Origin of the sequence: Streptomyces javensis (genome assembly GCF_039525925.1) — a bacterium.
In the GTDB taxonomy this organism is placed as follows: Bacteria; Actinomycetota; Actinomycetes; order Streptomycetales; family Streptomycetaceae; genus Streptomyces; species Streptomyces asiaticus.
Map to the genome: position 1 here is coordinate 231,035 of NZ_BAAAIF010000004.1, position 57,671 is coordinate 288,705.

At 69.7% G+C, this 57,671-nt stretch carries 48 protein-coding genes, 1 tRNA gene and 2 pseudogenes (1 of these 51 cut by a window edge); 11 read left to right on the forward strand and 40 right to left on the reverse strand.

Annotated features, from left to right (window positions below; genetic code table 11):
- Window positions 1-328: 328 nt before the first annotated feature.
- Window positions 329-2,698: an ATP-binding protein gene (locus ABD329_RS06465; protein ID WP_344316086.1), complete on the reverse strand. Its 2,370-nt coding sequence runs from the start codon at window positions 2,696-2,698 to the stop codon at window positions 329-331.
- On the opposite strand from ABD329_RS06465, the gene ABD329_RS06470 reads away from it, so the two are divergent.
- Window positions 2,691-3,062: a hypothetical protein gene (locus ABD329_RS06470; protein ID WP_344316087.1), complete on the forward strand. Its 372-nt coding sequence runs from the start codon at window positions 2,691-2,693 to the stop codon at window positions 3,060-3,062. The two genes, ABD329_RS06465 and ABD329_RS06470, sit on opposite strands and share 8 nt — an antisense overlap.
- 176 nt (window positions 3,063-3,238) lie before the next feature.
- Here ABD329_RS06470 and ABD329_RS06475 read toward each other — a convergent pair whose 3' ends face one another.
- The 3 genes from ABD329_RS06475 to ABD329_RS06485 all read right to left on the reverse strand — a co-directional run bounded on the left by ABD329_RS06475 (window position 3,239) and on the right by ABD329_RS06485 (window position 5,304).
- Window positions 3,239-3,562: an STAS domain-containing protein gene (locus ABD329_RS06475; protein WP_014054940.1), complete on the reverse strand. Its 324-nt coding sequence runs from the start codon at window positions 3,560-3,562 to the stop codon at window positions 3,239-3,241.
- 155 nt (window positions 3,563-3,717) lie between these two features.
- The gene (locus tag ABD329_RS06480) at window positions 3,718-4,566 is read right to left on the reverse strand and encodes a 3-hydroxyacyl-CoA dehydrogenase family protein (RefSeq protein WP_198281917.1); all 849 of its coding nucleotides are present in this window, start codon (window positions 4,564-4,566) and stop codon (window positions 3,718-3,720) included.
- 96 nt (window positions 4,567-4,662) lie between these two features.
- Complete coding sequence (locus tag ABD329_RS06485; protein WP_198281916.1) at window positions 4,663-5,304, reverse strand: TetR/AcrR family transcriptional regulator; 642 nt, start codon at window positions 5,302-5,304, stop codon at window positions 4,663-4,665.
- 79 nt (window positions 5,305-5,383) lie between these two features.
- Here ABD329_RS06485 and ABD329_RS06490 point away from each other — a divergent pair, with 79 nt between their 5' ends.
- The 3 genes from ABD329_RS06490 to ABD329_RS06500 all read left to right on the forward strand — a co-directional run bounded on the left by ABD329_RS06490 (window position 5,384) and on the right by ABD329_RS06500 (window position 7,583).
- Window positions 5,384-6,166: an ABC transporter ATP-binding protein gene (locus ABD329_RS06490; protein ID WP_198281915.1), complete on the forward strand. Its 783-nt coding sequence runs from the start codon at window positions 5,384-5,386 to the stop codon at window positions 6,164-6,166.
- A 65-nt stretch (window positions 6,167-6,231) separates the two neighbouring features.
- Complete coding sequence (locus ABD329_RS06495; RefSeq protein WP_344316088.1) at window positions 6,232-6,987, forward strand: ABC transporter permease; 756 nt, start codon at window positions 6,232-6,234, stop codon at window positions 6,985-6,987.
- Between the two features lie 23 nt (window positions 6,988-7,010).
- On the forward strand, window positions 7,011-7,583 hold the full coding sequence (locus ABD329_RS06500) for a cob(I)yrinic acid a,c-diamide adenosyltransferase (RefSeq protein ID WP_344316089.1): 573 nt from the start codon (window positions 7,011-7,013) through the stop codon (window positions 7,581-7,583).
- A gap of 97 nt (window positions 7,584-7,680) precedes the next feature.
- On the opposite strand, the gene ABD329_RS06505 is transcribed toward ABD329_RS06500, so the two are convergent.
- Window positions 7,681-8,232, reverse strand: a complete 552-nt coding sequence (locus ABD329_RS06505) for a hypothetical protein (RefSeq protein ID WP_198282269.1) — start codon at window positions 8,230-8,232, stop codon at window positions 7,681-7,683.
- A gap of 163 nt (window positions 8,233-8,395) precedes the next feature.
- Here ABD329_RS06505 and ABD329_RS06510 point away from each other — a divergent pair, with 163 nt between their 5' ends.
- Window positions 8,396-9,634 (forward strand): sensor histidine kinase, encoded by a 1,239-nt coding sequence (locus ABD329_RS06510; protein ID WP_425574289.1) that lies wholly within the window; start codon window positions 8,396-8,398, stop codon window positions 9,632-9,634.
- Between the two features lie 23 nt (window positions 9,635-9,657).
- Window positions 9,658-10,347: a response regulator gene (locus tag ABD329_RS06515; RefSeq protein ID WP_344316090.1), complete on the forward strand. Its 690-nt coding sequence runs from the start codon at window positions 9,658-9,660 to the stop codon at window positions 10,345-10,347.
- Between the two features lie 117 nt (window positions 10,348-10,464).
- Here ABD329_RS06515 and ABD329_RS06520 read toward each other — a convergent pair whose 3' ends face one another.
- The 25 genes from ABD329_RS06520 to ABD329_RS06640 all read right to left on the reverse strand — a co-directional run bounded on the left by ABD329_RS06520 (window position 10,465) and on the right by ABD329_RS06640 (window position 37,446).
- Window positions 10,465-10,914 carry a DUF2550 domain-containing protein gene (locus ABD329_RS06520; RefSeq protein WP_198276172.1) on the reverse strand — a complete coding sequence of 150 codons (450 nt, stop codon included), beginning with the start codon at window positions 10,912-10,914 and terminating at the stop codon, window positions 10,465-10,467.
- A gap of 120 nt (window positions 10,915-11,034) precedes the next feature.
- The gene (locus ABD329_RS06525) at window positions 11,035-11,412 is read right to left on the reverse strand and encodes a F0F1 ATP synthase subunit epsilon (RefSeq protein ID WP_037951023.1); all 378 of its coding nucleotides are present in this window, start codon (window positions 11,410-11,412) and stop codon (window positions 11,035-11,037) included.
- Between the two features lie 111 nt (window positions 11,413-11,523).
- Window positions 11,524-12,969: a F0F1 ATP synthase subunit beta gene (atpD, locus tag ABD329_RS06530; protein WP_198276173.1), complete on the reverse strand. Its 1,446-nt coding sequence runs from the start codon at window positions 12,967-12,969 to the stop codon at window positions 11,524-11,526.
- A gap of 4 nt (window positions 12,970-12,973) precedes the next feature.
- Complete coding sequence (locus ABD329_RS06535; protein ID WP_198276174.1) at window positions 12,974-13,888, reverse strand: F0F1 ATP synthase subunit gamma; 915 nt, start codon at window positions 13,886-13,888, stop codon at window positions 12,974-12,976.
- A 4-nt stretch (window positions 13,889-13,892) separates the two neighbouring features.
- Window positions 13,893-15,464, reverse strand: coding sequence for a F0F1 ATP synthase subunit alpha (atpA, locus tag ABD329_RS06540; protein ID WP_198276175.1), 1,572 nt, complete (start codon window positions 15,462-15,464; stop codon window positions 13,893-13,895).
- Window positions 15,465-15,553: 89 nt separating this feature from the next.
- Window positions 15,554-16,369: a F0F1 ATP synthase subunit delta gene (locus tag ABD329_RS06545; protein WP_198276176.1), complete on the reverse strand. Its 816-nt coding sequence runs from the start codon at window positions 16,367-16,369 to the stop codon at window positions 15,554-15,556.
- Window positions 16,366-16,929, reverse strand: a complete 564-nt coding sequence (locus ABD329_RS06550; protein ID WP_037951034.1) for a F0F1 ATP synthase subunit B — start codon at window positions 16,927-16,929, stop codon at window positions 16,366-16,368. The genes ABD329_RS06545 and ABD329_RS06550 overlap by 4 nt, the downstream gene beginning before the upstream one ends.
- Before the next feature lie 38 nt (window positions 16,930-16,967).
- Complete coding sequence (atpE, locus tag ABD329_RS06555) at window positions 16,968-17,210, reverse strand: ATP synthase F0 subunit C (RefSeq protein WP_037951036.1); 243 nt, start codon at window positions 17,208-17,210, stop codon at window positions 16,968-16,970.
- 77 nt (window positions 17,211-17,287) lie between these two features.
- Window positions 17,288-18,097 carry a F0F1 ATP synthase subunit A gene (atpB, locus tag ABD329_RS06560; protein WP_020868409.1) on the reverse strand — a complete coding sequence of 270 codons (810 nt, stop codon included), beginning with the start codon at window positions 18,095-18,097 and terminating at the stop codon, window positions 17,288-17,290.
- Between the two features lie 264 nt (window positions 18,098-18,361).
- Window positions 18,362-18,817 carry a Cg1360 family ATP-synthase-associated protein gene (locus ABD329_RS06565; RefSeq protein ID WP_198276177.1) on the reverse strand — a complete coding sequence of 152 codons (456 nt, stop codon included), beginning with the start codon at window positions 18,815-18,817 and terminating at the stop codon, window positions 18,362-18,364.
- 302 nt (window positions 18,818-19,119) lie between these two features.
- Window positions 19,120-20,538, reverse strand: a complete 1,419-nt coding sequence (locus ABD329_RS06570) for an MraY family glycosyltransferase (protein ID WP_198276186.1) — start codon at window positions 20,536-20,538, stop codon at window positions 19,120-19,122.
- 63 nt (window positions 20,539-20,601) lie between these two features.
- A complete protein-coding gene (locus tag ABD329_RS06575; RefSeq protein ID WP_198276178.1) occupies window positions 20,602-21,891 on the reverse strand; it encodes a serine hydroxymethyltransferase in 1,290 nt (429 codons plus the stop codon).
- 136 nt (window positions 21,892-22,027) lie between these two features.
- Complete coding sequence (locus ABD329_RS06580; RefSeq protein ID WP_198276179.1) at window positions 22,028-22,687, reverse strand: arsenate reductase/protein-tyrosine-phosphatase family protein; 660 nt, start codon at window positions 22,685-22,687, stop codon at window positions 22,028-22,030.
- Window positions 22,684-23,331 (reverse strand): L-threonylcarbamoyladenylate synthase, encoded by a 648-nt coding sequence (locus ABD329_RS06585; RefSeq protein ID WP_014054918.1) that lies wholly within the window; start codon window positions 23,329-23,331, stop codon window positions 22,684-22,686. The genes ABD329_RS06580 and ABD329_RS06585 overlap by 4 nt, the downstream gene beginning before the upstream one ends.
- Window positions 23,332-23,380: 49 nt before the next feature.
- Window positions 23,381-24,226, reverse strand: coding sequence for a peptide chain release factor N(5)-glutamine methyltransferase (gene prmC / locus ABD329_RS06590; protein WP_020868414.1), 846 nt, complete (start codon window positions 24,224-24,226; stop codon window positions 23,381-23,383).
- 55 nt (window positions 24,227-24,281) lie between these two features.
- Window positions 24,282-25,352 carry a peptide chain release factor 1 gene (gene prfA, locus ABD329_RS06595; RefSeq protein ID WP_198276180.1) on the reverse strand — a complete coding sequence of 357 codons (1,071 nt, stop codon included), beginning with the start codon at window positions 25,350-25,352 and terminating at the stop codon, window positions 24,282-24,284.
- Between the two features lie 124 nt (window positions 25,353-25,476).
- Window positions 25,477-25,701 (reverse strand): 50S ribosomal protein L31, encoded by a 225-nt coding sequence (gene rpmE, locus ABD329_RS06600; protein WP_030823398.1) that lies wholly within the window; start codon window positions 25,699-25,701, stop codon window positions 25,477-25,479.
- Between the two features lie 191 nt (window positions 25,702-25,892).
- Entirely contained in the window at window positions 25,893-27,017 is a 1,125-nt protein-coding gene (locus ABD329_RS06605; RefSeq protein WP_198276181.1) for an LCP family protein, read from the reverse strand.
- Between the two features lie 355 nt (window positions 27,018-27,372).
- Window positions 27,373-29,499, reverse strand: coding sequence for a transcription termination factor Rho (gene rho, locus ABD329_RS06610; protein ID WP_198276182.1), 2,127 nt, complete (start codon window positions 29,497-29,499; stop codon window positions 27,373-27,375).
- Window positions 29,500-29,900: 401 nt separating this feature from the next.
- A complete protein-coding gene (gene thrB / locus ABD329_RS06615; protein WP_037951055.1) occupies window positions 29,901-30,815 on the reverse strand; it encodes a homoserine kinase in 915 nt (304 codons plus the stop codon).
- An 833-nt stretch (window positions 30,816-31,648) separates the two neighbouring features.
- The gene (gene thrC, locus ABD329_RS06620; protein WP_246618308.1) at window positions 31,649-32,767 is read right to left on the reverse strand and encodes a threonine synthase; all 1,119 of its coding nucleotides are present in this window, start codon (window positions 32,765-32,767) and stop codon (window positions 31,649-31,651) included.
- 114 nt (window positions 32,768-32,881) lie between these two features.
- On the reverse strand, window positions 32,882-34,174 hold the full coding sequence (locus ABD329_RS06625) for a homoserine dehydrogenase (RefSeq protein WP_198276183.1): 1,293 nt from the start codon (window positions 34,172-34,174) through the stop codon (window positions 32,882-32,884).
- 208 nt (window positions 34,175-34,382) lie between these two features.
- Complete coding sequence (gene lysA, locus ABD329_RS06630; RefSeq protein ID WP_198276184.1) at window positions 34,383-35,783, reverse strand: diaminopimelate decarboxylase; 1,401 nt, start codon at window positions 35,781-35,783, stop codon at window positions 34,383-34,385.
- Window positions 35,784-35,821: 38 nt separating this feature from the next.
- Complete coding sequence (gene nrtL, locus ABD329_RS06635; RefSeq protein WP_198276185.1) at window positions 35,822-36,802, reverse strand: ArgS-related anticodon-binding protein NrtL; 981 nt, start codon at window positions 36,800-36,802, stop codon at window positions 35,822-35,824.
- A 212-nt stretch (window positions 36,803-37,014) separates the two neighbouring features.
- On the reverse strand, window positions 37,015-37,446 hold the full coding sequence (locus tag ABD329_RS06640; RefSeq protein WP_232546197.1) for a response regulator: 432 nt from the start codon (window positions 37,444-37,446) through the stop codon (window positions 37,015-37,017).
- 229 nt (window positions 37,447-37,675) lie between these two features.
- Between ABD329_RS06640 and ABD329_RS06645 the strand changes: the two genes are divergently transcribed.
- Both ABD329_RS06645 and ABD329_RS06650 read left to right on the forward strand, forming a co-directional pair.
- Window positions 37,676-37,747: transfer RNA gene (locus tag ABD329_RS06645), tRNA-Arg, on the forward strand.
- 311 nt (window positions 37,748-38,058) lie between these two features.
- Complete coding sequence (locus ABD329_RS06650; RefSeq protein ID WP_198275574.1) at window positions 38,059-38,541, forward strand: hypothetical protein; 483 nt, start codon at window positions 38,059-38,061, stop codon at window positions 38,539-38,541.
- A gap of 129 nt (window positions 38,542-38,670) precedes the next feature.
- Here the strand turns inward: ABD329_RS06650 and ABD329_RS48165 are convergent.
- From ABD329_RS48165 to ABD329_RS06660, 3 genes and pseudogenes are all read right to left on the reverse strand, one after another.
- Window positions 38,671-39,669 (reverse strand): annotated as a pseudogene (locus ABD329_RS48165) (recombinase family protein); the annotation flags it as partial.
- 35 nt (window positions 39,670-39,704) lie between these two features.
- On the reverse strand, window positions 39,705-39,965 hold the full coding sequence (locus ABD329_RS06655; protein ID WP_164428104.1) for a hypothetical protein: 261 nt from the start codon (window positions 39,963-39,965) through the stop codon (window positions 39,705-39,707).
- A gap of 1,044 nt (window positions 39,966-41,009) precedes the next feature.
- Window positions 41,010-41,420, reverse strand: a pseudogene (locus tag ABD329_RS06660) (ATP-binding protein); the annotation flags it as partial.
- Window positions 41,421-42,224: 804 nt separating this feature from the next.
- On the opposite strand from ABD329_RS06660, the gene ABD329_RS48170 reads away from it, so the two are divergent.
- Entirely contained in the window at window positions 42,225-42,569 is a 345-nt protein-coding gene (locus ABD329_RS48170; RefSeq protein WP_425574290.1) for a hypothetical protein, read from the forward strand.
- Here ABD329_RS48170 and ABD329_RS06670 read toward each other — a convergent pair.
- From ABD329_RS06670 to ABD329_RS06680, 3 genes are all read right to left on the reverse strand, one after another.
- The gene (locus ABD329_RS06670) at window positions 42,494-44,179 is read right to left on the reverse strand and encodes a TIGR04141 family sporadically distributed protein (RefSeq protein WP_246618212.1); all 1,686 of its coding nucleotides are present in this window, start codon (window positions 44,177-44,179) and stop codon (window positions 42,494-42,496) included. The genes ABD329_RS48170 and ABD329_RS06670 overlap by 76 nt on opposite strands.
- 159 nt (window positions 44,180-44,338) lie before the next feature.
- Complete coding sequence (locus tag ABD329_RS06675) at window positions 44,339-44,776, reverse strand: hypothetical protein (protein ID WP_198275573.1); 438 nt, start codon at window positions 44,774-44,776, stop codon at window positions 44,339-44,341.
- Entirely contained in the window at window positions 44,773-47,235 is a 2,463-nt protein-coding gene (locus tag ABD329_RS06680) for an AAA family ATPase (protein WP_198275572.1), read from the reverse strand. Before ABD329_RS06680 ends, ABD329_RS06675 begins: the two co-directional genes overlap by 4 nt.
- 413 nt (window positions 47,236-47,648) lie before the next feature.
- Here ABD329_RS06680 and ABD329_RS06685 point away from each other — a divergent pair, with 413 nt between their 5' ends.
- Window positions 47,649-47,846, forward strand: coding sequence for a hypothetical protein (locus tag ABD329_RS06685; RefSeq protein WP_198275571.1), 198 nt, complete (start codon window positions 47,649-47,651; stop codon window positions 47,844-47,846).
- 47 nt (window positions 47,847-47,893) lie between these two features.
- Here ABD329_RS06685 and ABD329_RS06690 read toward each other — a convergent pair whose 3' ends face one another.
- From ABD329_RS06690 to ABD329_RS06705, 4 genes are read right to left on the reverse strand one after another with little or no spacing between them, the layout of a single operon-like run.
- Entirely contained in the window at window positions 47,894-51,160 is a 3,267-nt protein-coding gene (locus ABD329_RS06690; protein WP_198275570.1) for a type I restriction endonuclease subunit R, read from the reverse strand.
- Window positions 51,157-52,371 carry a restriction endonuclease subunit S gene (locus tag ABD329_RS06695; protein WP_164428111.1) on the reverse strand — a complete coding sequence of 405 codons (1,215 nt, stop codon included), beginning with the start codon at window positions 52,369-52,371 and terminating at the stop codon, window positions 51,157-51,159. Before ABD329_RS06695 ends, ABD329_RS06690 begins: the two co-directional genes overlap by 4 nt.
- The gene (locus ABD329_RS06700) at window positions 52,364-54,007 is read right to left on the reverse strand and encodes a class I SAM-dependent DNA methyltransferase (protein WP_164428113.1); all 1,644 of its coding nucleotides are present in this window, start codon (window positions 54,005-54,007) and stop codon (window positions 52,364-52,366) included. The genes ABD329_RS06695 and ABD329_RS06700 overlap by 8 nt, the downstream gene beginning before the upstream one ends.
- Window positions 54,008-54,048: 41 nt before the next feature.
- Window positions 54,049-56,112, reverse strand: coding sequence for a hypothetical protein (locus ABD329_RS06705; RefSeq protein ID WP_206282306.1), 2,064 nt, complete (start codon window positions 56,110-56,112; stop codon window positions 54,049-54,051).
- A 668-nt stretch (window positions 56,113-56,780) separates the two neighbouring features.
- On the opposite strand from ABD329_RS06705, the gene ABD329_RS06710 reads away from it, so the two are divergent.
- On the forward strand, window positions 56,781-57,671 hold the 5' portion of the coding sequence (locus ABD329_RS06710) for a hypothetical protein (RefSeq protein ID WP_164428117.1). 621 nt of this gene lie beyond the right edge of the window; only the first 891 of its 1,512 coding nucleotides appear in the window; it begins with the start codon at window positions 56,781-56,783; its stop codon lies beyond the right edge, outside the window.

Consider the following 57,671-nt stretch of genomic DNA (forward strand, 5'->3'; position numbering starts at 1 on the left):
GCTGCTCCGGCGCATGACGAGCGAGCCCTGGGGCGAAGCACCCCGCCTTCCAGCCCTCCGGCACATGACGAGCCGGGGCTGGGACGGAGCCCCGCCTTCCAGCCCCTCCGGCACTTGACGAGCGAGCCCTGGGACGGAGCCCCGCCATTCAGCCTCTCCGGCGATTGAGGAGCGGGGTCTGGGGCGGAGCCCCAGTTGCGGGGAGGGGCGGGTAGGGGAACAGCCCGCCGCAGGCGTCCGGACAACCCCTGAGCCGACCACATCACGCCACCGGGGCGGGGCACCCCCTGGCGCGATCCGGCCGCCCCCGCACCGCCGTCCCGGGCCGCTACGCGACCGGCGTGGCCGTGCTCGACGCCGTGTGGGTCGTGGGGGCGCTCGCCGTGGTGGAGGTGTCGCCGGTGGGGGTCGTGGTCGGGGACGACGTCGTGGGCGTCGGCTTCGTGGGCTCGCCGGTCGGCGTCGTCGGCCGGCCCGTCGGCGGCTTGGTCGTCGGTCGCGGGTCGGAGGTCGTGGGGTGCGAGGACGGCGAGGAGGGCGGCCGCTCGGTGTCCGAGGGCGAGCCGCCGGTGGACGACGGGCCATTGGTCGCCGTGGAGCCGCTGGGCGAGCCGCTGCCGCCCGGCGCGGTCGGGGACGTGGACGCCTTCGGCACCCCGCTGAGGCCCGGCTGGGGGGCCTGGCTGGTGCCGCTCGTGGGCTCGTCGGCGGTCAGGCCCTTGTCGTCGTCACGCTGACTGGCCGAACGGTCCGGCTTGACCTTGTCGGCCGGGCTGTCGGAGTCGTCGCCCAGGGTGCCCAGGGTCACCACGGTGCCGAGCACGGCCACCAGGAGCACACCCGCGGCCGCCGCCACCACGTTGCGTCGGCCACCGTGCGCCGCCAGCCGCCGCAGACCGCCCGGCTTGCCGCCCGGCGGCCCGGCGGCGGCGGCGGAGGTGGAGGCGGCGGCCGAGGCCACGGGGGTGGCGGGGGCCGCCACAGAGGTACGGGAGGCGGACGGGACCGCCGCGGTCACCGCCGTCGTGGCCGCCGTGCCGCCCATGGCGGCCATCGGCGTCGTCGTCGCCACCTTCGGGGTGACGATCGTGGTCTCGGTGTCGTCCGGCGCTCCGCCCGCCGCCAGGGGCGCCGCGTCGTCCTTACGGTCCGCGTCGTCCTTACGGTTCCCACCGCTCGTCCCGAACGCCCCGGCCATCGCCGAGCCGGGCGAGCGGTCGGCGACCAGCGCCAGCGCGCGTCGGCCCGCGACCGTGCCCCGCTTGTCCGCGAGGACGCCGCGCAGCCCGATGGACGCCTCGAGCTCGGCGCGGGCCCGGTCCAGATGGCCCGTGCACAGCGCGAGGACGCCCAGCTCGTGGTGGAAGTACGCCTCGTCCGCGACCTGTCCCGCCAGCCGCGCGGCCTCCTGGCCGTGCCGCACCGCGCGCTCCCAGGCGCCCCAGTGCAGCGCCGCGGCGAGCGCGGGCGCGGCGGCGCGGGCCAGGAGCACGGCGGCGTCGGCGTGGCCCGCCTCGCGGCTGCCGATGAGCGCGGTCATCGCCGCGAGGATCGCGTCGGCCTCGGCGGCGACGCGCTCGGGGGCCACCGAGGGGTGACCGGCCCACCAGGCGTAGTGCTGGGCGACGGTGTGCGCGCGCCCGGCGTCCTCGTCGGCGTAGCCCGCCTCCGCGAGCTGCGCGGTGACGCGCGCCGCCAGCCGGTAGTGCGATCCGGCCGAGGTGACGAGGCCGCAGCCGAGTAGCTCACCGAGGGCCGCGTCCGCGTGGGTGTCCGCGGACAGCGCGCGCAGATGCACCTGGTCCGGGCATTCGCCGCCGAGCGCGACCGCGAACCGCAGCGCGTCGCGGGCCGCCTCGCTCAGCCCGGCGGCGAGCAGCGCGGCGGGGGACGCCGCCTCGGCTATCGAGGGCAGCGGGGCCTCGGCCTCCGCCCCGGAGGCGTCGTCGCGCTGGGCGTCCCGCTGCCGCAGCAGCGCGCCCGCCTGGACGAAGCGCAGCGGCAGCCCCTCGGACTCGAACCACAGGTCCGCCGCCCAGCTCGCCTCGTCCTCGTCCAGGGGCCGTCGTACGGCCCGCTCGAGCAGCTGGAGTCCGGCCGTACGGCTGAGCCCGGAGAGGAAGACCTCCTCCAGGTGGGAGTCGGGGGACGGCGCCGGGACATCGGGGGTGGCGGAGATCAGGAACGCGCATTCGGGGGTCGCGTCGAGGAACTCGTCCAGCGCGGCGCCGCCGAACTCGATGTCGTCCAGGACGACGACCGCGCCGATCTCCTGGACCGCCGCCAGCAGCTCCGCGCGGTCCGGCCGGTGGAGCGGGGCGCTGAGGACGGCGGCGTAGAGGTCGTGGAGGAGGTCGGTGGGGGTGCGGTGGTAGCCGGAGAGGCGTACGACACCGTCGGGCGCCAGCCGCTCGCAGTCGGAGGCCACGGCCTCCAGCAGGGTGCTGCGCCCGGCGCCGGAGGGCCCGGTGACCCGCACCGAGCGGCCGCGGGCGAGCAGCCGGGCGAGCCGCTCCCGCTCCTCGTCGCGCTCCAGCACCGGCAGTTCGGGCACGACGGTGCCGGACGGGCGGGGCGCGGCGGCGGCGCGGCGCAGCTCGGCCCGCTCGTCGGGGCCGTGGCGCTCGGGCCGGGCGGGCCGCTCACCGGGCGGGCAGGGTTCTATCTCGCTGCCGTCGACGGGGTTGACCGTGAGCACATGGTCACCGGCGACGATGCGCGCGGTGCGGGCCGGGGACGCGGAAGCGGGCGCGGAGGAGGCGGAAGAGGCTGACGAGGCGGACGAGGGCGGGGAGGCGGACGCACCGGACAGCGGGGCGCCCAGCGGGGGCGTCGGTATGTCCCCCGTCGGCCCCGTCGCCCCTATCGGCCCCGTCGCCCCTGTCGGCCCCGTCGGGCGCCGCGACGAGCCGTCCCCCGGGCCGTCCGCCGCACCCGACGCACCCGCCGCACCCGCCGCACCGGAAGCGGCACCCGGCACGGTCTCGTCGTGGCCGTGCTCCTGCGATCCGCGGTTCTTCGGGTCCAATGTCCTTGCCCCCCAGATGCGTGGCGTGCTGTAAGGCTCCCCGGCCTGCCTTCGCTTCTGGTCCGGTGCCGCCGTAGGGAATGTGTTCGGCGCTCACCGAACCCCGGGCCGTATCAGACGGCCTGGACCTGCTCACAGTATCCACCGCGCCGGAGGTGGCCCACGCCACCCCGGACAACCCACCGGCCCGGGGCGGGCGGTCCCCGCCGCTCAGACGCGCGGCAGGGACTCCGCCTCCAGTCCGCCCTCGATCGCGAGGATGCGGTGCAGCCGGGTGGCCACCAGCAGCCGCTGCATCTGGGGCGGCACCCCGCGCAGCACCAGCCGTCTGCCCACCCGGCCGGCCCTGCGGTGCGCGCCCATGATCACCCCGAGCCCGGTGGCGTCCCAGGAGTCCAGTTCGGTGAGGTCGAGGACGAGATCCCCGCCGCCCGCGTCGACGGCGGTGTGCAGGGCCGTACGGGCGTCCGCCGCGCTCCGGACGTCCAGTCGGCCCCCGACGACCAGCTCGGCGTGGTCGCCCCTGATGTGCATATGCGCTCCCCAATACGGTGCGTCGTGTCGTCAATGCGCCATTTCTGTCTACAGAACTGACTGCCTCTCACACGAGGAAGTTGCCGTCTGTAAGCGAACCGATACCGAATTCACCCAGGAGGGTGAGTTCCGGGCCTGGCGCCGCACCAAGGCCCTCAGTAGCGGTAGAAGCCCTCGCCGCTCTTCCGGCCGATGTCCCCCGCATCGACCATCCGGCGCATGATCTCCGGCGGTGCGAACTTCTCGTCCTGCGACTCGGTGTAGATGTTGTCGGTGGCGTGCAGCAGGATGTCCACGCCGGTCAGGTCGGCCGTCGCGAGGGGTCCCATCGCATGGCCGAAGCCCAGCTTGCAGGCGGTGTCGATGTCCTCGGCCGTGGCGACCCCCGACTCGTACAGCTTCGCCGCCTCCACCACGAGGGCGGAGATCAGCCGGGTGGTGACGAAACCCGCGACATCGCGGTTGACGACGATACAGGTCTTGCCGACGCCCTCCGCGAACTCCCGTGCGGCGGCCAGGGTTTCATCGCTCGTCTTGTGTCCGCGCACCAGCTCGCACAGCCGCATCATCGGCACCGGCGAGAAGAAGTGGGTGCCGACGACCCGCTCCGGGCGGCGGGTGGCCGCGGCGATCTTGGTGATCGGGATGGCCGAGGTGTTCGAGGCCAGGATCGTGTCGTCCTTGACCAGTTCGTCGAGGGTGCGGAAGATCTCCCGCTTGACCTCGATCTTCTCGAAGACCGCCTCCACCACGACATCCGCGTCGGCGGCGGCGTCGAGGTCGGTCGTGGTGGTGATCCGGCCCAGCGCCCGCTCGGCCTCCTCCGCCGCCAGCTTGCCCTTGGAGACGAACTTGTCGTACGAGGCCCGGATGGTGTCCGTACCGCGCCGCAGCGCCTCGTCGGTCACATCGCGCAGCACCACGTCCCAGCCGGCCTGGGCCGAGACCTGCGCGATACCGGCCCCCATGAGTCCGGCTCCGATGACCGCGAGCTTCTTGGCCACGACACACTCCCTCTGTTTCCGACCGACTTGGTCACAGTCCGATGTGCCGGACCTTAACGTCCGTTCACCCCTGCGGGCAGCCCCCCGTAACGCGCGTCACGGTGTGTTCTTCGCCGCATAGTTGAGGACCGTGTCGCTCAGGAGCGACTCCATGACGTCGACCTTACGGAGGGCGTCCTCGGCGACGGCGTCCACGCCGCCGCCCTCCGCGAGCCCGCGGATGATCGAGCGCAGCACCGCGTTCTGCAACCCGACGAGCTGGTGGGCGATGAACTCGGGTCTGGGGTCCCCGGGGTCGGCGGCGGCCTCCTCGCGCAGGGTGACGCCGAGCTGGTGGACCGCCTTGCCCTGGATGGCGAAGAGCCTGGCCATCAGCGTCGGGGACTCCACGATGACCTGCCGGAACCGGTCGTAGCCCTCGCTCAGCCCGACATAGGGGTGCCGTTCGCGGATGTCCTGGCGCAGCTGGTCCATCAGCGCCCGCGCCGCGGACTGTCCGGGCGCGCGGTCCCGTACGAGCCGGGAGGGGCGGTCGACGACCTCGTCCTCGCGGTCGACGAAGAGGTCCTCCTTGGTCGGGAAGTAGTTGTAGACCGTGTTGACGGAGACCTCGGCCGCCTCGGCGATCTCCGCGATCGTGACCGCCTCGAAGCCGCGCGCCATGAACAGCCCGGTCGCGACGTCCGAGATGTGCTGCCTGGTCTGCCGTTTCTTCCGCTCCCTGAGTCCTTCCGCCATGCCCTCATCCTAGCTTCGCTGGGGCTCATTGATTTTTGGAGTGATTGCAAAATTGGTGCTGCTCTGTTTTTCTGGAGCCATGGCAGTCATCACGACGAACGGCCTCACCCACACCTTCCGGACCAAGCGCGGCCCGGTGGCAGCCGTGCGCGGTATCGACCTGACCGTCGAGCGCGGTGAGATCCTCGGCTTCCTCGGACCCAACGGAGCGGGCAAGACCACCACGCTGCGCATGCTCACCACGCTGCTCCCGCCCACCGGCGGCAGCGCCACCGTCGCCGGGCACGACCTCGCCCGTGATCCGGCGGGCGTACGCCGGCGGATCGGCTACGTGGCCCAGTCCGGCGGGGTCGATCCGACCGTCTCGGTACGGGAGGAACTGCTCACCCAGGGGCGGCTCTACCGGATGGGCAAGGCCGAGGCGGCCGCCCGCGCCGGGGAGCTGGCCCGGGACCTGGGCCTGGCCGAGCTGCTGGACCGCCCCTGCGCCGCGCTCTCCGGCGGCCAGCGGCGGCGGCTGGACATCGCCCTCGGCCTGGTCCACCGGCCCGAGATCCTCTTCCTGGACGAGCCGACCACCGGGCTGGACCCCGGCAGCCGCGCAGACCTCTGGCAGTTGATCCGCCGGCTGCGCGCCGAACACGGCATGACGGTCTTCCTGACCACCCATTACCTGGACGAGGCGGAGGCGCTCTCCGACCGGCTGGTCATCGTCGACCAGGGCCTGGTGGCCGCCGAGGGGACGGCGGAGCGGCTCAAGGCCGAGCACGGCGGCGCTCCGGACGCCACCCTCCAGGACGCCTTCATCGCCATCACCGGGCGCGGCACCACCCCCCGGGACCCCGCCCCGCTCGCCGTCTGACCAGGACACCCCTCGCAAGCCCCGCCTGACCAGGACACCCACCGCAAGCCCCGGAAGAAGGCCCGATGCCTCATCTCCTCTCCGACACGGCCCTGATATTCGGCCGCTACGCCCGCCAGACCGTGCGCTCCAAACCCGCCCTGATCTTCGGGATGGTCCAGCCGCTGCTCTTCCTCGTCTTCTTCGGCCCGCTGCTCACCGATCTGCCGCTCGGCGGCCGGGCCGACTCCTGGCAGACCATCGTCCCCGGCATCCTCGTCCAACTCGGCCTGTTCAGCGCCTCGTTCACCGGGATCGGGCTGATCCTCGAACGCCGTACGGGCGTCATCGAGCGGATGCGGGTGACCCCGGTCAGCCGGCTAGCGCTGCTGATGGGCCGGGTGCTCAAGGACGTCGTCCAGTTGCTGTGGCAGTCCCTGGCGCTGGTGTGCGTCGCCGTGGCGCTCGGGCTGCGCGCCCCGGTGCTGGGCGTGGCGATCGGCTTCGTCTTCGTCGGCGTGCTGACCATCTCGCTCGCCTCGCTCTCCTACGCGTTGGCGATGCGGGTGTCCTCGCCGCAGGGGTTCGCGCCGGTCATCAACTCCGTCACCATGCCCGCGATGCTGCTGTCGGGGATCCTGCTGCCGATGTCGCTCGGGCCCCGCTGGCTCGACATCGCCTCGCACTTCGTGCCGTTCCGCTATCTGGTGGACGGGGTGCGGGCCGCCTTCGCCGGGGAGTACGGGGACGGGAAGATCGCGCTGGCCGCGCTGGTCGCCACCGCGCTCGCGGCGGTGGCCGTCACCCTCGGGGCGCGGCTCTTCCAGCGGGCCGGCGCGTAGGGCCGCCGCGTAGGCTCGGAGCCATGGTCAATCTCACCCGTATCTATACGCGTACCGGCGACACGGGCTCCACCGCCCTCGGCGACATGAGCCGCACCGCCAAGACCGATTCGCGGATCGGCGCGTACGCCGACGCCAACGAGGCGAACGCCGCGATCGGGGTGGCCATCGCGCTGGGCCAACTGCCCGCCGAGATCGTCAAGGTGCTGGTCCGCGTCCAGAACGACCTGTTCGACGTGGGCGCGGACCTGTGCACACCGGTGGTGGCGGACCCCGCCCATCCGCCGCTGCGCGTGGAACAGAGCTACATCGACAAGCTGGAGGCGGACTGCGACCGCTTCCTGGAGGGGCTGGAGAAGCTGCGCAGCTTCATCCTCCCGGGCGGCACCCCGGGCGCGGCGCTGCTGCACCAGGCGTGCACGGTGGTACGCCGCGCCGAGCGCTCCACCTGGGCGGCGCTCACCGAGCACGGGGACTCGATGAACGCGCTCACCGCGACCTATCTCAACCGGCTCTCGGATCTGCTGTTCATCCTGGCCCGCTCGGCCAACAAGGAGGTCGGCGACGTCCTGTGGGTCCCGGGCGAGAACCGCTGAAAAACCACGGGCCCCGCCGGCCCGGCGGCGCGTGGCAGCGCGTTGCCGGGGCCGACGGGGCGGGGCGGGGCTCGTCGTCGTCTGCCCGGTACGGGGGTTAGCGGGCAGACGACGCGGAGCGCTCCCGCTTGGGAAAGAGCGTGTAGCTGAGGGCGATGGCCACGTTGATGCCGATCAGGAAGAGCATGTTCCGCTGCCAGTCGCGCAGCGAGCCGATCTCGCCGTCGTCGCCGACGTACCAGATCCCGCCCTGGAGCAGTGCCATGGCGATGACCGCGGCCAGCACCCAGCGCCCGGCGGTCTTCCACTCGTGCAGCGTGCGCGCCGCACCGTACTTCGCGGGCTTGACCGGCGGCGGCCCGCCGAAGAAGCGGTGCGCCACCCGGGCGTCGACCCATTTGATCGTCGAGTGGCCGAGCGCGGCCGAGTAGCCGATGTAGACGGCGGCGAGACCGTGCTTCCAGTCCGGTTCGGCGCCGTTCCTCAGGTCGATCACGGTCGTCACGAACAGCACCACCTCCAGCACCGGTTCGCACAGCAGCACCACGGTGCTCGCCTTCGGCATCTTCGCCACGTAGCGCAGCAGAATGCCGATGCCCAACAGCACCCAGAAGCCGACCTCACAGGCGATGATCAGCGCGACAACCACGATGTTTCCTCTCTCGCTCTGCCCTTGGTCCCAACCCTCCCCCGTCGACCGGGCCGGGCGCGTCGTCGGCTGCGATGAATCCCGACTGCATCCTTCGATGTACGCCACCGGGCGGCGGGCCCGCCCCCAAGGGGGAGGTCCGTCCGGCGCGCCACATGGTGTGATGGGTGCCATGCCGTCCCCTCCCCACCTCCCACGCCCACACCGGCATGACGTCCTCATCGCCCTGAGCGGACTGCTCGGCGGGGCCCTGATGTGGGCGGTCGGGGTGCACAACAACCAGTCGTTCCTCCACGCGCCCCGCTGGCTGGGGGTGATCGCGCTGGTCGTGATCTCCGCGTGCGAGCTGCTGCGGCGCTCAAGGCCCCTCGTCGGCCTGGGCGTGGGGACCGCGGCGCTCTCCCTGGACATCCTCAGCGGCGGACTGGCCGTGACGTTCCTGATGTACACCGACCTGGTGTACTCGGCCGTCCTGTACTCCGGCCCCACCGCCGCCCGGCGGATCCCCCGGATCTGCTGGCTCCTCACGGGCCTGGCCACCGTGGTGCCGCTGGCCATCTACAACGACCCCCTGGCGCTGCTGGTCGGCTCGTTCGTCGCGCTGCTCACCCTCACCCCGGCGTGGACCGGGTCGGTGATCCGCAACCACCGCGAGGAGGCCGCGGCCGCCCGGGTGGAGGCCGAACGGGTCGCGCTGCTGGCCGAGTTGGACCGGCGGGAGGCGGTGGCCTCGGAGCGCTCCCGGATGGCGCGCGAACTCCACGACATGGTGGCCAACCACCTCTCGGCCATCGCCATCCACTCCAGCGCCGCGCTCTCCCTGAAGGACCCCGCCGCGACCGACGAGGCGCTCGGCGTCATCCGGGAGAACAGCGTGCGCGGCCTGGCCGAGATGCGCCGGCTGATCGGGCTGCTGCGGGACCCCGGGGAGAGCTCGGAACCGGCCGCCACCTCCACTCTCGACGCGCTCGACACCCTGCTGGAGCAGGCCCGCACCAACGCCCGCGCCGGCGGCCAGGACATCGTCCTGAGCGACGAGCGGCCGCCCGGCGCCGCCCCCCTGCCCGCCCCGGTCGAGCTCGCCGCGTACCGCATCGTCCAGGAGTCGCTCACCAACGCCCTCAAGCACGCCGCGCCCGGCCGGGTGGACGTGACGCTGGCGCACCGCGCGGACGGCCCGCTCGAGGTCAGCGTCGTCAGCCCGTACGGCGACCGCGAGGGCCCCCGGGCGCCCGGCTCCGGCACCGGGCTGATCGGGATGCGCGAGCGGGTGTCCCTGCTCGGCGGCACGCTGGACGCCGGTCCGGTCTCCGGGCCCGAGGGCATGGTGTGGCGGGTGCGGGCCGCGCTGCCGCTGGACGACGAGAGCGCTCAGAGCAAGAGCGCTCAGACTGTGCCATGACCCTTCGACGACCGGGAGCCGCCGTGACCCCGCCCGCCCCGCCCGCCCGTTCCGCGTCCAAGCCGATCCGGGTGCTGGTCGCCGAGGACCAGGGCGCGGTCCGCTCCGGACTGGTGCTGATCCTGCGGTCCGCCCCCGATGTGGAGGTGGTCGGCGAGGCGGTGGACGGCCTCCAGGCGGTGGAGATGGCCAGGGCGCTGCGCCCCGATGTGGTGCTCATGGACGTCCAGATGCCCCGGCTCGACGGGGTGTCGGCCACCCGCCAGGTGGTCGCCGAACAGCTGGCCGATGTGCTGGTGCTGACCACCTTCGACCTGGACGAGTACGTCTTCGGGGCGCTGCGCGCGGGCGCCGCCGGGTTCCTGCTCAAGGACAGCGAGGCGGCCGATCTGATCGAGGCGGTCCGTACGGTGGGGCGCGGCGAGGGCATGATCGCCACCGCGGTCACCCGCCGACTGATCGCGGAGTTCGCCCGGCCCCAGGCCGCCCCCTCCCCCACCGCGCCCAGCCCCGAGGTGCTGGCCACGCTCACCCCGCGGGAGCGGGAGGTGCTGGCCTGTCTGGGGCAGGGGCTGTCGAACGCGCAGATCGCGGAGCGGCTCACCATGGCGGAGGCGACGGTGAAGACGCATGTCAGCCGACTGCTGAACAAGCTGGAGCTGCGCAGCCGGGTGCAGGCCGCGGTGCTGGCCCAGGAACTGGGCGTACGCTGAGCAGGTCAGAGGAAAGTCCGCTACGGTTCGGGCAGCGCCCCGAAGGGGCGCGGGGAACTGCGCGACCAGCCACGACGGCGCCGCAGTCGGCCGACGACGACACCTCCAGCGGACCCCTCAGGCCACGTTGACGCGCTGCCCGGGAGGCGCGGCCTCCAGCCAGGCCAGAAAGCCGGTCAGGGCGTCATCGCTCATGGCCAGTTCCAGCCGGGTGCCGCCGTGCCGGCAGGCGAGCACCACCGCGTCGGAGAGCAGCGCCAGCTCCTCCTCGCCCTTGGGGGTGCGCCGCTCCAGCACCTCGATCGAGGCGCGCTCCAGGATTCGCCGGGGCCTGGGCGCGTAGGAGAAGACCCGGAACCACTCGACGCGGTCACCGTTGTAGCGGGCGACGCCGTACACCCAGCCCTTGCCGCTGGGCTCGGATTCGCTTGGCGGTGGATCCCAGCGCAGTGAACAGTCGAAGGTTCCGCCGGACCGCTGGATCAGCCGCCGCCGGAGACCGAAGACGAAGAGTCCCACCACCACCAGCGCGACGACCACGCCGCCCACAAGCAGAGCGAGGACCATCTTCACCGACCTCCTCGCGTCATCGGGAAAAACCGCACCTGCATCGCCTCAGCCGCGGACCGCTGAAGGGGAGCTCCAGCGAGGTCCGCGGCTGAGGTTTTCCGACCGTACGTGACAGGCTCAGTGCGCTCCCGCCACCGCGCGCAACCGGACGTCGGCGCGCCGCTCGGCGGCGGCGTCCGCCTCCGACTTGGCACGCTCCAGCGCCCGCTCCGCGCGCTTCACATCGATCTCGTCGGACAGCTCCGCGACTTCGGCCAGCAGTGAGAGCTTGTCGTCCGAAAACGAGATGAACCCACCGTGCACCGCGGCCACGACCGTTCCGCCGTCGACCGAACGGATGGTCACCGGGCCGGACTCCAGCACACCGAGCAGCGGCTGGTGGCCGGGCATGACGCCGATGTCACCCGATGTGGTGCGCGCGATGACCAAGGTGGCCGCACCGGACCAGACACTACGGTCCGCCGCGACCATCTCGACGTGCAGCTCAGCAGCCAACGTGGCTCCTCGGGTCTCTCCCCGCCGGGTAGGGCGGGGCTTTCGTCAAAGAATAACGGGCGTACGGAGAGGGGCGGGACCGGGCCCGCCCCTCTCGCGGAGCTACCGGGCTCAGGAGACGCCCAGCTCCTTGGCCTTGGCCTTGAGGTCGTCCAGGCCACCGCACATGAAGAACGCCTGCTCGGGGAAGTGGTCGAACTCACCGTCGGCGATCGCGTTGAACGCGGCGATGGACTCGTCCAGCGGCACGTCCGATCCGTCGAGACCGGTGAACTGCTTCGCCGCGTGGGTGTTCTGCGACAGGAAGCGCTCGATACGACGGGCGCGGAAGACGGTGAGCTTGTCCTCCTCGCCGAGCTCGTCGATGCCCAGGATGTTGATGATGTCCTGGAGGTCCTTGTACTTCTGGAGGATCGACTTCACGCGCGAGGCGCAGTCGTAGTGGTCCTGCGAGATGTAGCGCGGGTCCAGGATCCGGGACGTCGAGTCCAGCGGGTCCACCGCCGGGTAGATGCCCTTCTCCGAGATCGGCCGGGAGAGCACCGTGGTCGCGTCGAGGTGCGCGAAGGTGGTCGCCGGGGCCGGGTCGGTCAGGTCGTCCGCGGGGACGTAGATCGCCTGCATCGAGGTGATCGAGTGACCACGGGTCGAGGTGATGCGCTCCTGGAGGATGCCCATCTCGTCGGCCAGGTTCGGCTGGTAGCCCACCGCGGAGGGCATCCGGCCGAGCAGGGTCGAGACCTCGGAACCGGCCTGGGTGAAGCGGAAGATGTTGTCGATGAAGAACAGCACGTCCTGCTTCTGCACATCGCGGAAGTACTCCGCCATGGTCAGACCGGCCAGGGCGACCCGCAGACGGGTGCCCGGGGGCTCGTCCATCTGGCCGAAGACCAGCGCGGTCTGCGGGAGCACGCCGGACTCGGCCATCTCCTCGATCAGGTCGTTGCCCTCACGGGTGCGCTCGCCGACACCGGCGAACACGGAAACGCCCTCGTGCAGCTTGGCCACACGCATGATCATTTCCTGGATGAGCACGGTCTTGCCGACGCCCGCGCCGCCGAACAGACCGATCTTGCCGCCCTTGACGTACGGGGTCAGCAGGTCGACGACCTTCAGACCGGTCTCGAACATCTCGGTCTTGGACTCGAGCTGGTCGAAGGCCGGGGCCTTGCGGTGGATGGACCAGCGCTCGGTGACCTCGGACTCGGCCTCGGGCTCGTTGAGGATCTTGCCCAGGGTGTTGAACACCCGGCCCTTGGTGACATCGCCGACGGGCACCGTGATGCCGTCGCCGGTGTCGGTCACCGAGGCCTGGCGGACCAGACCGTCGGTGGGCTCCATGGAGATGGCGCGGACCAGACCCTCGCCCAGGTGCTGGGCGACCTCGAGGGTCAGGATCTTCTTCGCACCCTCCTGCGCCGGGTCGGCGACCTCGACGGTCAGCGCGTTGTAGATGTCCGGCATCGCGTCGACGGGGAACTCCACGTCGACGACCGGGCCGATGACCCGCGCGACGCGGCCGGCGGCCACAGCGGTTGGCTCAACAGTGGTGGTCATAGTGTCAGTCACTCCCCGCGGAGGCGTCGGCCAGAGCGCTCGCGCCACCGACGATCTCGCTGATTTCCTGGGTGATGTCGGCCTGGCGGGCCGCGTTGGCAAGCCGCGTGAGCGACTTGATGAGCTCTTCGGCGTTGTCGGTCGCCGACTTCATCGCCCGCCGGGTGGCCGCGTGCTTGGAGGCGGCGGCCTGGAGCAGGGCGTTGTAGATACGGGCCTCGACATACCGGGGCAGCAGGGCGTCCAGGACGTCCTCGGACGAGGGCTCGAAGTCGAAGAGCGGGAGGATCTCGCCCTTCTTCTCCTGCTCCTCCGCCTTCTCCGCGAGGCTGAGCGGCAGCAGCCGGTCCTTGACCGGGGTCTGCGTCAGCATCGAGACGAACTCGGTGAAGACGATGTGCAGCTCGTCCACGCCGCCCTCGGCCGTGTCCTTGAGGACGGCCTCGATCAGCGGGCCCGCGATCTTCTTGGCGTCCGCGTAGGTCGGGTTGTCGGTGAAGCCACCCCACGACTCCGTGACCTTGCGCTCACGGAAGGAGTAGTACGCCACACCCTTGCGGCCGACGATGTAGGAGTCGACCTCCTTGCCCTCGCGGGTGAGCCGCTCGGTGAGCTCCTCGGCCGCCTTGATCACGTTGGAGGAGTAGCCGCCCGCGAGACCCCGGTCGCTCGTGATGAGCAGGACCGCGGCCCGGGTCGGGTTGTCGCTCTCCGTGGTCAGCGCGTGCTGGGTGGTGGAGCCCTTGGCGACCGCGCCCACCGCCCGGGTGAGCTCGGTGGCGTACGGAGTCGACGCGGCCACCTGGCGCTGCGCCTTGACGACGCGCGAGGCGGCGATCATCTCCATCGCCCTGGTGATCTTCTTGGTCGCGGAGACGGACTTGATCCGCCTCTTGTAGACCCTCAGCTGGGCACCCATGCGCTCAGTCCTCGCCCAGCAGCTTGCCGCCCGAGGTCTCGAACTGCCGCTTGAAGGAGTCCACGGCCTCGCCCAGCGCCTGAATCGTGTCGTCGGACATCTTGCCGCCCTCGACGATGCTGGTCAGCAGCGACTTGTGCTCACGGTGGAGGTAGTCCAGCAGCTCCCGCTCGAAGCGGCGGATGTCCTCCACGGGCACGTCGTCCATCTTGCCGGTGGTGCCGGCCCAGATGGAGACGATCTCGTCCTCGGTGGAGAACGGGGCGTACTGCCCCTGCTTCAGCAGCTCGACCATGCGCGCACCGCGCTCCAGCGACGCCTTGGAGGCCGCGTCCAGGTCCGAGCCGAAGGCGGCGAACGCCTCGAGCTCGCGGTACTGGGCGAGGTCCACCCGGAGGCGGCCGGAGACCTGGCGCATGGCCCGGTGCTGGGCGGAGCCACCGACCCGGGAGACCGAGATACCGACGTTCAGGGCCGGGCGCTGTCCGGCGTTGAACAGGTCGGACTCCAGGAAGCACTGGCCGTCGGTGATGGAGATGACGTTGGTCGGGATGAACGCCGACACGTCGTTCGCCTTGGTCTCGACGATCGGCAGACCGGTCATCGAACCGGAGCCCATCTCCTCGGAGAGCTTGGCGCAGCGCTCCAGCAGCCGGGAGTGCAGGTAGAAGACGTCACCCGGGTAGGCCTCACGGCCCGGCGGGCGGCGCAGCAGCAGGGACACCGCGCGGTAGGCGTCGGCCTGCTTGGACAGGTCGTCGAAGACGATCAGGACGTGCTTGCCCTCGTACATCCAGTGCTGGCCGATGGCCGAGCCGGTGTAGGGGGCCAGGTACTTGAAGCCCGCCGGGTCGGACGCCGGGGCGGCGACGATCGTCGTGTACTCCAGGGCGCCGGCCTCCTCCAGCGCGCCGCGCACGGACGCGATGGTGGAGCCCTTCTGGCCGACGGCGACGTAGATGCAGCGGACCTGCTTCTTCGGGTCGCCGGAGCGCCAGTTGTCGCGCTGGTTGATGATCGTGTCGACGCACAGCGCGGTCTTGCCGGTCTGCCGGTCGCCGATGATCAGCTGACGCTGGCCACGGCCGATCGGGGTCATCGCGTCGACGGCCTTGTAGCCGGTCTCCATCGGCTCGTGCACCGACTTGCGCTGCATGACCGTGGGGGCCTGAAGTTCGAGGGCGCGGCGGCCCTCGGTCTCGATCTCGCCGAGGCCGTCGATCGGGGCACCCAGCGGGTCGACCACGCGGCCGAGGTAGCCCTCGCCGACGGCGACCGAGAGGACCTCGCCGGTGCGGTGCACCTGCTGACCCTCCTCGATGCCGCTGAACTCACCGAGGACGACCGCACCGATCTCGCGCTCCTCGAGGTTGAGGGCGAGGCCGAGGGTGCCGTCCTCGAACTTCAGCAGTTCGTTCGCCATGGTCGAGGGGAGACCCTCGACCTTCGCGATGCCGTCGCCGGCAACGCTGACCGTCCCGACCTCCTCGCGCGAGGCCGCGTCCGGCTTGTACGCCTGGACAAAGTTCTCCAGCGCGTCCCGGATCTCCTCCGGCCGGATCGTGAGCTCCGCCATCTGGGTTCCCTGCTCTCCTTGTTGGGCCCGAAGTGTTTGACTACGGCCCAACTCGGGCCGCTTACATGCTTGTTGAGTTGGTGGCTGTGTCAGCCGGCCATCCGCCGGGTCGCCTCTTCGAGACGGTCCGCGATGGTCCCGTTGATGACCTCGTCGCCGATGCGCACCGAGATCCCGCCGAGGACCTCGGGGTCCACGTCGAGGTTCAGGTGCATCTTCCGTCCGTACAGCTTCCCCAGTGCGTCACCGAGCCGCTGCTTCTGCCGGTCGCTGAGCGGCACCGCGGAGGTGACGACCGCGACCGTACGGTCCCGGCGCGCCGCCGCCAGCTTGGACAGCTCGTCGAGACCCGCCTCCAGGCTACGACCCCGCGGATGGGTCACCAGACGGATCACCAGCCGTGCGGTCCGCTGGTCGGCGCGGCCGCCGAGCAACTCGGTGACCAGCCCGGACTTGGCGGAGACGCTCGCGCGCCGGTCGGTGAGCGCGCCGCGCAGCTCGGACGAGGAGGAGACGATCCGGCCGAACCGGAACAGCTCGTCCTCCACGTCGTCGAGGGTGCCGGCCCGCTCGGCCGCGACCAGGTCGGCGGCGTTGGCCAGCTCCTCGAGCGAGTCCACCAGGTCGCGCGAGCGCGACCAGCGGGAACGGACCAGGCCGGAGATCAGGTCGATGGTCTCGCCGCCGACCTGTCCGCCCAGCACCCGCGCGGCAAGCGTGGCCTTGGCCTCGCCGGGCTGCGCCGGGTCGGTGAGGACCCGGCGCAGCGAGACCTCGCGGTCGAGCAGCGCGGTGACGGCGGCCAGCTCATCGGCAAGCTTCGTCGCGTCGACGGCGGTGTTGTCCGTCAGGGCGTCGAAGCGCTCGCGCGCGGCTGCCAGTGCCTCCCGGCTCGCTCCGTTCATCGGCCGGCCTCGGCCTTCGAGCCATCGGTGGCCTTCGCCTCGAGCTCGTCGAGGAACCGGTCGATGGTGCGGCTCTGCCGGGCCACGTCCTCGAGCGACTCACCGACGATCCGGCCGGCCAGGTCGGTGGCGAGCCTGCCCACGTCCTGGCGCAGGGTCTGAGCGGCCTGCTTCCGATCGGCCTCGATCTGCGAGTGACCGGCAGCGATGATCTCCTCACGCTGCCGCTGGCCCTCCGCGCGCATCTCGGCGATGAGCGCGGCGCCCTGCTCCTGCGCCTCCTGGCGCAGTCGCGCGGCCTCGTGACGGGCGTCGGCGAGCTGGGCTCGGTAGTCCTCGAGGACCTGCTGGGCTTCGGCCTGAGTGGCCTCGGCCTTCTCCATGCCGCCCTCGATCGCCTCGCGGCGCTCCTCCAGAACCCGGTTGATGTTCGGGAGGAGCTTCTTGGCGAGGAAGATGAAGACGATGGCAAAGGCGATCAGGCCGATGACCAGCTCCGGGATCGGCGGGATGAGGGGGTTCTCACTCTCCTCAGCCGCCACCTGTACCAGGGCGTTCACATCAGTGCCTTCCGTCTGTCGTGGTTAAAGCGGTCCGTTCAGGACTTGAAAAGGAAGCCCATGACGATACCGATCAGCGCGAGCGCCTCACAGAAGGCGAAGCCCATGATCTGGTTGGCGCGGATCAGGCCGGCCGCCTCGGGCTGACGGGCCAGGGCCTGGGTGCCGTTACCGAAGATGATGCCGACGCCGACGCCGGGGCCGATGGCGGCGAGACCGTAGCCGATCGAACCGAGGTTGCCGGTGATGCCGTCGGCGGCGAGGGTCTGGAGAGCGGACATGCCGGTTCTTCCTTTGCGTTTCATGGGCCGGTGGGGGTTGGCCACCGGACGTCTGATGGTCTGGGAGGCAGGTGTGCTCAGTGGTGCTCGGCGAGCGCGCCCTGAACGTAGTTGCAGGCCAAGAGCACGAAGACGTACGCCTGGACAGCCTGGATGAAGAGCTCGAAGGCGGTCAGCAGAATCGTCATCACGAAGGACGCGCCCGCGTAGGCGATCCCGATGCCGTTCAGCAGGTACCAGGAGCCGATGGTGAACATCAGCAGCAGCAGGTGGCCGGCGAACATGTTGGCGAAGAGCCGGACCGCGTGGGTGAAGGGCCGGATGATCACGTTCGAGAAGAACTCGATCACGACGATCATCGGCAGGATCGCGCCGAGCTCCTTGTCGTAGCCGGTGATGTTCTTCCAGCCGCCGACGAAGCCGTGCTTCTTGAAGGTCAGGTACATCCAGAGGACGTAGACGATGGCGGCGAGACCGGCCGGGAAGGCGATGATCGACGTCACCGGGAACTGGGCGATCGGGATGACCGACCACAGGTTCATGATCCACACGAAGAAGAACAGCGAGACCATGAGGGGGACGTACTTCTCGCCCTCCTTCTTCCCGAGGGCCTCGTAGACCAGCCCGCGGCGCACGAAGTCGTAACCGGCCTCGCCCACCATTTGCAGCTTGCCGGGGACCACCTTGGCCCGGCCGAACGCGGCCCAGAAGAACCAGACAATGGCGACGGTGCCCAGCAGCGCGAGCAGCATCGGCTTGTTGAAGTCGAATCCGCCCACCGAGAAGAGCGGCTCGAACTTGAACGAATGGAGTCCGGGTGCCGGGAAGCCGCACCCGTCGAAGATGTGGCAGTTCGTCTCGAAGGCGAGCGTCTGGTCAGAACTCACCGCGAGCTCCTTCAGCGTGGCGCATGGGTACGGCAACCTCGTTGTGTCGGCGCGGCACGCGGCCACGGAACGGCACTGGACTGGTCTTACGAATGTGGGGGCGGCTGATCGGCACGTGGCCGAGTGGTATGTCGGGCATCAGCTGCATGGGCCGCCGATTCCATCCCGTGAATTCCGGGGGTTCAGCTACCTGCGCCCGCTGTGCCTCAGATGGCACCGGACGATAGCAGGTGAGCGCACATGCTCTTATCCCGGGCCTACTTCTCACGGCGCGGACCCGGCGGGAGCGGACTTCTTCGCCCCCCCGGGCTTGCGTTCGTCCTCGGCTTCCGGCTCCACATAGAGGATCTTGGCCTTCATGTGTGCACGGGTCTGTGCGCCGACCCACACCAGGGTCGCGGCGAGCAGTGCGAGGGCGAAAGCCTTGACGTTGAACAACGTGGTGTCCTGGAACACCGCGAGCACGACCGCCACCAGCAGGAACTCGGCCATGAAGAGCACCATGCCCATGGCCTGGAACAGATGGGGCAGGTGCTTCGCCGTGCGCTCCAGCACGATCAGCCCGGAAGCCATCACCACCACGGCGACGAATGTGCCAAAGCCCGCGCCGATCGCTCCCTTGCCGCCTGCGAGCACAGAACCGACGGCGACGGCGACCACACCGGCGATGGCTGTGGGCACGGCGCAACTCAGGAGCGTTCTGGCGTCGTTGGACTGCATGAGGGGTTTCTCCGGCAAGTGTCGGAAGCAACGATTCGTCGTGGACGAGCGTATCCCCGGGGACGGAGGAGACCTCACGAGGAAGAGCCGTCGCCCTACGGCCCCTCGGTTCTCAGCACCGGGTTTAGTGAACGGTATCACAAACTATTTGATGAGGTCTTTACCCACCGGATGTGCTGCACGTCACACGGGAGAGTTATGAGGTAGGTACCGTGCTGACGCCACCCTGTGATCTTCGGCGCTCTCACCGCCCCCTTCGCCGGGGGCGATGACTGGGGGCATCACGGCGATGACTGGGGAGATTACTGGGGTGTTCCGATGCGCCGGCGGTGGGTGAAGCGGGACCGGTCGCCGATCGCGGTGGCGCCGTTCACACCGTTCGCCCCACCGCTCGCCCCATTGCTCGCGCCGCCGTTCACCCCGGAGCCCACCGGCTCGGGCTTTGCCAACTCCGACTCCGAGGCGGCGGACCCGGCACCGGCCGCGGCCGCCACGGGCTCGGCGGCCGCCTCGGCGACCCGCTCGGCCCTGGCGATCCGGTTGGCGCGGCGGTAGCGCGGCGGAACGAACGCCTCCGCCCAGCGCGGAACGCGCGGGGTGAACCGCGGCAGCAGCAACAGCACAAGACCGACCCCGCTCAGCGCCACGATCGCCAGCACGAACCACACACCGGCCGAGTTCACCGAGTACGCCACGGCGCCGAAGGCGATCAGCGCGGACCAGAAGTACATGATCAGGACGGCCCGGCTGTGCGAGTGGCCGATCTCCAGCAGCCGGTGGTGCAGATGGCCGCGGTCGGCGGCGAACGGCGACTGACCGCGCCAGGTGCGCCGGACGATCGCCAGCACCAGGTCGGCGAAGGGCACCGCGATGACGGTCAGCGGCAGCAGCAGCGGGATGTAGACCGGGACGGTGGCGTGCACCGCGGCCTGCTCGGAACCCTCGAACAGCTTCATCGCGTCCGGGTCCACCTGGCCGGTGATGGAGATGGCGCCCGCCGCCAGCACCAGGCCGATCAGCATCGAGCCCGAGTCGCCCATGAAGATCCGCGCGGGGTGGGCGTTGTGCGGCAGGAAGCCCAGGCACATGCCCATCAGGACGGCGGCGAACAGGGTGGCGGGCGCGGCCGCCTCCAGGCCGTAGCCGTACCAGATGCGGTACGCGTACATGAAGAACGCGGCGGCGGCGATGCACACCATCCCGGACGCCAAACCATCGAGCCCGTCAACGAAGTTGACCGCGTTGATGGTGATGACGACCAGCGCCACGGTGAGCAGCGTGCCCTGCCAGGGCGTCAGCGAGACCGGTCCCACACCGGGCACCGGAAGCCACAGGATGGTCAGGCCCTGGAGCACCATCACACCGGCGGCGATCATCTGACCGCCCAGCTTGATCAGCGCGTCCACGCCCCACTTGTCGTCCAGCACCCCGAGCAGCCAGATCAGCCCGGCGCCGGACAGCAGCGCCCGTGGCTCGTTGGAGACCTCGAAGACGTCCTTGAGGTTGGTCAGGTGGGCGGCGACCAGCAGCCCCGCGCACAGCCCGCCGAACATGGCGATGCCGCCGAGCCGTGGCGTGGGCTCACGGTGCACATCACGGGCGCGGATCTCGGGCATCGCACCGGCCGCGATGGCGAATTTCCGCACCGGCCCGGTCAGCAGATAGGTGACCGCGGCCGTGATGCACAGAGTCAGCAGGTATTCACGCACAGGCTGCCCCAGAGGTATCGCTGGCCATCACAGCCCCACACCCTATGCGTGTCCGACGCCTCGCGGTGAACGTACTTACAGACGTCCTACACCTTCGGATGGTTGCATGATTCGGCCCTCGTCCGGATAGGGCGGAAATCTCCCGGCCAGATCCGCCACCTTTTCCCGTACCACGCCCTCGTCCCGCAGGACGGTTCCCATGAGATGGGCTATGCGCTCCATTTCCGGCGCGCCCATTCCCTGGGTGGTCACCGCGGCGGTGCCGAGACGCAGCCCCTTGACGCAGCCCCGGGGCTCGGTGGCGGACGCCAGCGCGCAGGTGTCCAGGACGATCCCGGCGGCCGCGCAGCGGCCCTTCGCGGTGCGTCCGTCCAGGCCCAGCGGGGCCGGGTCGGCGGTGATCATATGGGTGTCGGTGCCGCCCGTGGTGACCGCCAGACCCTCCCCGACCAGGGCGTCCGCCAGCACCCGGGCATTGGCCACCACCCGTCGCGCATAGGCGGTGAAGGCGGGCGCCGCGGCCTCGCCGAACGCCACCGCCTTGGCCGCCACGGTGTGCATCTGGGCCCCGCCCTGGGTGAACGGGAACACCGCCCGGTCCACCCGCTCGGCGAGCTCCGCACCGCACAGCAGCATCCCGCCGCGCGGCCCGCGCAGCACCTTGTGTGTCGTTGCGCACACCACGTCCGCGTACGGCACCGGGGACGGCGCCGCCTTCCCCGCCACCAGGCCGATCGGATGGGCGGCGTCGGCGATGAGGTACGCGCCCACCTCGTCCGCGACGGCACGGAAGGCGGCGTAGTCCAGATGGCGGGGATAGGAGATGGAACCGCAGACGATCGCCTTCGGGCGGTGGGCGTGGGCCAGCCCGCGCAGCTGCTCGTAGTCGATCAGCCCGGTCGCCGGATCGACGCCGTAGCCGATGAAGTCGAACCAGCGGCCGGAGAAGTTGGCGGGCGAGCCATGGGTGAGATGGCCGCCGTGCGGCAGCGCCATCGCCAGCACCGTGTCCCCGGGCCGCAGCAGCGCGGCGTAGGCGGCCAGCACCGCAGAGGACCCCGAATGCGGCTGCACATTGGCGTGCTCGGCGCCGAACAGCGCCTTCGCCCGGTCCTGGGCCACCCGCTCGGCGATGTCCACGATCTCGCAGCCGCCGTGGTGGCGGGCGCCGGGATACCCCTCGGCGTACTTGTTGGCCAGCGGTGAGGCGAGCGCCGCCAGCACGGCCGGCGAGGCGTAGTTCTCGGCCGCGATCAGCTGGAGTCCGCCGGAGACGCGGTCGATCTCGCTCAGGATGATTCCCGCCAGCTCCGGGTCCTGGCGGGCGAGGCTTGCGAAATCGGGGCCCCAGGGGGTGACGGCCATGGCGTGCTCACAGCCTTCGGAGGGGACGGCGGGTCGCCACTTAGGTGGTCACCCCCAATGTAGGCCCCGCGACGCCGTACGGCGCGCCGTGCGGCCCGTGCGGGCCCCTTACGGCGCGCCCCGGGCCTCCGAGCGGCTACGCGGGGGCGGGAACGCCCGTCAGCGCCGTGACGACCGGGTCCAGGGCCTGGTTGATCTCGTCCCCGATGGAGCGGAAGAAGGTGATCGGCGCCCCGTACGGATCGTGCACCTCGTCCGCCTCCTCGTTGGGTGCCAGCAGCCAGCCGCGCAGCGCGGCCGCCGCCTGCACCAGGGCGCGGGCGCGCTCGACCACACCGCCCGCCTCCTCCGGGTCGGGCAGCGTCGCGGGGTCTATGGCCCGCACCAGCCGGGTGAACTCCTTGAGCGTGAAGGTGCGCAGCCCCGCCGAGTGCCCCATCGAGATCACCTGCGCCCGGTGGTCGCGGGTGGCGGTCAGCACCAGGTCGGCGCGGATGACGTGCTCGTCCAGCAGCTCACGGCCGAGGAAGCCCGCCGGGTCGGCGCCGAAGTCGGTCAGGACCGTCGCGGCGTGCGCCTCCATGGGCGCGCCCTCATGGCCCCAGGTGCCGGCGGACTCCACGATCAGACCGCGGGTGCGGACGGTTCCGAGGCGGTGGGTGAGGGCATGCCGGGTCAGCCGCTCGGTGATCGGCGAGCGGCACACATTGCCGGTGCTGACGTGGAGGATGCGGAAGGTGGCCTCGGCGTTCTTCTCACGGTGTTCCGCTATGCCACGCCCCTCAGGGGCTGTCAATTGGCCACCTCGAGGTCGGGTACGACCTCCCGGAGCTGCTCGGCGGTGAGCGCGCCCGCCCGGAGCAGCACCGGCACCTTGCCGGTCACATCGACGATCGAGGAGGGCACGGCGGCCGGGGTCGGCCCGCCGTCCAGGTACACCGAGACGGAGTCCCCCAGCATGTCCTGGGCGGCGTCGCAGTCCTGCGGAGAGGGGTGTCCGGTCAGGTTGGCGCTGGAGACCGCCATCGGGCCGAAGTCCGTCAGCAGCTCGATCGCCACCGGGTGCAGCGGCATCCGGACCGCCACGGTGCCCCGGGTCTCCCCCAGGTCCCAGGTGAGCGACGGCTGGTGCCGGGCGACGAGGGTGAGCGCACCGGGCCAGAAGGCGTCCACCAGCTCCCAGGCCATCTCGGAGAAGTCGGTGACCAGTCCGTGCAGCGTGTTCGGCGAGCCGACCAGCACCGGAGTGGGCATGTTGCGCCCGCGCCCCTTGGCCTCGAGCAGATCGCCGACCGCCTCCGCGTTGAAGGCGTCCGCACCGATCCCGTAGACGGTGTCGGTGGGCAGCACGACCAGTTCGCCGCGGCGGACGGCGGAGGCGGCCTCGCGCAGGCCGGTCTTGCGGTCGGTCGCGTCCCCGCAGTCGTATCGCCGTGCCATCTCTAACGGACCTCCTCGTACGTGGCCAATGTGTGGTGCGGTGCCGCCGTCACGGCATGGCCTTCCGCGCGGTGGCGAACCGGGGCCGGTTGTTCAGGTCGGGGTGGTCGGCGGCGTCCGCCCAGCCACGCTCCTCGGTGAAGATCCACGGCACCTGGCCGCCCTGGGTGTCTGCGTGTTCGATGACCACCACGCCGCCGGGGCGCAGCAGCCGGTGGGCGGTGCGCTCCAGGCCACGGATGACATCGAGGCCGTCCTCACCGGAGAAGAGCGCGAGCTGGGGGTCGTGATCGCGGGCCTCCGGCGCCACGTACTCCCACTCGGTCAGCGGGATGTACGGCGGGTTGCTGATGACGAGGTCCACCTGCCCGTCGAGCTCGGGCAGGGCCGTCAACGCGTCCGCGTGATGGAGAACGACGCGGGACCCCTCGACGTTCTTGCGCGCCCAGCGCAGGGCGCCCTCGTCCAGCTCCACGGCGTGCACCCGGGAGCGCGGCACCTCCTGGGCGAGCGCGAGCGCGATGGCCCCGGAACCGGAGCACAGGTCGACGATGAGCGGTTCGACGACGTCCATGGCGCGCACCGCGTCTATCGCCCAGCCGACCACCGACTCGGTCTCCGGCCGGGGCACGAAGACCCCGGGGCCCACCTGGAGCTCCAGATAGCGGAAGAACGCGCGGCCGGTGATGTGCTGAAGGGGCTCGCGGGCCTCGCGGCGGGCCACCGCCTCCCAGTAGCGGGCGTCGAAGTCGGCGTCGGGCACGCCGTGCAGCTCTCCCCGCTTGACGCTGTGCACGAAGGCGGCGAGCTCCTCCGCGTCGAAACGCGGTGAGGGCACGCCCGCGTCGGCCAGCCGCTGAGTGGCCTGCGCCACCTCGGCGAGCAGCACGTTCACTGAATTCCTCCAGCCGGTCCGGACAAGGGCACGAAGCGTTGATCAGTGGGTGGCGCTAGCCCGCGGCCGCCAGCTTGGCGGCCGCGTCGGCGTCGACGCACGCCTGGATGACCGGGTCGAGTTCACCGTCGAGCACCTGGTCCAAGTTGTACGCCTTGAAACCGACACGATGGTCCGAGATCCGGTTTTCCGGGAAGTTGTACGTACGGATGCGCTCGGACCGGTCGACGGTGCGGACCTGGCTGCGCCGCGCGTCCGACGCCTCCCGCTCGGCCTCCTCCTGGGCCGCGGCCAGCAGCCGCGAGCGCAGGATGCGCAGCGCCTGCTCCTTGTTCTGGAGCTGGCTCTTCTCGTTCTGGCAGGAGACGACGATGCCGGTGGGCAGGTGGGTGATGCGCACCGCGGAGTCGGTGGTGTTGACCGACTGGCCGCCGGGGCCGGAGGAGCGGTAGACGTCGATCCGCAGATCGTTGGGGCCGATCTCGACCTCGACCTCCTCGGCCTCGGGCGTGACCAGCACACCGGCCGCGGAGGTGTGGATACGGCCCTGGGACTCGGTGGCGGGCACCCGCTGCACCCGGTGCACCCCGCCCTCGTACTTCAGCCGGGCCCAGACGCCCTGGCCGGGCTCGATGGCGCCCCTGGCCTTGACCGCGACCTGGACGTCCTTGTAGCCGCCGAGGTCGGACTCGTTGGAGTCGATGATCTCGGTCTTCCAGCCGATCCGCTCGGCGTACCGCAGATACATCCGCAGCAGGTCGCCGGCGAACAGCGCGGACTCCTCGCCACCCTCCCCGGCCTTGACCTCCAGAATGACGTCCTTGTCGTCGCTCGGGTCGCGCGGGACGAGCAACAGCCGCAGCCGGTCGGTGAGCTGCTCGCGGCTCTGCTCGAGCTCCTTGACCTCGTCCACGAAGTCGGGGTCGTCCTGGGCCAGCTCGCGGGCGGTCTCGATGTCGTCCCCGGCCTGCTTCCAGGCCCGATAGGCGGTGATCACCGGGGTCAGCTCGGCGTAGCGCTTGTTGAGCCGCCGTGCCTCCCGCTGGTCGGCGTGGACCGCGGGGTCGGCGAGCCGCTTCTCGAGGTCGGCGTGTTCGCCGATGAGTTCCTCGACCGCCTCGAACATCGGAGGGCTCCCTGAGTGGTCTGCGTGGTGGCGTTGCGAAAGGTTCCGGAGGGCCGGTGACGACAAAACGCCGGTCCGGTCGCCCCAGGGAAGGGGCGACCGAAGACCGGCGCCGTGCGGGTCGCTACTTCTTGGCGGACCCGGCGTTCTTGCCGAAGCGGGCCTCGAACCGCGCCACGCGGCCACCGGTGTCGAGGATCTTCTGCTTGCCCGTGTAGAACGGGTGGCACTCGGAGCAGATGTCGGCACGGATGGTGCCGCCGCCCACGGTGCTACGGGTGGTGAAGGAGGCGCCACAGGTGCAGCTGACCTGGGTCTCGACGTACTCCGGGTGGATGTCGCGCTTCAAGGGAATCTCCTAGGTTCGGGAGGGCACCGGGTCGACTGGCGGGTTGCCTGTCGTGAACCGGGACCGACGATCCAGTTTGCCAGTACTGGCCGCATCCCCCAAAACCGGGGGGCGGGTCCGGATATTCCCGGCCCCGCCCAGGAGGCCGCCGGACGCCCTCGGACGACCTCGGACGGCCCTGTTCGACGACCTTATTTGACGACCTTGCCCGCGCTGGTGGCGTCGCCCGCGGAGCCCTTGGTGGCGGAGGCGGGGACCGGCCGGTCGTGGCGGAGCGCGGTCCATATCACCTTGGCCTTGCGCTCCATGGGCAGCACCCGGGCCGGGTTCTGCGGGTCGTACTCGACGGGCAGCGTGGTCATCTTCATGTTGCCCGAGCCGATGCCCTTCAGGGATTCGGCGAAGCCCTTCAGCTTGCTCACCGAGGCCAGCTCGGAGTCGGTGGTGAGGGCCTTGGTCGAGGTGTCCGCGAGGTCGTAGAGCTTCTTCGGGTTGCCGAACACGTCCACGTGCTTGACCTGGTCCAGCAGCGCCTTGACGAACGCCTGCTGGAGCTTGATCCGGCCCAGGTCGCTGCCGTCGCCCACGCCGTGCCGGGTGCGCACCAGGCCCAGCGACTGCTCCCCGTTCAGGGTGTGCGGGCCGGACTCCAGGTCGAGGTGGCTCTTGGGGTCGTGGATCGGCGCGGTGGTGGTGATGTTGACGCCGCCGAGGTCGTCTATCAGCTGCTTGAAGCCGGAGAAGTCCACCTCGAGGAAGTGGTCCATGCGGATGCCGGTCATGGACTCGACGGTCTTGATGGTGCAGGCCGGACCGCCGGCCTCATAGGCGCTGTTGAACATGGCCGCCCGCACGGCGGGGGTCTGCTGCCCGCCCTTGGTGGTGCAGGACGGCCGCTGTATGAGGGTGTCGCGCGGGATGCTGATGACGCTGGCCTTCTTGTGGCCCTTGTAGACGTGGACGATCATCGCCGTGTCGGAGCGCGAGGTGCCCTCGTCCGTCCCGTACTTGGCGTTCTTACCGGCCCGGGAGTCGGAGCCGAGGACGAGGATGTCCATCGAGCCGTTGTCCACGTTCTCGGGGCGGTCGGCGCCGAGGGCGGCGTTGACGTCGACGCCGGTGAGGTTCCCGTTCAGCTTGTAGTAGAGGTAGCCGAGTCCGGCACCGCCGAGCACCAGCACGGCGGCCAGCGTCCACACCGTGTAGAGCACGGCCCTGCGGCGCGTGCTGGCCCGCTTGCGACGGCGGCCCGCCGTCGCGCCGCGTGCGCGGTGGCGGCCCGGGCTCCCCGGTGCGTTGCTGCTGTCCTCGGCCATGTGCTCCTCAGTCCTCTTCGATGCCCCGAGTACCCCCTGCCGTCACGGTCAGGCGTGGTGTCGCGTTTCGCGGTGGAGTCAGCCTGTGTTCCGGCCCCGTATTCCGACCTGACAGATGGAAGGCCGTCCGCCAGGGTTGCATATCCGCGATGGCCGGTTTTCGCGTGGGCCGCCGGGCGCACCGTTCGCCCCCTTCGTCCGCCTTACCGCTCTGACCTGCACTTTCGCGGGCGATAGCGTGATCAGAACCGGTCCGTGGCCTGGCCGGAAGATGTGGCTGACCTCTCATGGAACGCAACGAGGCCCCCCGCGGTGCGGGGGGCCTCGGCTACGGAGTGTTCCGGCGGGTGTCCGGTCAGTCGCCGTTGTTGCCCGGGGTGGGCGTGGTCTTGGCGATCTGCATCAGGAACTCGGCGTTCGACTTCGTCTGCTTCATCTTGTCCAGCAGCAGCTCGATCGCCTGCTGGGAGTCGAGCGCGTGCAGCACCCGGCGCAGCTTCCAGACGATGTTCAGCTCCTCCGGCGCCAGCAGGATCTCCTCCTTGCGGGTGCTGGACGGATCGACGTCCACCGCCGGGAAGATGCGCTTGTCGGCGAGCTTCCGGTCGAGCTTGAGCTCCATGTTGCCGGTGCCCTTGAACTCCTCGAAGATCACCTCGTCCATGCGCGAGCCGGTCTCGACCAGCGCGGTGGCCAGGATGGTCAGCGAGCCGCCGTCCTCGATGTTGCGCGCGGCGCCGAAGAACTTCTTCGGCGGGTAGAGCGCGGTCGAGTCGACACCACCCGACAGGATGCGGCCGGAGGCGGGCGCCGCCAGGTTGTACGCACGGCCCAGGCGGGTGATCGAGTCCAGCAGGACGACCACGTCATGGCCCAGCTCGACCAGGCGCTTGGCCCGCTCGATCGCCAGCTCCGCGACGGTGGTGTGGTCCTCGGCCGGGCGGTCGAAGGTCGAGGAGATGACCTCGCCCTTGACCGACCGCTGCATGTCGGTGACCTCTTCCGGCCGCTCGTCGACGAGGACGACCATCAGATGGCACTCGGGGCTGTTGCGGGTGATCGCGTTGGCGATCGCCTGCATGATCATGGTCTTACCGGTCTTCGGCGGGGCCACGATCAGACCGCGCTGGCCCTTGCCGATCGGCGCGACCAGGTCGATGATCCGGGTCGTCAGCCCGCCGGCCTCGGTCTCCAGACGCAGCCGGTCCTGCGGGTAAAGCGGCGTCAGCTTCCCGAACTCCGGCCGCCCGCGCCCGGTTTCGGGCGCCATGCCGTTCACCGAGTCCAGCCGCACCAGCGCGTTGAACTTCTCGCGGCGCTCGCCCTCGCGCGGCTGACGGACCGCACCGGTGACGTGGTCGCCCTTGCGCAGACCGTTCTTGCGCACCTGGGCGAGCGAGACGTACACGTCGTTCGGGCCCGGGAGGTAGCCGGAGGTCCGGATGAACGCGTAGTTGTCGAGGATGTCCAGGATGCCCGCGACGGGGATCAGCACATCGTCCTCGGACACCTGCGGCTCATTGCCGAAGTCGTCACGGCCGCGGCGGCCACGCCGGTCGCGGTAGCGGCCGCGGCGCCCGCGGCGCCCGCCCTCGAAGTCGTCGTCGCCCTCGTCGGCGCGCTGCTGGCTCTGGCCGCGCCCGTCACGCTGCTGACGGCCGCCGCCCTGCTGGCCGTCCTCGCCCTTGCCGCGGCGGTCGCCGCGGTCACCGCGGTCACCGCGCTGCCGGTCCCGGCGGTCGCCCTTCTGGCCGCGCTCCTGGCGGTCACCGCCCCTGGCGCCCTTGCCCTCGGCGGTGTCGGCGGCTGCCTCGGCCTTCCCGTCGCCCTTGGGCTCGGTCCTGGCCTCGGTCTTCGCGGAGACGTCGCTGCGCGCCTCCGTCTTGGTCTCGACAGCGGTGGCCGTGCCCCCGGAGTCGGGGGTGGTGGCGGGCGCGGTGGCCCGGCGGCGGCGGCGCTCACCGGCCGGCTGCTCATCGCCGGCGGGCTCACCGGGCTGGCCGGGGATCTCGATCTGCTGCTGGGCCGCGGCCTTCTCCTCGGCGTCGGCCTTGTCGGCCTTCTCCGCCTTCCCGGCGGACTTCGAGGACTTGGCGCCGGTCTTCTCCTCGGCGTCGTCGCCCGTGCGGGCCCGGGAGGTGGCACGGCGCTTCGGCTTGGTCACCCCCTCCGCGTCGGACGGAGTGCTCTCGGAGCCCTGGGCGGAGCCGGAGCCCGCGGCCTGCTTCTCCTTGATGACCTCGATCAGCTGGCCTTTGCGCATCCGCGCGGTGCCCTTGATGCCAAGGCTCGAGGCGAGCTGCTGAAGCTCGGCCAGGACCATGGCGTCGAGGCCGGTGCCCGAGCGGCGTCGCCGCGGGGCAGCGCCAGTGGCAGCACCGTTGGCGGGCGCGGAAGCGTCCGTGGCGGGCGCGTTGTTGCCGACACCGCTGTCGGAGGTGCCGGAGGCGTTCACGCCCATCAGATCGGTGGTGTCGCTCACGAAGGGTCCTTCCCTGGAGCGGGCGTCGGCCTGTCTGGCTCGGCGACCGGTTGTGCTGTCCGGCTGTGGTCCTTCCGTTACGGACCGGGCCGGGGCGGTGGTCCGCCGGGTACGGCGGAGAGATCAGTTCATGGTTCCGACGCGGCGGAGGATTCACGAGAATCCGCCACGCCGATTCCGGAGCGTGCTCGATACTGCTCAGGCAGGCTGCTCAGGCAGTGTGGGAGGCTCCCGGAAGAAGGGTGGTCCCGGATGGGGACACTGAGCACCTCGCCTCCGAGTACATCCAAGAGGCATCCAGTGCAGACTTGAGGTTAACACTACCGGATCCAACAAACATTCCCCCTCTCCAAGACCGGCTATCGAGTTTTCCCGGCTCCGGGACACCCCGGATCGCGGTGTCAGGTGAGCGGCAGGACGCTCGCCCCCCCGGCGTCGAGAGCCAGCCGGTTGGCCGCCCACCCCTCGCCCGCCAGTCGTGCGACCTTGTCGGCCGCACCGTCCTCGACCAGCGCGAGCACCGTGGGGCCCGCGCCGGAGATGACCGCGGGGACGCCGTCCGCCCGCAGTCGGTTCACCAGGCTCACGCTCTCGGGCATCGCCGGAGCACGGTATTCCTGGTGCAGTCGGTCCTCCGTCGCGGCAAGCAGCAGCTCGGGACGCCTGGTCAGGGCCTCGACGAGCAGCGCGGCCCGGCCCGCGTTGACCGCGGCGTCCACATGCGGGACGGTGCGCGGCAACAGGCCGCGGGCGGTCTCGGTGAGCACCGGCCGGCCAGGGACGAAGACCACCGGAACGATGGAATCCGCGGGGTCCATCCTGATCGCCCGGGCGGACCCCGCATCCGTCCAGGCCAGGGTGAAGCCGCCGAGCAGACAGGCGGCGACATTGTCGGGGTGACCCTCGATCTCGGTGGCCAGCTCCAGCATCGCCGCGTCGTCGAGCCGCTCGGCGCCGCCTATCGTCACCGCGCGCGCGGCGACGATCCCGGCGCAGATGGCGGCGGAGGAGGAGCCCAGGCCCCGGCCGTGCGGAATGCGGTTGGCGCAGACCAGCTCGAGGCCGCGGGGCTGCCCGCCCAGCAGGTCGAAGGCGGTGCGCAGGGAGCGTACGAGCAGATGGTTCTCGTCGCGCGGGAGCGACTCCGCGCCTTCACCGGCGATGTCGACGTGAAGACCGGAGTCGGCCACCCGGACCACCACGTCGTCGTAGAGGCCCAGGGCCAGGCCGAGGGCGTCGAAGCCAGGACCGAGATTGGCGCTCGTGGCGGGGACGCGCACTCGGACGGCGGCGGCGCGGAACGCTGGACCGGCCATCGCTCGATGACTCTCCTTGTGGTTACGTGCGATTGCTCGAAGAGGTACGGAACACCGCGAGGGCCGTGACAAGTACGGCGACGCCGCGCAGAGGCGAGCGCTCTGCGTCGGGGCGGATTCAGTACAGCCTATCGAAGGAAGGTTCTGTGGCGACATAGGGCGCACGGGAGGCGCACGATGCGTGTCGCGCTCCCTGCCATCGTCCGCGACCACTCTACTGGAGCCCTCCGCGCGCCCTCGCGCTTCTCTGCCACCACTTGAGTGGATCTTTAGAGAAGCCTACGGAACGGGCTGGGTGGCGTTGCGCGAAGGGGCCCGGCGGGCCAGGGCCAACCCGTCGCGGAAGGGCCCGGCGGGCCAGGGCCAACGCGTCACGGAAGGGCCCGGCGGGCCAGGGCCAACGCGTCACGGAAGGGCCCGGCGGGCCAGGGCCAACGCGTCACGGAAGGGCCCGGCGGGCCAGGCCGGGTGGCCCGCCGAAAACCCCATCGCACCAGGTCCCGGCCCTGGCCAGGGGCGGCCCGCACCGTCTCAGGGCAACCCGAGCCGTACGGCCACGGCGGACCGGCACGGTCCGAGGCGTCGCCCCGGGTCGGACCGGCAGGGCCCGGGGCGGGCCGCACCGGACCTGGGCCAGCAAGGCCCAGGGCGGGCCGCACCGTCTCAGGCCAACCCGAGCCGTACGGCCACGGCGTACCGGACCAGCAAGGCCCAGGGCGGGCCGCACCGTACCGGACCAGCAGGGCCCGAGGCAGGCACCGTACCGGCCAGCAAGGCCCGGGGCGGGCCGCACCGTACCGGACCAACAGGGCCCGGGTCCCCGTAGCCCCGTCTCAGGCCAACCCGAGCCGTACGGCCGCGGCGTCCGCGTCCACCGGGACCACGACCGGCTGCGGCGCACCCGCCACCGCCCAGTCCGGGTCCTTGAGCCCGTTCCCGGTCACCGTGCAGACGATGCGCTGGCCCGGGTCGACCAGCCCCTGCTCGGCGGCCTTCAGCAGACCAGCCACGCTCGCCGCGGAGGCGGGCTCGACGAAAACGCCCTCCTGGGCGGCGAGCAGCCGGTAGGCGGCGAGGATCTGACGGTCGGTCACCTCGTCGATGAGGCCGCCGGACTCGTCGCGCGCCTGCTCGGCGAAGGTCCACGAGGCCGGGTTGCCGATGCGGATGGCGGTGGCGATGGTGCTCGGCTCCTTGACCGGCTCACCTCGCACGATCGGCGCCGCGCCGGACGCCTGGAAGCCCCACATCCGGGGCGTACGGGAGGCGTGCGGCGCGCTGTCGGCGAACGGCGCCGCGTACTCCGTGTAGCCCTTCCAGTAGGCCGTGATGTTGCCCGCGTTGCCGACCGGCAGCACATGGATGTCGGGCGCGTCCCCGAGCATGTCCACGATCTCGAAGGCGGCGGTCTTCTGGCCCTCGATCCGGGCCGGGTTGACCGAATTGACCAGCGCCACCGGGTACTTCTCCGACAGCCCGCGCGCCAGCGTCAGGCAGTCGTCGAAGTTGCCGTCGACCTGGAGGATCTTCGCGCCGTGGACGAGCGCCTGGCCCATCTTGCCCAGCGCGATCTTCCCCTGCGGGACCAGCACCGCGCAGACCATCCCGGCCCGCACGGCGTACGCCGCCGCCGAGGCCGAGGTGTTGCCGGTGGAGGCGCAGATGACGGCCTTGGCGCCGGCCTCCTTGGCCACGCTGATGGCCATCGTCATCCCGCGGTCCTTGAACGACCCGGTGGGGTTGGCGCCCTCGACCTTGAGGTGCACATCGCAGCCGGTGCGCTCGGAGAGCACCTGCGCCGGGACCAGCGGCGTGCCGCCCTCGCGCAGGGTGACGACGGGGGTGGTCCCGCTGACCGGGAGGCGGTCGCGGTACTCCTCGATGATGCCCCGCCAGCCGTGCCACTGGCGGGTGCCGGACATTCGAGGCCCGGCGTCGGCGATTGCGTTCATGATTTCCCTTACTCTCCGCTCACCCTCTGTTCGGCCTCAGCGCGGGTGCTGCCCGGCCTCCGCTCGCCCACTGTTCGCCCACGGCTCGTCCTCCACCCGCCCTCTCCTCACCCTCTACTCGCCCTCGACCCGCATGATGCTCGCGACATCGCGGACGGTGTCGAGCCGGCGGAGCGCCTCCACGGTCGCCGACAGCGCGGCGTCGCTCGCGCGGTGGGTCACGGCGACGAGGGACGCCTCGCCGTCCTTCCCCTGCTGGCGGACCGTATCGATGGACACGCCGTGCTCGGCGAAGACTGTGGCGACCTGTGCCAGAACTCCCGGTTTGTCGGCGACGTCCAGGCTGATGTGGTAGCGAGTGACCACATCGCCCATCGGGCTCACCGGGAGTCGGCTGTAGGCGGACTCCCCGGGTCCGGTGGCGCCCGCCAGCTTGTTGCGGCAGGCGGCGACGAGGTCGCCGAGGACGGCCGAGGCGGTCGGCGAACCGCCCGCGCCCGGGCCGTAGAACATCAGCTTCCCCGCGGCGTCGGCCTCCACGAAGACCGCGTTGTACGCCTCGCGGACGGAGGCGAGGGGGTGGCTCAGCGGAATCATCGCCGGGTGCACCCGCGCGGTGACCGACCGGCCGTCGGCGGCCCGCTCGCAGATCGCGAGCAGCTTGACGGTGCAGCCCATGCGCTTGGCGGAGGCGATGTCGGCGGCGGTCACCTCGGTGATGCCCTCGCGGTGCACATCGTCGAGGGTGACCCGGGTGTGGAAGGCGATCCCGGCGAGGATCGCGGCCTTCGCGGCGGCGTCGAAGCCCTCGACATCGGCGGTCGGGTCGGCCTCGGCGTAGCCCAGGGCCGTGGCCTCGTCCAGCGCCTCGCTGTAGCCGGCGCCGCTGCCGTCCATCCGGTCGAGGATGAAGTTGGTGGTGCCGTTGACGATGCCGAGGACGCGGTTGACCTTGTCGCCCGCGAGCGACTCGCGCAGCGGCCGCACCAGCGGGATCGCCCCCGCGACCGCGGCCTCGTAGTAGAGGTCCGCAGCTCGCTGCTCGGCCGCGGCGTGGAGGGCCGCGCCGTCCTGGGCGACCAGCGCCTTGTTCGCGGACACCACGCTCGCGCCGTGGTCGAAGGCGGTGGTGATCAGGGTGCGGGCGGGCTCGATCCCGCCGATGACCTCGACCACCACATCGATGTCCCCGCGTTTGACCAGGGCCGTGGCGTCGGTGGTCACCAGCTCCTCCGGCACCCCCTCCCGGACCCGCCCGGGGCGGCGCACGGCGATCCCGGCCAGCTCGACCGGGGCCCCGATGCGCGCCGCGAGGTCGTCCGCCTGCGTCGTCATGATGCGCGCCACCTCTGAGCCGACCACTCCACAGCCCAGCAGCGCCACTTTCAGCGGACGCGTACGCATCATCCGACCTCGTCTCTCATCCATCGCGTTAATGCATCAGCGCGTTAGTGCACCAGTCTCATGCACTGGACGGGATTTTCTGTCCCGGGTCCAGTATCCGAGATCCATTTCTCGCTAGCCGATCCCCACCGGCGGGACGTGGCGAGCGGGCCCCGCCAACGGATCCCCGCCAACGGGTCCCCGCCAACGGATCCTCGCCGGCGGATCCTCGCTAGCCGACATCGAGCCGCAGCAGATCCTCCTCCGTCTCACGCCGGACGATCTCGCGCGCCTGCCCATCCCGTACGGCGACGACGGGCGGCCGGAGCGCGTGGTTGTAGTTGCTCGCCATCGAGCGGCAGTACGCGCCGGTGGCGGGCACGGCGATCAGATCGCCGGGCGCCAGATCGGCGGGCAGGAAGGCGTCCCGTACGACGATGTCGCCGGATTCACAGTGCTTGCCGACGACGCGGGAGAGCATCGGCTCGGCGGTGGAGGCGCGGGAGACCAGCGCCACCGAGTACTCGGCGTCGTAGAGCGCGGTACGGATGTTGTCGGACATCCCGCCATCGACGCTGACGTACGTCCGCAGCCCCGGCAGCTCCTTGACCGTGCCCACCTCGTAGAGCGTGAACGCGGTCGGCCCGACGATCGCCCGCCCCGGCTCGACCGACAGCCGCGGCACCGCGAGCCCGGCCGAGTCGCACTCCCGGTGCACGATGTCGCGCAGCGCCTTGGCGATCTCCTGCGGCTCGCGCGGGTCGTCCTCCGAGGTGTACGCGATGCCGAGGCCACCACCGAGGTCGATCTCGGGGAGCTCGACGCCGTGCTCGTCCCGGATCTCCTTCAGCAGCCCCACGACCCGGTGCGCCGCGACCTCGAACCCGGAGGTGTCGAAGATCTGCGACCCGATGTGCGAGTGAATGCCGATGAGCTCGAGCCCGTCGAGCTTGAGCGCCCGCCGCACGGCCTCGGCGGCCTGCCCGTCCGCGAGCGGAATGCCGAACTTCTGGTCCTCGTGGGCGGTCGCGATGAACTCGTGGGTATGCGCCTCCACACCCACGGTGATCCGGATCTGCACCCGCTGGCGCCTGCCGAGCCGCTGGGCGATGTGCGCGACCCGCACGATCTCCTGGAACGAGTCGAGCACGATCCGCCCGACGCCCTCCTCGACGGCCCGCTCGATCTCGGCGGTGGACTTGTTGTTCCCGTGCAGCGCGATCCGCTCGGCGGGCATCCCGGCGGCGAGCGCGGTGGCCAGCTCCCCGGCGGAACACACGTCCAGGTTGAGCCCCTCCTCGTTCAGCCAGCGCACGACGGCGCGGGAGAGGAACGCCTTCCCGGCGTAGAACACGTCCGCGTCCTCCCCCTGCTCCCGGAACGCCTCGTGCCAGGCCCGGCAGCGGGCCCGGAAGTCGGCCTCGTCGAGGAAGTACGCGGGCGTCCCGAACTCCTCCGCGAGCGTCTTGACGTCGATCCCGCCGACGGTCACGACGCCATCGGCGTTCCGGCCGACGGTACGGGACCACACACGCGGATCGAGCTGATTGAGATCGGCGGGCGGCGCGGCGTAGTGCCCCTCGGGGAGGACATCGGCGTGGCGGGGCCCGGCGGGATGGGCGGAACGGCTCATGCTGTCTCTGCTGTCTCTCTCAAGGTCTTACGCAAGGTCTACAGATGTTCGGGTGCGCTGATGCCGAGCAGATGCAGGCCGCCGGCGAGCACCGCTCCGGTGGCATCGGCAAGGGCCAGCCGGGAACGGTGGACGGCCGAGGGTTTGAGCGGGCCGGAGGGCAGCGCCGGACAGTCGTTATGGAACCGGAAGAAGGCATCGGCGACGCCGACAAGATGCCGAGCGAGCTGGTCGGGCGCACGATGCCGGGCGGCGGCCTCGATGGTGCGGGGGTGATCGGCGAGGAGGCCGAGAAGGGCGGCCTCGGCGGGGTGGTCATACGCCCCGGGCTCGGGCGCGATGCCGAGCTGGTCGGCGTTACGCACCAGGGCGCGAGTACGGGCATGGGCGTACCGAACCCGGAAGAGGGGGTTGTCCTCGCGCTGTGAGAGAAGCCGGGAGGGATCGAGATCGGGCAGATCATGCCCGGCGGGCCGAAGCAGCGCCCAGCGGGCGGCGTCGGCCCCGAGGGAGCGGAGCAGCTCGGCCCCGGAGACCGGAACCGGCCGAACAACAGGCCCCTGACCAGGAACAACGACTCCCCCGACGGCATGGACGAGCCCCCGCACGACATGAGCGACGAGGGCGGCCCGCACCTCGTCCGCAGCCCCAAGCGGAACCGAAACCCCGGCAAGCGCCGACCCGTGCCCGTAGCGAGACCCCGCGGAGCGCACGGCCTGGACAAGCTCGGCATGGGAGCCGGCATCAAGGGTGATGTTGAGAAACCCAGGAGCGGCAACCTCAACCCGGGCGATCCCGGGCGTACGGAGAAGCCGCCGCCGCAAAACCTCGGCGATACCCAGCGCATCCCCACCACCTCTGGCCAGCAGCAGAGCGACGTTGGTGGCGTAATCCCCACACCCGGACCGAGGCGGCGTCCGCACCTTCACCCGCTCCGGCACGGCAACGCACAGCTCGTCGTCCTCAACGGCACGACGCACGGTGTGCAGCACAGTGCGGGAGAGCTGGGCGGGAGTCACGGGACCAGCGTATGGGAGGAGGGGGGTACGAAAGCGAACCGGTTTCGCCCTTCGGACGAGCACACGACGGGAAGGAGGAGGCCCGGGCCGTAGAGACCCGGGCCCCGAACGAACCCACAAAAAACCCAAGCCCCCGAACGGAACCGAAGCCCAACCCCCTCCCGGGCCGAACCGGAAGGAAGAGGCGAGAGGCCCGGGCCTGGGGCCCACCACTACCCGGTGGGCCCCACAACCGGCTCGGCATCACCGGGCGCGGCCGCACCGGCCGCCCCCTGTCGCATCAGCCGCCGCACGAGCTCGACAAGATCGACGGGCTCGAAGGGTTTCGCGAGGAAGGCATCGACGCCCAGCGCCTTCCCACTGTCCATCTCGTACTGCGTACACGCACTGATGATCGCGACGGGCACATGACACGTACGAGCATCAGCACGCAGCCTCGATGCCGTATGCAGCCCATCGAGTCTGGGCATCACGACATCGAGAGTGATCACATCGGGCCGCACCTGGTGAACGATCTCCAGGCACTCGGCACCATCGGCCGCGGTCACGACCTCGAAGCCCTCCAGCTCGAGGTTGACCCTGATCAGCTGCCGGATGACCTTGTTGTCGTCGACGACAAGGACCCGGCCGGACAAGCCAGGCACATCCTGAAGAGTAGGCGCGCGGCCACGGCCGCGTCCGGGTTTTCCCCACTTCCGCCCCGTGCGAGGGACCTTTCCCCAAGACCCCAGCGCCCCACCCTCCACATGCGGTATACGCCCCTCCACTCCCACATCCACCCCCGACCGCCGCCTCCCGATAAACGTTCATGACCACCCTCTGCGAGCTGATAGTGTTCTACCTGTCGCCGCGAGACAGCAGCGACAGGCGCAAGCCCCCGTAGCTCAGGGGATAGAGCAACGGCCTCCGGAGCCGTGTGCGCAGGTTCGAATCCTGCCGGGGGCACTCAGGGGATGGGAATGAACGCGAGGGTTATGCCGCGTTTGCCCACCCCGGGTGTCATGATCGGGTGCCAGCACTTCGCTGCGGGCGCCCGATTTTTTGTTCCACGGGTCCAGCTCACGGGTGACGGCCACCAGTCCGTCAAGCAGATGCCCCGGAACCGTCACCCGTAGCGTCACTTCTTCGCGGGGCCGGCTGTAGCGGACCTCTAGCCCGAAAGCGTCGTAGAGCCGCCGCTGGAGCTCCTCCGGAACCAGGGCAAGATCGATATCGAGGTGCGGAAGCGCGTCCAGCAGGGCCGCACTGTCGGCGGGGTGCGCCGTCTGCTTCGGGGCTTCCAGACGGGCCAGCTGCTTGGCGAGCTCGGTGCGCTGCCTGCCCAGGGTGGCGTGCTCCTGTCGGATCGCGTCGCGGAAGTCCTTCTCTTGATCGGGGTCGGGCCCACCGTCGGCGAGAGTGCGGATAAGACGGGCCTGGCGCTCACCGATGGCCTTGATGGCCTGCTCCAGCGCGGTGCGTTCCTTCGCGGTGCGGTCGCCGGGCTCGTCCGCAAGCCGGGCGGCTTCGAGCGCGGCTCCGAGATGGGTGCGCCGGTCGGGGCCGAAGACGTGTGTGGCGAAGAAGCGGGTGACGGGTGTCATCAAGAACTCTTCCCGAACCCACAGGCTCTTGGGATGGTCACGGAACCAGGACCTGTCCCGATGCTCGTTCGGGTCGACCTGGCAGGCGTAGTACGAGATCCGGTGGCGGTTCTTGCCGAACATGCGGCGGTCGCAGATCTCGCAGACGACGTATGACCGCAGGACATAGGAACGCCGGGTCGCCGGGTGGGAGTTGCGACCGGGCGTCGTCCGTGACCCCCGGCGCTTCCGCGCCACGGTGGAAGCCACATCGAACAGCTCTTTGGAGACGAGAGGCTCGTGAGTGGGCTGCGGCGACCACACCCAGTCCTTGGGATCGTTGTAGCAGCCGCCTTTCGTCGTCGCGCGGCGGTTCCAGACCTGATGGCCGGTGTACTTCGGATTGCGCAGGATCTCCCGCACGGCCGACCCGCTCCAGCGATGGAGGGCCATGTCGGGGCGAGTGGGCTCCGGGGGCGGGTACGCCACAGGATCCAGGTTCAGGCGGTCGGCGATGGCGTCGTATCCGAGCTTGTCCAGTCCGCGGAGCTGGAAGATGTAGGTGACGGCCGGGGCCCGGGACGCGTCCGGGACGAGCCGGTGCTTGGTGCGGCCCTCGGCCCGGCGGGCCGGGACGGGATGCGGGACCTTTTCCGCGCGATAGCCGTAGGGCGGCTTGCCCACATTCCAGCCCTGAGAGACATGCTCGATGAAGCCGTCCCACGACAGCTCCAGCATCTGCAACACGTACCACTCGGAGACCGCCTGCTTGACGCGCCGCGTGAGCGTGGGCGTGGCGCGTTTGGCTCGCGGACCGGTGACGATCGGCTCATCGGCGGCACACAGGGCCACCCCGGCCTGCTCCAGCTCATACTCGATCTTCGTGCCGAAGTAGGTCCGGCGCGCGACGCGTTCAATGGACTCGCAGATAACCGCGGCGAAGCGGCGGTCGGACCGCTGCGCCTCATCAAGCAGATCGGCCACACTGCCATCGCGGGGAATGGGAATCTGGAACTGCTGGTGCGCAAGGGAATTGCCCCGCTCACGCAACTCCTTACGGCCGGATTCCACATCGTAGAAATGCGCGACAATCACCCAGCCGGGCGGAAGCGCGGCTCTCGCGTTACGCAACTGCCGGGGCAGCGACAGGGTGGGGTCCTGGGCGTCCTCCGTAGAGGTCCGGCCGAGCCAAGCGACTGGGACGGTCACCGGAAGCGCCGCGGCATCCGGAATACCGGCCGTGGACCAGGGGCGGCCGGCTACGGGCTGCGCCCAGGGCCGAGTGCTGGGCGGGTTGCCGTGCATGCGTTGTCTCTCTCCCAGGGTTCGGGGCGGGAGGCTCAGACGCGGCCACTCTTCGGGGCACTGTGACCGGCGTACAGCCACTCCAGCACCTCACGAATCGCGGCCCCTTGGCGCTGGGCCAGCGCCTGAGCCTCGCCACCATCGACGACGACGTACTCCACGACCGTCCGCAACCCCTCTGAAGTGTGGGTTTCATCGTTGCCGCGACCGGTCGACGTCCATGGACGCTCCGACTCGGTGGTGTCGTCAAGGCCGCGATCTTGCGTGTCGGAGGATGCCCGTGAGGACCGGTTCACGACGGCTCTCCGTCACCCCGTCGCCGTACGTGAACGGCCACCCGCACACCCAGAACCCCATATCCGTCGAGACAACCCGACCCGAGCCACTGCCGAGTCTGTGCTCCCCAGCCCCTCGCTGGCACAGGTGCGGCACCGGGCTGTGGCGACGGTTGCCGAGCCAGTGCCGGGCGGGCGATGCCTCGGCGGCGGGTATCGCGGACGTTCTTCATCTGGAACCCCCAGTTCGACGGTGGCGGCAACTGGCGCTGACATGATCAATAGGGATTCCAGGAGTGGGTCTTTGCCACGGACGGGAGCAGGCCCGCTCCCACTGCATCTCAGGCACACGCACCCGAGACGCGAGCGCACCCGCACCCGAGCCATGGCCGAGCCAGTAGCGGTCCACCTGGCCAGCGCGGACGAACACGGGAGCAGGTTCTTCAAGTTCTACGGGCGCGCTCCCTCACACCTGGTGCACAACCGCGACCACCGCGAGGCACGGGGTGCACCCCGAAAGCACCGCTCCCCCTCCGTTCCCTGACCGCTCCCGCCGCCCAAACCCCGCGGCATCGGCTGCCAGGCCGACAGGACACCCGCACCCGTCCCCGCGACCACATGCACCGGCGCGGGCGGACAGCACCCCGCTCGCACCCTAGGAGCCAACCCGAAGGAGCACCCCCGCTCCCCCAGAAGCGAGGTGCTCCTGACCCGCACCTCACCAGTCCGTCACGGGACCCGTACAGAACCCACGCTGCACATCAATCCCGCAGGGAGAAGGCATCCGACTACAGCTCAGCAGCGGAGCAACCAGCAACACGCGATCAGCGCACGCCCGGCCGCGCTGACCAGGTAGATCGGGATGCTTCGCTGTACCGATATATACAGTCGCCCTCGCCAGCATCCGGCTCGTCTACGGCCTGGCCTGCGGTGATGCCCTGTACGGGGGCGTCGCATCCAAGGACGGCCCCGGACACGCCGACGGAATCGACGATGGAAACGACGGGGGAAACGCCAGCGGGCCACGTCCGGTCAGCCCACTCCCCGACGCCCCAGCCGAGCAAGTCAGTCCCCGAACCAGTCCTCCCCACTGGCGGGCAGGGGCAAGGCGATCCAAGCTGCCTTCGTGCCCAGCAACCGGCGGAACCCCCAAGCTCCTCCGGTCAGTTCATGCACGATGTCCAAGCCCCGACCGCGCTCTGACAACAGCGCGCACAGCGCCTCCAGATCGCCGCCCCGATCTCCCTCCACAGGAGGAAACAGAGCACCCAGCGCAAAAGGCGGGATCTCGGGAATCCTCGGATCGTTATCTACCACTTCGCAGATGACGTCCAATGCCGTGCGGTGCAGCCGCAGCTCATACGGCCCCACCGCGTGCTCAATGGCGTTCGCCACCAACTCCGATACGGCCAGAACGGCATCACTCACCGACTCGCCGTCATACCCCAGACCGCTCAGGGCATACCCCAAGACGGCCCGGGCACGAGCCGGAGCCCCCGGCTCGCCATCACGCTAACGCCACAACACGACCGGTGCGCCGTCCGGCCTACCCGACGGACTCATCGCTGCCCGCTCCGAGCCGCGTGACGCCCACGCCGGACATGGCGATGTCGCCCCGTACCGGGCCCCACAACCACCCAAACCCCGGGCAGCACAGGCGGCATGAGACAGGAACCGAGCAGAGCGGATGTAACCAGAACAGGCGCCGCCACAACGGCCTCCGGAGGTAGTCGCGACCAGAACGCGACCACCACACCGTCGACCTCACCAAGAGCGGAACCGTCCTCCCACCACGACTTTCCTTCGTGGCAGGAAGCCCTCATCTCTACCGGTCATATCGAACCGCATCCAGGCGCAACGGTGGCGGCGGATACCACTCGGGCATCCAGCAGATTCCAAGCTCGCGAGATTCGCCGATTGGTCTACGAAGGACGCATCAGAGTCGATCGCCGCTGCGACGTTCTAGGCCGCTCACATACTCCACTGGTTCCTGGACGAGGACTCATGGCCAGCTGCATCGCCAGCCATCCGTCCCGTTGTCCGTGAATTTCGCGAGCGCTTCCGAGCACTGCCCCTCGCAGCCTGACATTCACTGCTTCGAATTCCGAAGGTGAACCTGAGGTGCAAGCCGCAGAATTCCCAGCATCCAATGTGGTGTTGGCACCGCACGCGCACTGGCGTGCATGTATGCCGCGCTCATCGGCGAGGTGGGCGGTGTGCGCCCGCTTACTCCGGAAATCCTAGAGTCGGCAGCTATGGAGCAGTACTGAGACCAACCTCATGATCGGCTCGAACTCCTTCGGCCACACCGGTCGAGGCGGCCCGCTCGACTTCGTCGACGCGAAGGACGGCATCGCCTTCGGCTATGCGATGAACAACATCATCGGGGCGTCCCAACGACGTGCGCGCACTGTCACTGGTCAACGCATTGCGAAAGTCGCTGGCATAACAGTTGGCATCGCTGAGGCCCTATTCTGCTACCACAGCCATCTCGAGATCCGGCAAGGCTCACAGGAAACGCCGGCGTACGACGTCTCGGTGCGCGGCGGCTACGCCGCCAACCGCCGGACCTCAGTCGAGGTAACAGGCGACGGAGTGGCGGCGATACCAGCGACCTCGACCTGAACGCCCCACGCTTCGAGCATCCTGGCCGTCTGGACCAGGGTGACCTGCGAAAATGGGAATAGGGTGTCGGCGGTGAGGTCGGTGCCGTCCTTCAGCAGGATCGCGAAGACGACTTTGGAGGGCCGGAAGTCCTCCGGTAGACCGCGCCCCTCCCGGGCCGCGGCCACCTTCTCGGCGAACCGCTTCCTTCCCTCCGGGGAGTTCCGCAGCGTCTGTACGGCTACGAGCGCCTGGCTGAAGAGATGGCTCAGCGCGTCGGAGCCCTTGGCACGCTTCACCATGACCAGCACGTTATCTGGGCTCAGCAGATCGCAGATCTCCACGCCGTTCCCGCGATGCAGCGCGGTCTGAACGTTGTCGCGGTCGAAGCAGACGTACCCGGGCCGCTGGTCAGGCACGGACTCGTTGTAGGTGCGCTCCTTCTCCCCTAGGACCCACGGGGGCAAGTCGACGGACGGGCTGTCGGCGATCAACCGCTCGGCGTGCGAGCGAATCGTCTTCAGATACTCCTGATCGATCTCGTACCAATGCCCGTCCATAAGGAAGAACCGGCGAGAGTCGAGGAACACTTCCGCCTCGATCCACCGGAGCGCGCTGGACGTCCAGATCTCGTCGGCCCGGTCGGCGCGGCTCTGCCGGTAGAGGGTGACGGTTCCTTCCCGGAGCGCGGCCACGCGGTTGCCCGCACGTTGAATGCGCGCCCGGCAGAGGACGTACTCGAGGTCGAAGTCGTCGGTCGACCGACCGGCCGCGTCGCTGTTGATCCTGGCCCGGAACGCCCGGGCTGCCATGTAGTCGTCCCAATAATCGATGGGGACGGCGACTCTGATCTTCCCGTCAGGCTCCTGCCCCAGAAGGTCGTCAAGGTTGGCCTCCAGGCGGGTGACAAGGCTGGAATCGTCAGCAGGCACGACGTGCTCGACGAACTCCAGCCCCGGGCTCGGCTTCTCCTCGCGCAGCACACGGGCGATGGCGCGGATATCGGCAATCAGGTCGGCGCCCTCCACGCCGAGCCGCATGCGCAGGCCGACACCACCCTCGGCGCTGGAGATCTTCGCCGGGTTGTCCCGGGAGATGGTGAGCGGGATGTCGTCCAGGTGACCGCCGAGGCGGCGCACGATCTGGGCGTGCTCGACGATGCCCAGGCTCCAAACCGAGGCCCCGCTCGGGATCAGGGTGATGTCGGTGCGCCCTCCGCCCGGGGTGTGCGACACCAGGTCCCGGATCCTTCCAGGGTCCACCCGGCGGGACGCGAAGCTCAGTCCGAAGCGGTGGTCCTTCAGCCGGTCGGGCACCAGGCGGAAGCCCTGGTCGTAGCCGATGGCGTACACCTCGCCGTCCACGGCGAGCATCAGCAGTGCGGCCGAGCGGTTAACCGGTCGTGACACCTCGATACCCGTCGTACGGAAGATCTCGTCGCACCAGCTGGCGACGGGCTGTTCGAAGCTGCCGGTGACCAGGACGGCCGGTACACCGAGGTTCTCAGGGATGTCGAAATCCGCGTGGACCCTCTCCAACTGGTCCGCGTCCAGGGCGTCGAACATCGCGTCGGCAGTGGGGGACACGCCCCTGAGCCGGTACAGGGTTCGCTTGGACGTACGGGCCGTCATGGTGCCGCTCCTCGCTCCGCTCTTTGTGGACGGTGGCGCTAACCGCCCGCGTGGTGTCGTTCTCATGTGTGTCTCCTCCTGGCAACGCTCCTCCTGGCGCTGCCGACCAGTGCCCGCCTCTTCGCTCGGCGGAACAGGGGGACGTGGGCCAAATGCTGATCAGTGGGCCAACAGGGCGACGATCGCCGCTACTTCGGTACGCCACGCGCGCAGCTGGTCCTCCGTGGGACCGATCTCGTACTGGTGGTAGTGGCACCCCAGGCAGAGCTGGCTCCACGCGGCCTTCGCCCGGCGGGCCGTTCCGGCTTCGGCGCAACCGCGGAGCCAGAGGAACGCGGCCCGCTGGGTGCCCTCCTGAATCGCGCGCGGCGCGCGGTGGGCGGCGAGGCGGTCGGCGACCGCACTCTCCAGTGCGGCACGTAGGGCGAAGGCGGCACCTCGGCACCGGCTCGCCGTAGTCGCGGTGGACGCGGCGGGTGCGGCGGCGAGCGCGGTGGGCCGGGCGGGTACGGGCGTGGCAGCGGGCGTGGCGGGCTCGCCGGTGTCCGCGAGGAGCAGGTCGGCGGTGTCGAGCAGTTGGCGGATGGTCGCGTTCATGGCCCCTCCTCGGGCTTGCGTACCGTCAGGGCGACCGCCTTGATGTCGTCCACGAACCGGTAGGGATCCGGCATCGCGGTGCCTGACGGGTGGGCACCCTCCTGGCACTGCCGAATGAGGTCCACCGCCTCGGGGCCGCAGCGCCTGCGCACTTCGCGGTAGACCTCACCCGCCTTCTTCGACGGATCTCCGAAGAGCCCCAAGGCGGCGATGTCCATCAGCGTGACGGCACCCGCGACGGTCTTCTCCGCCTCGTGCTCGGCCAGCCCCGCCCGGTGCAGCCGCAGCCACGCGGCCTCGGAGAATGCGCGTTCCAGGACGGTGCGGCAGAGGCTGGGCAGTACATGGGTCATCGCGACCGGCGGGAGGTTCGGCGTGCGGGCGAGGGCGCGTGCGTCGGCCAGGGCCTGGCCGACCGGATCAGTCACCCGCCGCACGATCACCGCGGACCGGCCCTCCCGCTCCACCTCCAGTACGTTCACCGGGAACTCCTGGTTGGTGAAGGCCCGCTGGAGCCGCGTGTCGTGGGTGAAGACCACGACCTGCCGGGTCTCCCCGAGGTCGTGCAGGACCTTCGCGAGGCCGTGGACCTTGGCGGGATCCATGGACTGAACGGGGTCGTCGATGACGACGAACCCGAAGGGGCTGTCCGGCGCAGCGGCGCGCGGCAGAAAGAGCGCGAGTGCGAGGGAGTGCAGTTCACCCTGGCTCATGACGCCGAGGGCCGCCGCCTGAGTGCCGTCGACGGACACGTCCATCACCAGTTTGCGCACGGTGGCCTTCTCGCTGCCGGTCAGGCGTACGGAACGCAGGTCCACGTTGCTCTGCTGGCGCAGTTCCTCCCAGATCCGCTGCGAGTGGTCCTCGAACGGCCTCAACCGCTCCTCGCGCAGCTCGGCACACGCCTCCTTGAGCCACTTACGAGCCGCCCTCACCTGGCGCAGCCGCGGCCTGCCGACGTACGCAGGCCAGGCCCGGTCGAGCCAGCCCGCGAGGCGGGTGACACAGGCGCGCCACTCCTCGTCGAGCTTCTCCAGCTCCCGCAGGGCCTCCTCCCGCAGCGCGGCGCAGGCGTCGGCCAGGACGAGCGCGGCGGTCTCGGCGCGGGCGGCGAGCCGCTCGGCGTCATCGATCGTCCGGCACGCCTGCCACTCCTCCCACGGGTCCACGAGCGGGGCGGGCAGCCACGCAGGAACCGGCGTGACGAGGTGGCGGACGGCGTCCACCGCGTCCCGCAGCCCGGTCCGGGCCTCCCGCGCGGTCGCGGCCTCCTGCCGCAGGGTCGCCACCTGTTCGGCGGCCCGGTCGGCCCACGCCTCGTCGAGCGGTCGGTTGGACCCGCACACCGGACAGGTGTCCTCGTCCTCGTGCCGGAGACTGTGCTCCAGGGCCTTGGCCAGCAGTTCCGCACGCTGGTGGGCGTCCTCGGCGCCCGAGGCACGTACGTCGTCGAGTACGGCGATGGCCTCGCGCAGCCGGTCCACGGCCGCGCCGACCGCGCCGAGGTCTGGTCCGGTCAGCCCAGCGGTCGCGCGCAGTTCCCGGAGACGACCCTCGTCCGCCTCGGGCAGGGCGGTCACGAGGGCGCCGAGCTCGACGAAGTCGGGGTCGCCCGCCCCGCCGACCACCGCGAGCGCGTGTTCTGCCCGGGGGTCGTCCAGCGCGGACAACACCTCGACGAGTGCGGGCCGTTCCGCCTCGACCTGCTTCAGCGCGGAGGCGAGCGCCCTCTCGATGCCCTGGAGCCGCTCGTCCGCGTCGGCCAGCTCGCCGAGTCCGAGGATGGCGACGATCGAGTCGTACTGCTCGCTGGGCCTGCCGTTGAGAACCTTGTCGAGATCCGTGTACGACAGGAAGGGGCTGTAATCGTTCAGGGCCCGCTCCCAGCCAATGTCGGCGAAGGGCCGCCGGCCGTGGCCCGGCCGCCTGAACTCGACTGCGGGGGCGGTGACATCGTCGCCGGGCCAGGTACACGTCAGGGTGGACAGCCGGGGGTTGCCCGCGATGGCGAGGCGGACCTCGACCTTCGGGTCGGCCCCGTCGTGCAGGTTGCGCCAGTGCCGGCGCCACACCTCGCCCCGCTGCTTGTCCAGGCGGGCGGTCCGGCCCGTGAGCGCCGTCTCGGCGCCCTCGGCGAAGCTGGACTTCCCCGAGCCGTTACGTCCCACGACGAGGGTGACGCCGGGCTTCGCGGTCAGCGGCAGACGCGCCTTGCGGCCGATGCCGCGAAAGCCGCTGACGTTGATGGAGTCGAGGAACACCCGCTGGTCCGGGTGCGGAACAGTGGGGGCGCCGGACCCCGACGGCGTGGCGCCCAGTGCCTCGCGCAGGAGTTCCCGGGGCGCCTCGGCGAGCGCCGAGCTTTCGAGGCGGGCGGCCAGCCGGGAGAGCGTCGAGGAGCTGCCTCGACCCTGCTCGTTCGTTGCGTTCGGGTCGCTCTGTGCGAGGTGTTCCGTCATGGTGCTCTACGCCCTCCGTGGTCCGTTCCGATGGCCGATGTCTAATGGGGCACCGGCCGGGCCCGTGCGGTGAGCGAGAGGGGCGAGCCTCCGGCTTTGCGCGAGCCCGGTGTGACGGAACAGACGTTAGAGGCGGAGAAGTTGCTCGATCCATATCATCGGCGATAACCCGGGTTATCACGATCGACACTGTCTATCGACGGCAGTTGGCGGGGTGACGGGCATCTTGGCCCACACACCGTTTTGCCTAGTGGATGACGCGACGCCGAACCCCAGCACACGGCCAAGGCGGCCACCAGGAGCAGCCCACGGCCTGACTCGCCCTCAGGACTCGACGAAGGCTGGGCCGTTCGCTCGGTACGTCCGTGAGAACACCCGCCTCCACCGTGGAACCACTGTCAGCGTGATCACGGGTGGCACCGGGCCCCGTCTTCACCCACGTCCCGATCGGTCCGGACTGCGGAGTGACCACGTACAACAAGTCGTACGTGAACCGCACCGGCCTGCACATCGTCGACGAACCGAGGCTTCGGCGGCGTCTCAGCCTGACGGCCCCGAGCGAGATGCGGCGTGTGCAAGAGTGCGTCCGCGTGATCCTGGGGCTGGCGTAGTCGCCACCCGCCCCAGGGAAGCCCGCCTCCGTGGCAGTACCTCTGTGCTACCCCTCCTTCGTCCCGGGCGCCCACAGGGCAGCCACGATCTCCATCTGCTTGAGGACCAGGTCGACCGCCTCGCGCTCCTCCTCCGGCGGGTAGTCGAACATTGCCAGCACGCGGCGGATGCGGGTGCGCAGCTTGGCCCGGACGGGCTCGCGGGAGAGCCAATCGACGGAGAGGTTCTTCCGGATGTCCTTCACCAGGGCTCGGGCGATCTTGGCAAGGGTGTCCTGGCCGCCTTCCATCAGCTCGGCCATGTCGCGGTGGGCGACCGCATCGTAGAAGGCCAGCTCGGCATGGCTGAGCGGCGGGTCGAACTGCTCGCCGCGGCGGGCCTCCGCCGAGACCTCCCGCGCCAGGGCGGCGAGTTCGGCGATGACCTGGGCGCTGGTGAGCTGCTGGAGCATGTACCGCTTCATCAGGTCGTCGAGGCGCTCGGAGAAGCTCTCATTGCGGACGACGTTGTGCTTGGTCACCTCGCGCATCTTCTGCTGGATCATGCGGCGCAGGGCCTCGGTGACCAGGTGCGGGGTCTCGGAGTTCTCCAGCTTGCGCAGCTGCGCCTCGTTGAGACGGGTGATGTCCAGTCGACCGATTCCGGCCTCCGCGTACAGGTCGGTGATCTCGTCGGCGTCGACGACCGAGGCTGCGAGGGCTTGCAGGTAACGCTGGACCTCGGCGCTGAGCGGCTCCCCGCTCGCCTCGCGCTGGGCGGCGTCAAGCTTGATCATCCAGGCCCGGACCTCGCTGAAGAAGGAGATGTCACGACGCCAGTCGTCCAAGTCCTCGCAGCGCTCGGCGATCTCATTGCTCATCGCGCAGACACGGTAGAAACGGTCCAGCCGGGCGGCGCTGTCCTTGAAGCGGGTGGAGAGCGGCTTGGCGGGGGGCTCGACCTTGTTGCCCGGGTTCTTCGGGTCGCGCAGGAAGTCGGCAGTCAGGCGCAGCGCGCGCTTGCGGGAGTCGGGGCGGCCGGTGTCGGCCAGCCACTCCTTCCAGCGGCTCCCGGCCAGCAGCCCCTTGATGGTGGCCAGCTCGTTCTTGACCTCGGTGATGGCCCGCTCGATGTCCGCGCCGAGGGTCTGGTCCTTGCGGTCCTGGTCCGAGTACTCGCGCATGGCCTTGGCCAGGTTGTCGGTGAGAGGCGCGTAGCCAACGAGGAGACCGTCCTGCTTGCCGCGGAAACGGCGGTTGACCCGGGCCAGGGCCTGCATCAGGTTGGCGCCCTGCATGGGGCGGTCCATGTACAGAGTGTGGATGGGTGGGGCGTCGTAGCCGGTGAGCAGCATCGAGTGCACGATGAGCAGTTCCAGCTCGTCGTCGGGGTCCTTGGCACGCTTCTGGACGACCTTCTGCTGGGACTTGCGCAGGGAGTGCTTGCGCAGGTGCTCGGGGTCGGAGCGGTCACCATGGAAAACGATCTTCATGACGCCCTTGTCAGCCTCGTCGCCGACCCAGCCGGGCCGCCGCTTGGCCAACGCATCGAACACCCGTACGCAGATCTCGCGGGTCGCGCACACGACCATCGCCTTGCCGGGGCCGCCGATGTCGGGCTTGACCAGCTCGCGGCGCTGCTCCCAGTGGGCGATCAGGTCGTCGGCCAGCTTCGCTATGCGGTCGGGGGCGCCGTAGACGGTGTTCATCGTCGTCGCGTACTGGATGGCACGGCGGCGCTCGGCGTCGTCCATGCCCTCGGTCAGCGTGTTGGCCTGCTCGTCGAGCTTGTCTGGGTCGATGCCCTCGAACAGGTCGAGCTCTATGACACGCGGTTCGTGGAACACGCGGACCGTGGCCCCGTCGTCGACGGCGCGCTTCAGGTCGTAGATGTCGATGTACTCGCCGAAGACGGCACGGGTGTCGGCCTCGGCCTTCGAGATCGGCGTACCGGTGAAGGCGAGCAGGGTGGCGTACGGCAGAGCGTCGCGCAGGTGACGGGCGTAGCCGTCGAGGCTGTCGTAGTGCGAGCGGTGCGCCTCGTCGACGATCACCAGGATGTTGCGGCGCTCAGAGAGGAGCGGGTGCGACTTCCCGGCGTCCTTCTCCTCCTTGCTCAGGCCGAACTTCTGGAGGGTGGTGAAGACGATCCCGCCGACGTTGCGCCGCTTCAGCTCGGTGCGCAGCTCCTCGCGCGTGTCGATCTGGTGGGCCTTCTGCCCGAGCAGGGTCTCGCTGTCGAGGAAGGTGTCGTAGAGCTGGTCGTCGAGGTCGTTGCGGTCGGTGATGACGACGATGGTGGGGTTGTTGAGGGCCGGGTGGCGGGCGACGAGGGCCGCCGTCTCCACCATTTCCTCGGACTTGCCCGCGCCCTGCGTGTGCCAGACGACGCCGGCCTGGCCGTTAGTTCGCGACGCCTCGACGACGGCGTCCACCGCCTTCTTCACCGCGAAGTACTGGTGCGGCTTCGCGATGCGCTTGCCGGAGAGGCGCTCGTCCGGCGCGGGCGGGGGGAAGTTGACGAAGTTGCGGGTGAGAGAGAGGAACCGGTCCTGCGTGAACAGGCCGTGGAGGGCCAGGTTCAGCGCATCGAGGCCGTCGTAGCCGGGCTCGTTGGTGTCGACGCGTTCGCCCTCGTGGTCGACGTTCCAGGGCGCGAAGTGCTCGTACGGCGTGAATGCCGTGCCGTACTTGGCGGTTATGCCGTCCGAGACCAGGCAAAGGATGTTGTAGCGGAACACGATCGGGAACTCCGATACATACGCCTGGAGTTGGGCGTGCGCCGACTTGAGGGTCGCGTACTCGTCGGAGGCGCTCTTCAACTCGACGACGGCCAGAGGGAGGCCGTTGACGTACAGGACGATGTCGAAGCGCCGGTGGCTGCCGTCGGTGTCCCTGACCGTGACCTGGTTGACGGCGAGGTAGCTATTCGCCCCGGGGTCCGTGAAGTCGATGAGGCGGACGGTCGGGGTCTGCTCAGCACCGAACTCGTCGGTGTAGGCGAGGCGAATGCCGACGGTCAGGTACTCATGGGCCTGCTTGTTCTCCGGGTACGCCTCATGGGAGGCGGGGTCGGTGGCGATACGTAGAGCTTCGTGGACGGCGGTGGAGGTCAGCTCCGGGTTCAGCTTCTCGATGGCTGCCTGGAGTTCGTCGTGGAGGATCAGATCGTCCCAGTCCCGGCGGTGGCCTGTGCCGGGGGCCAGGTCTTTGCCGGGCTTGGGGTCCCAGGCGAGTTGAGCGAGTTCGTCCAGGGCCAGGTGTTCCCAGGTGGACTCAGTCATTTTGGCGTCGAGGTGAGCGGGGAGGTGGTCGTGGTTTCCTCCGGTGGTCATACAGCGCCCTCCACGATCTTCTCGGCGTCTCGGACTCGGAGCTTGCCGGACATTAGTTGGGGGAGGAGGCTGTCGCGGAGCGCGGCTAGAGTGCGGGACTCACGGTCCAGTGATCTCACATGCGCAAAGAAATTCGATGCCACTTCCCCGAATTCGGCGAGCAACTTTTCATCGGGCCGGCTAATATAGAAGTTCGCCGCGTCTACAGCAGCGACACGCTGACGCCCTGACGAGCCAACCATGTTTCGAATGGCATGCTCACGGAACCTCTTACTGCGCGCCAGGAAGTAGCTGAACTCGGGCGGGACTCCCTGAACTGAACGCATCACAATAAATTCCGTGGAACCCACCCCGATTTCACCATTTTCCATGAAATCGACGTAGCCCGTCTTACCGTTCTCCAGGCACGGCGTGATGCGAGCCAAGAGCGTGTCCCCATTGACAAATCGAGTCCCCCCCTTGGGTTCCCTCCTCGCCCAGGCGCTGATGCCCGCACGATTCACAGAGAGGGCAGCCATGTCCACGTAAACGGCTTCCGAGGACGGCTTCGCAACCTTGGGGTTGAACTGGACAAACTCAGTCACAGATGCAGCGGTTACGGGGTCAGGGTCGGCCTCCAGCCCCATACGATCGACCTGCAACTTGAGCAACCGCTCGTAGGTAGCGGCAATCCGCTCATTAATTGCGATTTTGTCGTCCAGCGCCCCAACGACCTCCACGACGGCTTGCTGTTGCAGACGGTCCGGAACAGTGATAGACAGCGAACGAATGTCCGACAGATTCAGATAGTCAGCCATGTCCGTTTGACTCTTGCGCGAGCCGGCTTGACTCCAGAACTCCGAGCCCTTGAACCAGTAGTACAGATATTTGGATTCCAGTCGGGCTCCCTCAGCCACACGGAAGAAGCAGACTTGGGGACTGTAGACGAATTCAGGGGATCCGACGGGAATGATCGCCACGCGCCCAACAGTCCCCTTCGTCGTTAGCACAATATCCCCCCACCGAGATACCTTTACCCCCATGGCACCTCGATAGGCGTCACTTACATAATCCGTGAAATCGGGCCTGATAACACCATCATGCACTTCGGCAACGCGCAAAATCGGGAGGCCCGGCATACCATGCTCAGACTTCTTTGTGCGATAGCCATCCCCGAAGATCATGTCACCGGCCTTCGCCAAATCAGCGAAGGTAAGTTGCCGCTCAACCACCGATCCTCCCCAACTGCTCCCGCACCACCGCATCCAGCCTCGCCGACTCGTCCAACCGCTCGAACAGCTCCTTGGTCAGCCGAGCGATCCTCTCCCCCACCGGCTCCGCGTCCAGGTCCTCCTCGACCTCCGCCGCCCCCACATACCGCCCAGGCGTCAGCACATAGTCCTGCTTCTCGATCTCCTGCAGCGTCGCGCTGTAGCAGTAGCCCGGGACGTCCTCGTAGGAAAGGCCTTTGTCCCTCGCCGACTTGGTGCCCCGCCACGCGTGATACGTGTCGGAGATCTTCTCCAGGTCTTCCTCCGTGAGGATCCGCTCCGTGCGGTCGACCATCGTGCCCATCGCGCGCGCGTCGATGAACAGCACCCGGCTCCGCCGGTCCTCCAGTGCCTTAGTGCCCTGCGGGGACTTGTCCTTCGTGAGGAACCACAGACACGCCGGGATCGCCGTCGTACGGAACAGGTTGCCCGGCAGGGCGATCATGCAGGAGACCAGGTCCGCCTCGACCATCGCCGCGCGGATCTCGGCCTCGCCCGACTGCTTGGACGACATCGAGCCGTTGGACAGGACCACACCCGCGCTGCCCCGGTCGCCCAGCTTCGAGACGATGTGCTGGAGCCACGCATAGTTGGCGTTCGACAGGGGCGGGACCCCGTACCTCCAGCGCCGATCGTCCATCTTCCTTGCCCAGTCGGACATGTTGAACGGCGGGTTAGCCATCACGAAGTCGAACCTGAGGTCGGGGTACTTGTCTTCGGTGAAGGTGTCTGCCCAGCGTTTGCCAATGCCCTTGGGGTCCATGCCGTGGATGGCAAGGTTCATCTTCGCCAGGCGCCAGGTACGTTCATTCGCCTCCTGGCCGTAAATGGCAATGTCGTGCGTGTGATCCTGGCCCTTCCACTTCTTCACGAACTTGCCGCTCTGTACGAACATGCCGCCCGAGCCGCACGCCGGGTCGTACACCCGCCCCTCGTACGGCTCCAAGACCTCGACGATCAGGCGGACCACGCTCGCCGGCGTGTAGAATTCGCCGGCCCGCTTACCCTCCGCCCGCGCGAAGCGCTCCAGGAAGTACTCGTACGTCTCGCCCAGCACGTCCTGTGCCGGGCGGTCCCCATGGCCCGTGAAGCGCGCGTCGCTGATGAGGTCGACGAGTTCCTTCAGGCGCTTCTGGTCGACGTTGTCGCGGTTGAAGATCTTCGGGAGGACGCCGTTGAGGGTCTTCTTGTTGGCCTGCATCACCTCGTCCATGGCCGTGTCCAGAAGCGCGCCGACGCCGCCCTCCGCGCTGGCCGCGTTCTCGGAGATGTGGTCCCAGCGGGCGGTCGGGGGCACCCAGAAGACGTTCTTCTCCGTGTACTCATCCTTCTCCTCAAGGAAGGCCGCCCGGCGGTGCTCGGGGATCTGGGCCAGCTCGGGGTCGGCGGCCAGTTCCTCACGGCGTTCGGCGAACGCGTCGGAGACATACTTCAGGAAGACCAGACCGAGCACGAACTCCTTGTACTGGGCAGCGTCCATGGAGCCGCGGAGCTTGTCCGCGGCCTTCCACAGGATGTCCTGGATCTCCTTGGTGCTGGAGACACTGAGCAGTTCGCCCTGTCCGGCGACTGCTGCGGCTCGCTTGCGGGGAGGCATCGTTCCTTCTTCCGACTCGTCGGTGGCTGGGTATGGATGGGTTACGTACGGTTGATGGTTCGAGGTTCGCCGAGTGTGAGGGTGCCGTCGGCCAGGCCCTCGATCGTCAGGCGGCGGGCCTCGGCGAGGGCATCGGACTGGGCGCGCAGCAGGCGTTCCCGGCGTTGGGTCTCGGCCAGGAAGGCGTCGAAACGCTGGACTTCGTCCGGGTCGAGGTCGGGGAGCTGGTAGTCCTCAATACGGCGGGCGGGGCGTACCGCGCTGGGACTGCGGGCGGTGCCACGGGCCGCGCCGAGCAGGGCCGCCAGGACTCGGGGGGTGAGCGGGCGAGTGGCGCTGGCGTTGACGCGGAGGACGCGGGCAGGGAACGCGACGACCGAGAAGCCGTCGTGGTCGACATACACACCGAGACGGGGGGCGAGAGTGTAGACGACGTCACCGGGCTCGGTGAGCGCCGCCTGTTCGTACGTCGTCGCTAGCAGCAGACGGTCGATGCGGCGCCCGCCCACGGTTCGTTCGCTGGTGATCTCCTCGGGACCCAGGACGGTGTGGTGGCCGTCCCGGGTGAGGTGATTCTCGTCGATACGGTGGCCGGGGAGCCGGGTCACCCTGCGTGCGGCGATCAGCTTGCCCAAGGTGGTGCGCCTGGGCAGGCGGCCGACCCTGCGCAGTACGGCCCCTCGGTAGGGGCCCTGCTCGTCCTCGTACGCACGGATGTCCGCCGTCACGCGCCCCAGGCGGGCCTCGGCCTCGGCGATCAGGGCGGGGCGTTCGGTGACCTTGTCAGACCAGATCGCGGAGGCGGGCGGTGCGGGTGGGGTCATCGGGCCGCCGAAGGCGCGGTCCAGGTCGGCGACGGAGACCACGCGGCCGTAGCGCGGGTCGTGGCCGTCGAGCGTTCGGAGTCCTTCAGCACGCCAGAGGAGGACGTCCTCGGCAAGCCGCATGCGCACGCCTGGCGTGAGCTGTTCCGAGCTGATGTCGGCCAGTAAGACCTTGCCCTCCGCCGCCGGGACGGGACCGCGCGTGAGCGTCCACAGCGCGGGACGGTAGCCAGGACGGAAGGGCAGGACCCCGCCGGGAAGTGCGATGACCGACTCGACGATGTTCTCGCGCAGGAGGGCGGAGCGGAGCTGGGCGGCCTCGGTGCTCTTCAGTTCGTCGACGAGCGCGTCGGCCGGTCCGAGGACGAGGGCCGTGCAGCCGGGGCGGAGGAGGTAGGCGACGCGTTCAAGCTCCGTCAGGGCGGCGAGTACTGAGCGGTCCTCGCCGGGGCGGTACGGGAGCTGGGTGACGACGAGGTCCGGGTCCGCGAAGCGTTCCTCCAGATCGGTGCCGGTCTGCACGTCCAGGTCGAGTTCGCTGACGCCCGCCAGCAGGAGGCGGCGGCGGGTAATGCGAGTGAGCCGCTCGTCGGGGTCGGCGGCGAGGACGGTGACGCGGTCGCGGTTCTCCGTGGCGTCGAGGAGCGCGGCGAGCAGGTCGCCAGCCCCGGAGTGTGGGTCGGCGAGGGTGAGGGACTCACCTTGCTCAAGGCGGATGCGGAGGTCGGTGAGCTGGGTGAGCAGGCTCCGCAGCTCCGGGGTGACCGCGTCGGCGGCGAGGGAGTCCAGTCCGAGCCGGGAGCGGGCGGCGAGCAACCACTCGTACGCGCCGTGCTCGTCGTATGCGGACTCGATCAGGTCCTCGGCGAGGCGGGCGAGCGGGACCGCCGTGGCATCGAAGGAGCGCAGCTCGCGGAGTACGAAATCGTCCTCGGCGTCGATCCGTTCGGCTCGGCTCAGCAGCGCGGACCAGAGGGCCTCGTCCGCTTCGGCGTCGGGCGGGAAGGCGTTCGCGCCGTTGTCGGCCAGTGGCCGGCCGTCGAGCCGACGCAGGCACAGCAGGCTGCCGAGCGTCTCGACCAGCTGCCACGGCGTGAAGCGGTCCCGCAGCGCGACGATGCCGAAGAGGGCCAGCTCAGATTGGAGCTCCGTCGGGGCGGCGTTGCCCAGGCCGGAGGTGATCAGCCAGTCGGTCACCTGGGCGCCGTCGAACAGCGGCCGTCCCGAGTTCTCGGACACGGCGGCGGGGAAGTCCGGGTGACGTCGGCGCCATGTGGACACGACAGGACGCTTCACTCGGGCGAAAGTCGCAATATCGGACATCGATACCAGGAGGGGCAGTGACGCTGGAGGGCGAAGCGCCGGGTCCGGCAGGCCAGTGACCACGGTGTGCATCCCTCCCCGCTCATCTATCGTCGCATCAGCCGCTTCGGCCGTTGGACCGGGCCTTGTCTCACGTCACGGCTCCGCTTGCAGCGGATCACCGTCCGACGCCACAAGACGATACGCGGATCCAGGAGGCGCGGGCACACCTTCCCTTGATAACGATGGTTATCAGATTTACTCGACTCTCCCACCCCGCCAGGCGCTCCCGCAGCCGAGGGCCGATGACAATCAGGACTCTTTATGCAGAACGCCCATCTAAGCCTAAAGCGTCACAACTCCATCGAGCCGTTCCATCCGGCTAGGTGATTCGCACCCGAAGTACCGATGGCCCCCGTTGAGATACGCCAGAATGACGGATCAGTTTCCCGACTGAACAGCATTGAGGGGGTGGCAGCGGGAAGTGGTCGAGCGCAGCCGCGGTGCAGCCGGAGTGAGGCAGCTCCGTTTCTCAGCAGCCGCCTCGCTCACATGGGCGAGCGGACCGTCTTGCCGCAAAGTGCTCGCTGCGCGGCACGCCCCCCGGCCGGTGGCACCCAGCTCCTCTCGCTCCGATGGTTGAGCGGATGATCGCCACCGGTGGGAAGGAACAGGCACCGGAGCTCGTGGACGGACCGGGCTGGAGCCGTCCTGGGTTGGACGTCGCCGCGGGCCGCTATCCGCTCTCGGTGGAGCGGCATGTGATGCGCATGGTCGATCACTTGGTGCCCGGGGTGACCGCGGTGACTCCGCACGCGCGTTACTACGCTCTGCACGGGATGATCGCAGCGCAAGCCGCTGCGGACGGCCTGACGGTCCCGGCCGCCCAGACTCTGCTGCGACGTGCGGAAGTGGCATTGGCCGCCGTGTCGTTCGTGCATCATCCACAGACTCTGGAATGGCTGCCACGTGCTCATGGGGTCGATGCCCTGGCCCGGCGGCTGCACGCTGGGACGGTCACCATGTCCGAGGCCGAGGTCCCAGGCAAGGACGGGTATGTACGCAACTCGTGGGGGTTCTGGGGACCGTACGCCGGATCCGAGGTCGCACTCGGCGTCCTCGACGCAGGCCCCATGCCGGTTCCTGGACGGCGGCTCGAGACGGCGGCACTACGAGCCGGACTGGGCGGGCTGCTCGAGCTGGCCGCCGAAGACACGCTGAACGTGGACGATCTTGCCTCTTTCGGCGACCGGCTGTGCGTGTGCGTGGGCGGCGAGCACCCTGACGGGGCGTGGCTGGCGAACCTGATGTGCGAGCCCGGCGCGCCGACCGAAGCAGGCTCCCGCTCGGCAACACGACGACAGACGATTCAGCTCCTGGCTCGTGTGGTCGCCACACATCCGGTCCGACATTTCACCCGCGACATCGGTCATGTGCTCGCCTTCGGCGATTTCCTGACCACCGATGCCGTGACCCGCGGCATCGACGCGGCTGGTGCCTGGCGCGGAGTGGTGCTGCGGAACTACTCCGTCGGAGCG

Coding starts and splice junctions, on each gene's coding strand:
- ABD329_RS06475 (WP_014054940.1), bottom strand. CDS start 3,562: ATGCACATCAGGGGCGACCACGCCGAGCTGGTCGTCGGGGGCCGACTG.
- ABD329_RS06485 (WP_198281916.1), bottom strand. CDS start 5,304: ATGGCGGAAGGACTCAGGGAGCGGAAGAAACGGCAGACCAGGCAGCAC.
- ABD329_RS06490 (WP_198281915.1), top strand. CDS start 5,384: ATGGCAGTCATCACGACGAACGGCCTCACCCACACCTTCCGGACCAAG.
- ABD329_RS06495 (WP_344316088.1), top strand. CDS start 6,232: ATGCCTCATCTCCTCTCCGACACGGCCCTGATATTCGGCCGCTACGCC.
- ABD329_RS06500 (WP_344316089.1), top strand. CDS start 7,011: ATGGTCAATCTCACCCGTATCTATACGCGTACCGGCGACACGGGCTCC.
- ABD329_RS06510 (WP_425574289.1), top strand. CDS start 8,396: ATGGGTGCCATGCCGTCCCCTCCCCACCTCCCACGCCCACACCGGCAT.
- ABD329_RS06520 (WP_198276172.1), bottom strand. CDS start 10,914: ATGGTCCTCGCTCTGCTTGTGGGCGGCGTGGTCGTCGCGCTGGTGGTG.
- atpD (WP_198276173.1), bottom strand. CDS start 12,969: ATGACCACCACTGTTGAGCCAACCGCTGTGGCCGCCGGCCGCGTCGCG.
- ABD329_RS06535 (WP_198276174.1), bottom strand. CDS start 13,888: ATGGGTGCCCAGCTGAGGGTCTACAAGAGGCGGATCAAGTCCGTCTCC.
- atpA (WP_198276175.1), bottom strand. CDS start 15,464: ATGGCGGAGCTCACGATCCGGCCGGAGGAGATCCGGGACGCGCTGGAG.
- ABD329_RS06545 (WP_198276176.1), bottom strand. CDS start 16,369: ATGAACGGAGCGAGCCGGGAGGCACTGGCAGCCGCGCGCGAGCGCTTC.
- atpE (WP_037951036.1), bottom strand. CDS start 17,210: ATGTCCGCTCTCCAGACCCTCGCCGCCGACGGCATCACCGGCAACCTC.
- ABD329_RS06565 (WP_198276177.1), bottom strand. CDS start 18,817: ATGCAGTCCAACGACGCCAGAACGCTCCTGAGTTGCGCCGTGCCCACA.
- ABD329_RS06575 (WP_198276178.1), bottom strand. CDS start 21,891: ATGGCCGTCACCCCCTGGGGCCCCGATTTCGCAAGCCTCGCCCGCCAG.
- ABD329_RS06585 (WP_014054918.1), bottom strand. CDS start 23,331: ATGGCACGGCGATACGACTGCGGGGACGCGACCGACCGCAAGACCGGC.
- prfA (WP_198276180.1), bottom strand. CDS start 25,352: ATGTTCGAGGCGGTCGAGGAACTCATCGGCGAACACGCCGACCTCGAG.
- ABD329_RS06605 (WP_198276181.1), bottom strand. CDS start 27,017: ATGGCCGAGGACAGCAGCAACGCACCGGGGAGCCCGGGCCGCCACCGC.
- thrB (WP_037951055.1), bottom strand. CDS start 30,815: ATGGCCGGTCCAGCGTTCCGCGCCGCCGCCGTCCGAGTGCGCGTCCCC.
- thrC (WP_246618308.1), bottom strand. CDS start 32,767: ATGAACGCAATCGCCGACGCCGGGCCTCGAATGTCCGGCACCCGCCAG.
- ABD329_RS06625 (WP_198276183.1), bottom strand. CDS start 34,174: ATGATGCGTACGCGTCCGCTGAAAGTGGCGCTGCTGGGCTGTGGAGTG.
- lysA (WP_198276184.1), bottom strand. CDS start 35,783: ATGAGCCGTTCCGCCCATCCCGCCGGGCCCCGCCACGCCGATGTCCTC.
- ABD329_RS48170 (WP_425574290.1), top strand. CDS start 42,225: ATGATCGGCTCGAACTCCTTCGGCCACACCGGTCGAGGCGGCCCGCTC.
- ABD329_RS06670 (WP_246618212.1), bottom strand. CDS start 44,179: ATGACGGCCCGTACGTCCAAGCGAACCCTGTACCGGCTCAGGGGCGTG.
- ABD329_RS06675 (WP_198275573.1), bottom strand. CDS start 44,776: ATGAACGCGACCATCCGCCAACTGCTCGACACCGCCGACCTGCTCCTC.
- ABD329_RS06680 (WP_198275572.1), bottom strand. CDS start 47,235: ATGACGGAACACCTCGCACAGAGCGACCCGAACGCAACGAACGAGCAG.
- ABD329_RS06690 (WP_198275570.1), bottom strand. CDS start 51,160: ATGACCACCGGAGGAAACCACGACCACCTCCCCGCTCACCTCGACGCC.
- ABD329_RS06700 (WP_164428113.1), bottom strand. CDS start 54,007: ATGCCTCCCCGCAAGCGAGCCGCAGCAGTCGCCGGACAGGGCGAACTG.